The organism is Bifidobacterium sp. M3-N-101, assembly GCF_023656805.1.
GTDB lineage: Bacteria > Actinomycetota > Actinomycetes > Actinomycetales > Bifidobacteriaceae > Bifidobacterium > Bifidobacterium breve.
Window position 1 is genome coordinate 1 of record NZ_JAMOKQ010000011.1, and the last position, 57,671, is coordinate 57,671.

The window sequence follows — 57,671 nt, forward strand, 5'->3', positions numbered from 1 at the left end:
ACCGGGCCACACGGGAAAGGACGCCGGACGCCACCGGCAGGGCGAAGCGCGCCCACGACAGCCAACCGGAATCCCGACACGTCAACTCACCAAGGAGTTGACAAAAACATAGGAACACCCCCCTAATCTGCGTCGCAATACACAAAGAACCCCGACCACAATGGTCGGGGTTCTTGCTATCTCGTTGTCACTCTACGAGACTCTCGCTGCTAGCGGCAGGTCACTCGGTGACGGCCTTCTTCAGCAGGGAGCCGGCGGAGATGCGAACGCCGTAGGAAGCCGGAATGTTGATGGTCTCACCGGTGCGCGGGTTGCGGCCGGTGCGAGCAGCGCGCTTGACGCGCTCAGCGGAGAAGAGACCGGTGAGCTTCAGGCCTTCGCCGGACTTCATTGCCTCGACGAACACGTCCTGGAAAGCGTTGACGGCAGCTTCGGCCTGAGCCTTGGTCAGGTTGGACTTCTGGGCGATCTTGGAAACGAGATCAGACTTGTTGTATGCCATAAAGCATCCTTCTTGGTCAGGGGGCGGCATTTGTTGCTTTGCCCGTTCAATCAATGATAATAGCGCATGTGACTGCGAAAACCCGCATTTTATATAGGATTTATGTGTTTTTTTCGAGGGGAGGGCAAGGGCAAAAATCAGACGAGATTGTGCTTGTCCAGCCACTTCATGGCAGCTGCTCCGAGGGGGATTCTCAGCCAGTAGAACACCACACGATGCAGCAGTGTGGCAGACAATGCCACGCCCTGTGGCACGCCGACCGCCACGAATGCGAATGTCAATGCGGCTTCCACGCCGCCTAGGCCGCCGGGGGTGGGAACGGCGGAACCGAGTGCGTATGCCAGCATGAACACGAAAGTCGTCTCTATGGGGTTGGAAGCATGGCCAAAAGCCTGCAACGCCGACCAGAATGCCAAGCCGGTTGTCACGTTTTGGAACAATGCGCCCAGGCAGCTGATGGTCAGTTGACGAGGCTGGGAAAGTACGTCCAGCAACTGGTTGATATAGGTCTTGGCCAGAGGTACCAGACGGCGTGTCACCAGATGTCGTAGCGGAGGAATCATCATCGCCACGGAAATCACCACGACCACTGCTCCCAGCACAATGACCAGGGTATTGGTCGGAATCGAACCGGAGAACGTGCTACGCCCGGTGAACAGGCCAATCAGCACCAGCATGGAGAAGTAGACGGCGTAATACACCACCAGCGCCGCACTCATAATCGCAGTGGCCTGGGTGTTCCGATATCCCGATTTGCGCAGGAATTGCAGATTGACGAACGAGGGCCCCACGCCTGCAGGCATTGAGACAGTGGCGAATCCACCCGCCACCTGACTCATGAACACGCCCGTATTATCGCGCTTATCACGATCTATCAAGGACCCCAGCGAAATCGACGATCCAATCCATCCGCAAACACTGAAGAGCAGCGTGACCACCGCCATCAACGGGCTGGCGTTGGACAGCGCAGTGATAATTTCTTCGGGATTGAGCTGTGTGAACACCACCACTACGGCAACGATGACCAGCAGCATGGTCAGCATCGAGCGCCAGGAGAATCGGGCAAGCGTCGCCGGTTCGGTGGATTCCACAACGTCTTCATCGGCCATGGCGTTGATACGGCTTCTCAATGCTGTGAGCAGCTGCTTATCCCAAGTGTCCAGTGCGCGTGTGGGGGAGGGCACCGCGACTTTTTGGATGAATGGCACGAGGGAGGTCAGCGTGGCGTCGCCCCAAGTCTCCCGGGCCGCTTCAATCGTCGGCTCCACGCCGATCAGCGCAGCGAACAGTGTGAGCAGCTGCACCTTATCCAGTGCGGTGTTGGCCGAGGCGGAGGCGTTGTCGCCGTTGAGCCAACCGGCAATTACTGCGGTGCCGTCCTCGAGTCGGGCAAGCGTATCGGGGGTGATGCGGCGGTGCGTGTAACCTCTGCGATTCGCCACGGACAAGTAGCGCATATACGCCACGGCATCGGCCTTGGTCAGGGTATTGAGATTGGCGGGCATTTCGATGGTATGCGCATCCAGCACCAGAATGGCGGACTCATCGGTATCGGCGATGCCATATACGATCGGAGCCGGTAGATTGATGCTGTGTAATCCCAGCAGCATGGCGAAATGATGCTGGACGGCGTCTCGCACGGAACGGTCTCGGCGAATGGACACGCTGGTGAATCGGGCCCAGTCCCACAGCTGTTTGAGATAGCCGGCGGTATGCGTCTGCGCGTCTATGACGGAGACGATGAAACGGCGATTATCCGTGGTCTCGAGATCATAAATGCGCGATCCCTCGGTCAGATCGTCGTCCAATGTGGCGGCCAAGGATTTGCCCTTGCCGTCGTCCAACTCCTGATGGCGAATCAGCGATGCCGTATCCAGACCGATGCTGTGCAATGTGGCAACAAGCTCATCGCCCCACACGCCTTTGTTTTGCGTGCCGATAAGAAAACGGATAAGCATGCCCATCGCACGGCCGGCTGCCATGGAAACCAGCATGCCGGTTACGGAGTGCCAGGAGAGGACGACCATCACTGCGGCGGTGGCGTACAGAATATTCCATCCCCACTTGACCGTGGAGCGGGTTCGACGAGGGCCTGCCGCAGTCAGGAAAGCCGCCATGCCACCATAGATGCTGGGCAGCAGAGCCGACCCGAAGGAAGTGGCGGCAGAGACCAAAGCCAGTGCCAGCGTGTAATCATGCAATCCACTAATCAGTATGGATATGGCGGCCGCCACACCATAGCCGGCAAACATAGCCAAGGCAGAGACCGCGGCCTGCAGCCATTCCCGGGCTATCAGCAATTGCGCCAGCACGATTACCACGATGACGATGGTGGCTAGCTGGGTAAGTACGGTTGAGGGAAAATCAGCCAACCAATTAATGGCTGTGGCTGCGGTATGGGCGTCGGATTCGACGCCGCGGGTCATGCCGCCAAGGTATACGGCAAACACCATGACCACCGCTGCCATGAGCAACGACAGCCCGGCGCGGGTCAGATCGCCAAAATCGCGGGTGCGGCGTGGGGCGATGTCGTCGATATAGGGTCCAGAGCCTTTGCCGGAGCTATTCATGGAAGAGTCCGACTGTTCGACGGGATAATCGGCCGACCGGCCGTCGCCAGAGGCAATCGGCCGGTCGGAGGTGAAGGAAGATGCCTCGCTCGGGCGATCTTCCGTAGTGGACTGATCCTGTTCAGTGGTCATGAAATAGCTACCTGACGCCTGTCCTTGTTCGGTTCAGTTCGATGGTGTTGGAGTGTGCGGGGTGAGCCGGGCTCAGCGATCGAAGGCGACAAGCTGGCTGGCCACGCCGGTGTAGGTGGCGGGGGTCAGAGCCTTCAAACGAGCGGCGGTTTCCGGGTCGAAGGACTGCTGGTCGATGAACTGTTCGACCTGCTCCTTGTTGATGGTGTGACCGCGCATGAGCTCCTTGACTTTCTCGTACGGCTTGTCCATGCCCGGCAGACCCCTGAGCTCGCAAGCGCGCATAGCGGTCTGAATCGGCTCGCCAAGCACTTCCCAGTTGCCGTCAAGCTCACGCTCGATGACGTGGGTGTTCGGGTGGATGGATTCGAGGCCGCCCATAAGGTTGGTCAGGGCAAGCAGCGAGTAGCCGAGTGCGGAACCGATGTTGCGCTGGGTGGTCGAATCGGTCAGATCGCGCTGCCAACGGGATTCCACCAGCGTGGCTGAGAGGGTGTCGAGCAGCGAGCAGGAGATCTCGAAGTTGGCTTCGGCGTTCTCGAAACGAATCGGGTTGACCTTGTGCGGCATGGTGGAGGAGCCGGTGGCGCCCTTGACCGGCACCTGGGCGAACACGCCACGGGAGATGTACATCCACACGTCCACGCACAGGTTGTGCATGATGCGGTTGGCGTGGGAGACGGTGGAGTAGAGCTCGGCCTGCCAGTCGTGGCTTTCGATCTGCGTGGTCAGAGGGTTCCAGGTCAGTCCCATGCGGTTGGTGACGAACTCGCGGGAGACGGCGACCCAGTCGACATCCGGGCAGGCGGCCAGATGGGCACCGAACGTGCCGGTCGCACCATTGATCTTGCCCAGGTATTCCTGATTTTCGAGGTGCTTGAGCTGGCGGTTCAGACGGTAGACGTAGACGGCGAGCTCCTTGCCGAGCGTAGTCGGCGTTGCCGGTTGGCCGTGGGTGAGGGAGAGCAGCGGCATGTCCTTGAACTCTTCGGCCTTGCTGGCAAGGTGATCGATGATGCGCTCGAACTCAGGGGTCCACACGTTCTCCATGGCGTTCTTGACGCAACGGGCGATGGCGAGGTTGTTGATGTCTTCGGACGTGCAGGCGAAGTGCACGAGGGTCTTCAGCTCATCGTTGATGTTGGTCAGCTCGGTCGGAGCCTTGTCGATCTGGTCGTCGATGTAGTACTCCACAGCCTTCACATCGTGGTGGGTGATGGCCTCGTGAGCGGCGTGCTGCTTGATGCCCTCAGCGCCGAAATCCTCGGGAATGGCACGCAGGAAGGTCTGCTCGGCTTCGGTGAACGGTTTGACGCCGTCAACGATCGGCTGGTTGCCGTTGCCCTCGAAGCCGTTGGCCAGAAGAATCATCCATTCGACTTCGACACGCATACGTTCACGGTTGAGGGCGGGTTCGCTCATGTATTCAACGAGCGGAGCGGTGGCCTTGTGGTAGCGGCCGTCAAGCGGGGTCAATGCGATTGCGGGGGAAATATCGGTAAGCTTCATAACCTCCAAGGGTACTTCCAGCCGTGAACCGAGCGGCTATACTGTGGTGTGGCGTTCCCGCCCGAGCCGCGCAGGTCAAGGAACGCCCCCCGATCCGATTACTGTGTGCGGCCCTTAAGGCAAGGAGATTACCATGCCCGAAACCGTCAATATCCATACTCTTCCCAAACGTCCAGTCGCCGTATCGTCGCTGAAATGGCAGCCGTTGGACATTGCGGTCGGCGCTACGCTGGGCGCGGCCTGCGGCGTAATCTTCTGGGGCTTCAACTTTGCCTACATGCCGATCTCCTCGGTGTTCGGTGCGATTCTTCCCGGCTTTGCCAGCATCGTGCACGCCGTCTGGTACTTCTCCGGCACCCTGGCTGTGCTGATTCTGCGTAAGCCCGGTGCGGCATTGTACGTGAACCTTATCGGCACACTGGTCGAGACGGTGATCGGCAGCCAGTTCGATTTGGGCTTCGTCATCATTTCGGCGTTGCTGCAGGGCGTGTTTGCCGAGCTTCCATTTGCCGCGACGCGTTACCGCATGTTCAATCTGCCGATTTCCATTGCGTCCGGTGCGTTGGTCGCCTTGGAATACGGCATTTATCTCATGCTGTTCCGCTATGTGGGTGTGTCGTTCGTGAGCCCGCGCGGCATCGTGCACATGATTTCGGAAATCACCGGCGGCGTGCTGATCAGCGGCGTGATGGCCTGGTATCTGATGCTCGCCATCGCCAAAACCGGCGTGCTCGACCGTCTCGCCTCCGGCCGCGCGCTCATCGAGCGTCGCGCCTGACTGGGGGATTACTCCGCATGGAGGGCTTACCGTTCTCCATGGCCTGATGCCTGTGCCCGAGACATGCGACCTTGGTAATAGCGGGTCTCCTTGAGCTCCCCGTCGATAACGTGCTGGAAGTGCGCTTCGTGGCGTTGCACGGCGGGGGAGCCAAGGTCGGAGGCATTCCGGTAAGCGGCCTGATGGTACTTGAGCCAGTGGCTGATCTCACGGCCACCGGTGGGCTCGCCGGAAACCTGTGCCGCATCATATGGGGTATGGCCTGCGATGGATACGCTTCCCGGTGTGCAGAAGCCATCTGCATCAACAGTGCTTGGCGTAGGAGCCGGTGCAGGCGTGACATGACCGCTCACCGTCAGCCAATGGGCCTTGGCCGGATTGGCGGCACCATCCAACGCGGCTACCAGTTCGTCATCGATTTCCACGCTGGTTACCCAAGTTCGTTCCGGAATCGGATGGTTCGCTATCGGCGAGCCTGCGGTCACCACATGTTGGATGTTGTACTGATCCGCCCAATCCGAGGCGATGGCCGCCGCGGCGATTCCTCCTTGCGAATGACCGATAAGGGCCACCGGTTCATCCGATTTGATGCCGGCCTGCCGCATTGCTTCGGCGACCATCCGCGCGCTGTCCGCCTTCCTGCGGCGTAAGGCATATGCGCTCATCAGCTCTATGTTCTGTTCCCAACCAAACGGGGAATCGTCTTGCCCGTCGGTTCCGGGAATCGTAACGAGCCAGGCATTCGTCCCATCGGAGCGTTTGTATCGTTGAATCGCGATGGTGCCGTATTCCAAACCGCTGTCGAGCGATATTTTTCCGAGCCGCTCCTCCGCCAGTCGCCTCAGGTTCTCCATTGATTCGGCCACCGAGCTGCTTGCCTGAACGACTTCGGCGTCGGTGTGCACCTCCTGCACAGTGAGCTGGTTCCCTTGGAAGAGATCTTTGAGCGGCCCTGAGAATACTGCGATGGTGCCGGCGCCTTTATTGACCTCATTGGTGCTTAATATGCCCTGTCCCGGCCTCACAAAGCCGAGCATCGCACCAAAACCGCTTAATACTCCCTCCTGGAACGGATAGGTGGCCGTAGACATCCACACAGGGTTCGGTTTGCCATCAATGGCCCATCCGGCCAGAAAACCACCGGCGGCTACGGCTCCCAAGCCGAGCAGCGCGTATTGAGGGTACCGCTGGGTGGCGGCCTGCAACGTTTCACTGAACACCCGTCTAGCAACCAGCTCGGCATCGGAATACAGCGAATGCGCGCGAATCAGCAGCTGTGCGGTGCTGGCAAGATCTTGACTGAACTGCCGGCACATCGCCGCATGTTCAGTGCACCGTGCTCCCACAGACGCATATGGCAGCGAGGTGTGAGCGTAGGCTATCGAAGGGTTCCCTGGTGATAGTGCGGGGCACATCGGCGCGCTGGAACGGTGTGCCTGTAATTGCAAGGCTCCCGCATCCCACGAAGCAGCACACGCTTCGAGTGCGGCGGCTTCGCTCTCCAGTGATTTGGCGATAGCCGCGTATTCCTTGCGTGTGGCTGGCGCGTAGCCGGCTCCACCGTAAATGCTGGCTTCCACCTGCCAGTAATGGTTTCCGTTCGTCATGCCGACCCCCAAACCAATCGGTGGGTAGCCTCCATGTCGTCAGCCAACAGTGCGGCTTTGGACCGAAATTCGTCCAGGCGGGAGCGGAATTCCTCAGACGCCGGTCCGGCCCACGCGATGTCTTTCGAGCAGACGATAGCGGCCGCAGTGCGATCTATCGTTGCGATGGTGGAGGCTCGTTGCGTCGCAACGAGGTCACGGCTGCGTTGCACTGCCGCATGGCAGGGGCAGACTCCGTAATTGAACGGTGCCGCCGAATTGCCGGCGACACCTGCTGGTGTTGGATTGATACCGGGTATGTTCATATACCCAGCTAAAAGGATTGGAGACGCCCATGTCCAGCCGAAACGACTTATGTGGTTCCAGCTTGCCGAAAGCAGTCAGTTATCCACAATCACCATGAATGATATGGATGGCGCACCCATCACCCATTACCACGGTTTGGAAGCGCCGCTGCCCGCGTTCTGTTCCGCTTTCTGATTGGAAGTATCGGTATTCGCCTGCGTGTCGGTGGACTGCTGGTTGGCCTTCATCAGCTCCTCCACCTGCTTTTTCTGCTCATCGGTCAGATTCCCGCTCTTGGTGGCGTTGCCGTTCGATGTGCTTGAGCTTTGTGCATCGGTGCTGTTCTGGGCATCCGTACCGTTGCGCTGTGCCTCGACCTGTTGCAAGGTGATCTTCGTCAGCTGTGCGGAGGCTGCGGCATTGGCATCGATGGCATCTTTGATCTGCGGCAGCAGCACCGCGCGCATGCTGTTGGCCTCGGCGAATTGGGCATCGGTCTGCTGTTGTTGGGCGTTGAGCGTATCCATGTCGGTGGACTCGTCCTGAGCGGCCTTGATATTGGCCTTCAGCGATGCGGTGGCTCGGTTGAACGTAACGGTGGCAGACAGGTTAGCCCCGGCCACACCGGCAATCAGTACCAGCACCGCAGCGGCGATGGCCAATGCGATGCGCGCGCCAAAGGGGAGTCGGGCGTTTCGAGAAGTCTTGCCTGTGCTCATAGCAGTCTCCTTGATGTGGCGATCCACGCGCCGAATTCCCACGCCAACAGCACTGCCAGTGCGATTGCCAGCGGCCAGACCACTGCAGTGGTGCGAGTGCGTTTTTTGGTGGTGACAGTGGTTCGCCATTGCTTTGAGGCCTTGGCGGACACCTGATCAGCCAAGGCCGATGAAGCATTCACGGGCACGTAGGTGCCGCTGATTTCGTCGGCGATGTCCTTGAGGTTCTGCTCGTCCATTTTGGAGATGCCGGCTTCACCGGTATCCGGATCGGTGACCCACTGGTCGGCGGCATTCGCGTCGGTGGCGCTCACGCCATCAGCGATGACCGGAATCTTCCCGCCTTCCGTCGAGCCCACGCCGACGGTGAATCCGTCATTGAGATATTGGCGCAGCGAGGAGAAGGTGCGGCGGGTGACGTTGGAGGTCTGCTCTCCATCAGTGATGAGATACAGCACGATTGCATCGTCCGGGTGGGCTTCACGGATTGATTTGGCGGTGAGCAGCAACTGGTCGATAGGCGCATCAAGGCTGGATCCGGCGGAGACGGAGGTGGCCTCGACAGCCAGAGTGTCCGCCCAATTGTTGATGGCCGGAGTATCTGGCGTAAGCGGTACGTCCAAGGTGCCCGAGGCACCGAATCGCAGGGCAGCGAAACTGGCGTTCGGATAGGCTGACGTGATGTCGTGCACAGCCTTTCGCGCGGCGTCGATACGCGTAATGGCTTCGGTGGAGCCGTATGTGGCATCTTCCACCGCCATCGAGCCGGTGGTATCGACGGCCACAATCACATCAGTGGCATTGATGGCTCGGGATGTGGTCGGTGTCACCACGCTGGGGGTCAGCAGCATTATTGCCGCAATCACGAGCATCAATGTGCGGCGAATGGTGGCGCCAATGGTCTCGTCGCTGGAGGCTTTGCGACGGCGGCGAACGAAAAGCACGATTTCGACCACGGCCAGCACCAATGCGATGGCTGCCAAAGCGCCGCCAACAGGCCATCCCAAGGCGGGGGAGAAGGTGAATCCGTTCATCGTCTCAGCCTCCAGGTGCATGCAATCCAGATAATAAGAATCACGGCCAGCGCCAGCACCCACAGTCCGGGGGCGTCCGTCATGGATGCCTTCGACTGGTTGTCGGACTCGGTGTCTCTGCGCGACTGAATATCACGTACCAATTCATTGACGGACGCGCCATCCGATTGGGTGAGGAACACACCGCCATGAGCTTCGATAGCGGATTTCATGTCGGCGGTGGTCTGATCGGACTCGCTGGTTTTCGGGCCGGAGTACAGGCCATCGACGGTAATCATGGTCTGCTCGGTCAGGTCCAGTGCCTCGGTGAGGGAATACGTTTCCTGCCCGGAGACGATATTGTCGGTGGCCAGCACGATGGAAGCCGCGCGTTGGCGCTTGGCGTTCGTTTCATTGGCGGCACCATAGGCGAAGCCGGGCAACATGGCCGCGCAGGAGACCACGCCATCGCCGATAAGCGAGGTGGCGTCCTTACGGTTCTGCGTGCCTTCCAGCCAGTCCGCGATTTTCTGATATTGGGCGTCTGACATCTTGTCGATGTCGTCCTGTGTCTGCACGCCCTTGAGCGCCTTGCTGGCTGCGGTCAGCTGCTCGGTGACCAGTTCGTAGTCGTCAGTAAGGGGGAACACCGTACGTGACGTGGAATTGAAGATGCTCATGCCGATGCGCTCACCCTCAAAATGCTTCACCAATTCCAGATAGGTGTCGATGACTTCGCGGTCGTAGGGCAGTGTGGAACCGGAGACATCCAGGCACAGCACGATGTCGCGGCTGGAGGCGCGTTCATCGCTGGAATCGACTTGGGAGGGGCGTGCCACCAACGCGATGGCCAGCACCAGCGCGATCACCAAGAGAACGACTGCCAGTCGTCCCAATGCCCGCCATTGGCGGAACAGACGTGACGCATGCTCGGTGTTGAGATCATCGTCCAGCGAAAATACTGCCTCGTCCGCGGGCTTGACTCGACGGGAGAATGCGACGAACAACAGGATGATCGCTGCGGCGATCAGAACGCCGGCAAGAGCGGCCCAAGGCCATTGCCATGACAACATTATGATCGCCACCTTTCCACCAGATTCGAGACCCAGCCGGCAGCTTCCTTCACGGTAACGCTCTTGGCCAGCGTGTTCAACGAAGGATCGGCAAATTCAGGTGGGTACAGGGCTTCGATGGTGTGACGCAACGTATCCAGACCTTGACGATTCGCCGGTGTGCGCGGCAGACGCATCAAATCGGCGAGTGTGCTGGCCTCCAGTCGTTTGCCGCTGGAAGCACCTGCGAAATCACGGGCGATAAGAGCCAGCTCCACAAACGCGTCTTCACGATTGAGCGTTCCGGATTCATAACGGCTCAGTACGTCGTTGATGCGGGCATGCCATGTGGCCTTTGGTCCCGCCTCATTATGTGCGCCCCTTGGCTGCGTGGCTTTTGCGGAGTTTCGCCTTGGGCGGGACATCACTATGACCGTAATCACCAATACCATGGCCAATACCAGGCACACCGCCACGAGGGCGGTTAATGGTCCCGCCAAAGTCAAAGCGTCAACCGTCTGCAGATTGCTGGGGTCAACGGCGAGAATAACGGTATTGCTCATCGGTTACCTGCCAACATCAGGTCGGGGGCGGAACCAAGCTGGTTGCGCGTGGTCCTTGTCAGTGCGCGGGAGACCAATGTGACAAAGCGATCGAACATGGCCTCGCTGGAAGTGGCACGAATCATGTGAGAGCCAGCACGGGTCAGTTCCTGCTCCAACGCTGCGGCCATGTATTCACGATGAGTGGAAACCTCATTGGCGCTTTTCCGGGACCGCAGGAATGCCGGCACACGGCGGCCGGTCGTGCCATCCAGAGGAGCACGATGACCGTGAGATACCGGCAAAAACGGGTTTAAGGTGGCCACATCGATTAGCACCACCGGATGCGTTCGGGCAATGCGACGGAATTGTATGATGTGTCGTTCGGCCATCGCATGCTCGTCGGTGGCCAACACGATGAGGGCTTCGTGGTCTTTGATGCGGCGTGCATATTCCAGCAATGCATCGATATTGCGCCCATGGTTCCAGTTGCGGCGCAATGCGGTATCCAACGTGCGTTCAAACTGCGCGAATCCGCCATTGAATGGAATGCGCGTGATGCTTGACTCGTCGCCGAACACCAGAGAGATGTCATCGGCGCGTCGCATCGACAGCGCGGCGAACATGCGCAACGCATTGGCGGCCACCTCGTATGCCTGTTCTCCGGAAGGGCATATGCCGGTCATCTCACGGCCCACATCCATGAGCAGCCAGACACGGGAGGTAGACAGACGTTCGCGCTGCACCACCATAGGGCGACCCTGACGAGCACTGGTCTTCCAGTCGATCAGACGAGACTCGTCGCCCGGCTCATAGGCGCGCATATCCATCACGTCACCCCCGCCGCCACGGCGGCCGGATGCGTGTTCGCCCTCCAACACACCCAATGCCTTCCTTACGGTAGGCAAACTCATCTGGGTGCCAAGGGCCTCTATCTTCTTACGGACGGAAGCGGAACTCACGGAACGGGAACCGTTTCGACGATCTTGTCTACGATCTGATCGCTGACCACACCATCAGCCAATGCCTCGAAGGTGAGCATGATACGGTGGCGCAGCACTTCGTGGGCAAAGGCCTTGATGTCTTCCGGCACCACGTAGTCACGGCCAGACAACAATGCCTTGGCCTGACCGATGCGAATCAAAGCGATGGTGGCACGCGGGGAGGCACCCAGACGAACCAGGGACGACAATCCCTTGATCGGCCTGGAACCGGCCCCTCGTGAGGTGGCGGCGATATCGACTGCATAACGCATGATGGCGTCGGAGACATGCACGCGGCGTGCGGCCGTACGCAGGAAGTCCACGTCGGCAACGGTGATGCGCTCGCCGGTGATGCTGTCCGGTCCGATCATGTCGGAACCGCGGCGGGTGAGCATGGCCAGCATGCGCGCTTCCTGATCCGCAGTGGGATAGGTCATGACGGCCTTCATCATAAAGCGGTCCATCTGGGCTTCGGGCAGGTTGAACGTGCCTTCTTCCTCGATGGGGTTCTCGGTGGCGATGACCATGAACGGCTTGGGCAGGGCTATGCGCTGGCCGCCAATAGTGGTCGTGCCTTCCGCCATCGCCTCAAGCATGGCGGATTGGGTCTTGGCGTTGGAGCGGTTGATTTCGTCCAACAGCACAAAATTGGCGTGAATGGGGCCGATCTGTGTGGTGAATTTCTGCGAGGCAAAATCGAATACCTGAGTGCCCACCAGATCGGAAGGCATAAGATCCGGCGTGCACTGTACGCGCTTGAACGAGCCGGATACGCATGTGGCAAGCGTCTGTGCCGCGGTGGTCTTAGCCAGGCCGGGCACGGATTCGATAAGAATATGGCCGCCCGCCACCAGCGTCACGATCAACGACTCACGAAGATTGTCTTGTCCGACCAGCGTTTGGGCAAAGCGTGCGCGGATGCTGTCTGCCAAGGCGCGTGCGCGCTTGGCATCATCGGCGCCGAGCGGCGCCGCCGCGCTGGGCGTAGGAACGGCTGCTGGACGCGCGGCGGCCGGCTTCGGAGGCATGTTCGGTTGCGTAGGGAACAAAGTCATGCCCACCACTCTAACGGCTCACGCTGACGGCGGAGGGATTACAGACTCCAATCCACGGGCTCGGCACCCATGTTGATAAGGGCCTGATTAGCTCGAGAGAAAGGTTTGGAGCCGAAGAAACCTCGGGATGCGGAAAGCGGGCTCGGATGAGGTGACTTAATAATAAAGGCGTTGGTGAGCAGCGGTTCCAGACTCTGCGCGTTGCGTCCCCATAGAATAGCCACCAAGGGCTTCGGTTTGCCGTTGCCGTCCACGCGTGCGTTTAATGCTCGGATAGCGGCTTCGGTGACTTCTTCCCAGCCTTTGCCCTGATGGGAGTTGGGGCGTCCGACTCCCACGGTCAAGCACCTGTTCAGCAACATGACCCCGCGCTCGGTCCATGCTGTCAGGTCTCCGTTCGGGGGCATCGGCACGCCTAGATCGTCGACCAGTTCCTTATAGATATTAATCAGGCTCTTCGGCAGTGGTCGTACCTCCGGTGCCACGCAGAAGCTCAGTCCCACCGGATGCCCGGGAGTGGGGTAGGGGTCTTGGCCCACGATCAGTACCTTGATCGAATCAAACGGAATGGTAAAGGCCCTGAGAATATTGTGGCTGGCCGGCAGCCAGGGTCTGCCTGCGGCGTTCTCCTCCCGGAGAAAATCGCCCATGCGGTGGATGGCCGGCTCAACATCGGCCAGTGCGTTTGCCCATCCGGGCTCTACCAGTTCTCTCAATGGTTTGATCATGGTTCATTACTGTAGTCAAACGTGCATATACGGTGCATGGGGTTGTGGCGAGGTGGCTCATTTCCCGTGTGGCGGTTACACTCGTGGGTAGTTTGTGTATAAAGGAGGGCGGCTTTATGGCGCGCGACAAGGTGACCTACGAATCGTACGAGCAGGACGTCTTCGATAATCCCCCCAAGGGGCCGGTGGGCGTCCACCGCGGTTCCCGTTCGGTTATTTCGCGTATCGCACCGTTCGTCATCGTGATTCTCGTAGCGGCGCTGTGCGGTTTCGGTGCATGGGCCTGGGTTACCGGAGAGTACAAGAACATCCTGAATTTGAATACTTCCTCGCAGACCGCTCAGACTTCCAATACAGAAAAGAAGGACTCGTCCGACGCCAAGTCCGATTCCGCCGACTCTTCTGATACCAAGTCCGAGAATACTGATTCCTCGAATGCTCAATCCGATTCCGCCGCTACCGATAATGCCGATCAGAGCGCCCAGCAGGATCAGGCCGCAGCAACTGTGAACAAGGCCACCCAAGTGCGGGTGATTAATGCCACCGGTATCAGCGGATACGCGGGCCGGAAGGCCGATGTGTTGCAGACCGCTGGTTATACCAGCGTGGAAGCCGCGAATCCGACCGGATCGGTGCCGACCTCCACCGTGGTGTGGTACCAGAATGAAGCGGACAAGGCCACCGCCGAAGATGTGGCTTCGACACTTGGCATCAGTGCCGTTGAACAGGTTCAGGGGCTTGCCGCTCCCATCACCGTCGTGCTGCTGAACTAGGCATTCACAGTACCTTTTTCTCCGTGGCCACCATCAGTAATGTGATGGTGGCCCCTTTCATAGGAGAAACTTGAGCAAATAGTTACTGTTTCGGTTTGTATTGTTCCCTCGTCACGGTACAATCGTGCACTAGTCGCGAGGTAGGGGGAGCGCGATGCGGTTCTTTCTACGTTCCCTATAGGTTTGTGTCGCGACGCCTAAGGGAACGAAGGAAAGGTCAGATATGGCACAAGGCACCGTGAAGTTCTTCCTTGCCAAGAAGGGGTTCGGGTTCATCCAGCCGGACGACGGCGGCGAGGATGTTTTCGTGCACTACGCGAAATCAAGGACGACGGCAGCACCAATAAATTCAAGATGCTGTACGAGGGTGATCGCGTGGAGTATACGCCCGCCCCGTCCGGCAAGGGCACGCAGGCGAAGGAAGTCGTCAAGCTGTCCTCCGGTGAAGCCCGCTCTGAATGAGCAAGCGCGCAAGGAAACGCGTACTTCAAGGCCCTGACCGTTGTAATGGTCGGGGCTTTTTCATGCCCAAAGCGCAATCGCCGATAGTCATGTTGGCACTCGGCAAGGGCGAGTGCTAATGTCTCAGTTAGCACTCGGAGGTCGAGAGTGATAACCGGCAGCTGACGGCTGGTTGCCACGGATCGGCGCTTGCGAGTGATAACTGGTATACCTAGCCATTTGGAGGAACAACACAACCATGGCAAAGATCATTTCTTATGATGAGGAAGCCCGTCAGGGCATGCTGGAGGGCCTCGACAAGCTCGCCAACACCGTCAAGGTCACCCTGGGTCCGAAGGGCCGCAATGTCGTGCTCGACAAGACCTACGGCGCTCCGACCATCACCAACGATGGCGTGTCCATTGCCAAGGAAATCGACCTTGAGGATCCGTACGAGCGCATCGGCGCCGAGCTGGTCAAGGAAGTCGCCAAGAAGACCGACGACGTCGCCGGCGACGGTACCACCACCGCAACCGTGCTCGCCCAGTCCCTGGTTCACGAGGGTCTGAAGAACGTGGTCGCCGGTTCCAACCCGATCGCGCTGCGTCGCGGCATTGAGAAGGCCACCGAGGTCATCGTCAAGGAGCTCGTCGTTGCTGCCAAGGACGTTGAGACCAAGGACCAGATTGCTGCTACCGCCACCATCTCCGCTGCTGACCCCGAGGTCGGCGAGAAGATCGCTGAGGCTCTGGACAAGGTCGGCCAGGATGGCGTTGTGACCGTTGAAGATAACAACCGCTTCGGTCTGGACCTCGACTTCACCGAGGGCATGCGTTTCGACAAGGGCTACATTGCCCCGTACTTCGTCACCAACGCTGACGACCAGACCGCCGTGCTCGAGGATCCGTACATTCTGCTGACCTCCGGCAAGGTCTCCTCCCAGCAGGACATCGTGCACGTGGCCGAGCTGGTCATGAAGACCGGCAAGCCGCTGCTGATCATCGCTGAGGATGTTGACGGCGAGGCTCTGCCGACCCTGATTCTGAACAACATTCGTGGTACCTTCAAGTCCTGCGCTGTCAAGGCTCCGGGCTTCGGTGACCGCCGCAAGGCCATGCTGCAGGATATGGCCATCCTGACCGGTGCTCAGGTCGTCTCCGATGAGCTGGGCCTGAAGCTCGAATCCGTCGACACCTCCGTGCTCGGCCACGCCAAGAAGGTCATCGTCTCCAAGGACGAGACCACCATTGTTCAGGGCGCTGGCTCCAAGGAAGACATCGACGCTCGCGTGGCTCAGATCCGCGCCGAGATTGAGAACACCGACTCCGATTACGACCGTGAGAAGCTGCAGGAGCGTCTGGCCAAGCTGGCCGGCGGCGTGGCTGTCATCAAGGTCGGCGCTGCCACCGAGGTCGAGGCCAAGGAGCGCAAGCACCGCATCGAAGATGCCGTGCGTAACGCCAAGGCCGCCATTGAGGAAGGCCTGCTGCCCGGCGGTGGCGTGGCCCTCGTTCAGGCTGCTGCCAAGGCCGAGAAGGCTGAGGCCGTCACCTCCCTGACCGGCGAAGAGGCTACCGGTGCCGCCATCGTGTTCCGCGCCATCGAAGCCCCGATCAAGCAGATTGCCGAGAACGCTGGCGTGTCCGGCGACGTGGTGATCAACAAGGTTCGTTCTCTGCCCGATGGCGAAGGCTTCAACGCCGCCACCGACACCTACGAGGACCTGCTGGCCGCCGGTGTGACTGACCCGGTCAAGGTGACCCGTTCCGCTCTGCAGAACGCCGCCTCCATTGCTGGTCTGTTCCTGACCACCGAGGCCGTCGTCGCCAACAAGCCGGAGCCGAAGGCCGCTGCCCCGGCCGCCGGTGCCGACATGGGCTACTGATTCGCACGCGACTAGTTGCTAGCTGACAAAGAAGGGGAACTCCTACAAGGAGTTCCCCTTCTTGCTATCTTGTGCGCACTAGCCCCCGATGGCGGGGGCTGTCAGCGCAGCTGACTGGGGGCGGTCATATGAAGCATGCGTAGAGGATCATCCCCACCCGCTTCGCGGGCCTATGAGGACGCTTAGCCTGCAAACAAACGGGATGCCTGTGTCTCCGCGTCTGCATAGACGTTGGAGGCTTGGGCCAGCGCACGTTGAATGGACTCCAAGGAAGCCTCCATTTGTTGCTGCGCCGCTCGCCATTGAGTCGCCACTGTGGTGAATTGGGTGGCCGCCGAACCTCGCCATACGTTCTGCAGGGCGTTGAGATTGGTATACATACCGACCACGGCTTGCCTGATTTGTGCAATCGAGCTGTTCACCGCGGCCGAAGAGGCTTGGATTTGTTCTGAATCCACTTGATATTGGGGCATTGTTGCTCCTTTCCTAAAACAATGAGCGCTGATATGACGACCGTTATTGCCAATACCGGCCGCTAAGGTGGAGAATATGACAGATTTGCATTGGACAGATGGAAAAACGACCATTGTGGTTCCAGCTTCGGTACGGGGCCGTTTTTCCGGAAGCGCAGAGGCCTTCCAACGGCTTGTTTGCGCCATTGCCGTGGTTGTTGCGACTGTATTGGGATCGATGTGGATAACTGCGGACGCGTATGCGGATGATTCCAGCAGCACGGGTACCGACGCGAATAGCAGCGTGACCATAACCGACAACATCACCGATACGGAGAATCTGCTCGGCTCACATGCCACCGAGGTCTCGGATGCCATAGCCAAGACGGAGAAGGAAACCGGCGTGCATGTGCACCTGCTGTATCTGTCCAGCTTTAACAGTGAGCAGACACCGCAGAAATGGGCGAGTACGGTGCTGGAGTCCACTAAGCCGAAGGCAAACACCGTGTTGCTCGCCGTCGCCGCCAACGATGGCAATCTCGTGGTGGCGGTATCCTCCAATTCCGACGAATGGCTCAAGCAACAGAAAACCGTCGATGCACTATCCGAAGCCGCGCAGCAGCAGCTGATGGAAAGCACACCGAATTGGTCCGGGGCAGCCACGGCGATGATGGACCAGATCGCCAAATCCAAGAAGACCTCCACCTCATCCTCCACGGTGACGATTGGCGTGATCACCATGGGCGTGGCTCTGGCCGCCTTGGTCATCATCATTGTGGTGATGGTGATAGTTCGCCGTCGCCGTGAAGTCAAGAAGGATTCCGAAGCCGAAATCGAGCAGGCTTCCGAAGACGGGCAGGAATCTGCGGACGAACTCCAAGAGGACATTCAGGAAACGTCCAGTGAAGTAGACCAATCTGGAGTACGTGAGTAAGCCTATTGAAGCATCGATTGTTGTTGTTGATGACGAACCTTCCATCCGCGAACTGCTCGTCGCTTCGCTGCATTTTGCCGGATTCGAGGTGAACACCGCGGCCTCCGGTTCTGAAGCCATCGAAGTCATCGAAAAGGTACAGCCCGACCTCATCGTGCTGGATGTAATGCTGCCTGACATTGACGGCTTCACCGTAACCCGTCGCATCCGTCAGGAGGGCATCGACGCACCCGTACTGTTTCTGACCGCACGCGATGACACGCAGGACAAGATCATGGGCCTTACCGTTGGCGGCGACGACTACGTGACCAAGCCATTCAGCCTCGAGGAGGTTGTGGCCCGTATCCGCGCGATTCTGCGTCGCACCCGCGAACAGGTTGAGGATGATCCGATTATTCGTGTGGCCGACTTGGAGATTAACGAGGACTCGCATGATGTATCGCGAGCCGGGCAGCCCATCGATTTAAGCCCCACGGAATACAAGTTGCTGCGCTACCTGATGGACAATGAAGGCCGCGTGCTGTCCAAGGCGCAGATCCTAGACCATGTCTGGCAGTACGACTGGGGCGGTGACGCCGCAATCGTCGAATCGTATATCTCGTATCTGCGCAAGAAGGTCGATGGCATCGAGGTCGACGATGGCGAAGGCGGCAAGCGCAAGGTGACGCCGCTGATCGAGACCAAACGCGGCATCGGTTATATGATTCGCGAACCGAAGAACTAATCCAGCCATCATGAGTGAGCCCGATAAGTCGCCACGGCCCAATATGCCTGCGTCCGCCCCGGAGGTGGTCGCACGCATGAAAGAACATCACAATCGCAAGAAGAACATGTTCTTCGGTCATTTTGACCGTATCTCCCTGAGCAGCAAGCTTGTGGCCTGCACCATTGCCGTGCTGCTGATCGGGGTGTCAGTGATTTCCTTCTCCATCCGCGCGTTGGTGAGCAACTATATGTTGAGCAAAACCGACAACCAGCTCAAATCGCAGAGCCAGATGGTGTTCGAGAATATCGTGACGCTTGCCAAAAACGACAATGCCGGGCCAAACTCGTACTTTCTGCAGATTCAATACACCGACGGCACGTTGGATAATGAGGGTAACCCGCTGGTGGTCACGCCGCTGATGCCTCAGCTGCAGGACGGCATCGTCTCCGTGCCGGTGCTGCCCACCGACGGCGATACCTCAGACATCACGTTCGGTCAGCCATTCACCACGCAGGCTGTGGTCAAGCAGGTTGTCCAGATACAGAACAATTCTTCGGATTCCAACAATACGACCAAGCCGCAGACCGATCCGAACACGCAAGACGACGCGGGCAACGATGCCGGCAATTCGGGTTCCAAGAACGCTCCGAACTCCTCGAATTCCGTCACCACGATACTGTCCAATCCTTCCTCCAATGCCAATCATGCTGCGGTGAGTACCGCGCGTTCGCCGTGGCGCATTCTGCCGATGACGTTCACGGAGAACGGCAAGGAGAGGGCCGTGGTGTATATCGGCCTGTCCTTGTCCGATCAGATCGACATCGTCAGCACGCTTTCCCGTTACTGCGTCGTGGTCGGCATTGCCGTGGTGCTGCTTGGTGGTTCTCTGGCCACATTGATCATCCAGCACACGATGACCCCGCTGAAGCGCATGGAAAAAACCGCCGCGAAGATTGCCGCCGGTGATTTGAGCCAGCGTATTCCTTCCGCTCCCGAGAACACGGAAGTCGGCTCTCTGGCCGCTTCGTTGAACACGATGCTGACTCGAATAGAGCTCAGCTTCCACGAGCAGGAAGAGACCACCGACAAGATGAAGCGGTTCGTCTCCGACGCCAGTCACGAGCTGCGCACGCCGCTTGCCGCCATCCATGGTTATGCGGAACTGTATAAGATGCAACGCGATATGCCTGGGGCGTTGGATCGTGCCGATGAATCCATCGAACACATCGAACGTTCCAGTCAGCGTATGACCGTGCTTGTCGAAGATTTGCTGTCTCTGGCCCGGCTTGATGAGGGCCGTGGCATCGATGTGACCGGCACGGTGAAACTCTCCTCGCTAGTTACCGATGCCGTTGATGATTTGCACGCCCTCGATCCGGACCGTGCCATCGGCCGTATGCTGATTGGGCTTGAGCCCGCCCGTGACCTGAACCATCCGGCGTCGTTGAGCCTTACTGAGGGTGACTGGCCGACCATCACCCTGCCTGGTGATGCCTCGCGTTTGCGTCAGGTGGTGACCAATATCGTGGGCAATATTCACCGATACACGCCGATTGATTCATCCGCGGAGATTGCTCTTGGCGTGATGCCGGCGGCTATTGACCCGAAGCAGCTTTCCGGTTTACCGGCTACCGACGCGTCAATGCGCCGCTTCGTAGAGGCCGCCGAAGTAGGCGCATCGATGAGCACTGGGTACCGGTATGCCGTGCTCCGATTTGTGGATCATGGACCTGGCGTGCCGGACGAATCCCGACCAAAGATATTCGAACGATTCTATACGGCTGACCCATCGCGTGCCCGTGAAAAGGGAGGCACCGGTCTGGGCATGGCCATCGCGCAGTCCGTGGTCAAGGCCCATCATGGCTTTATCTGTGCCACGGCCACCGATGGGGGAGGCCTGACCTTCACCGTGGTGCTGCCCATCGAGCAGATGCCCGCCGCCCAATCCGCACAGACCGCAGGCAAAACCAAGGAAGCCAAGCAGAAGTCCTCGTGGTTCGGCGGTGAGCGTAAATCGTGAGACGACTCAGCCTCATGATGTGTGGTCAAGACCTGTGAGGTACACTATTCCTTCAGTTCATTATTACTGTTGAGGATTGAAGGAAGGTTCGCAATGCCCACCGGTCGAGTTCGTTGGTTTGACGCAGCCAAAGGATATGGCTTCATCACCAGTGAGGAAGGCAAGGACGTGTTCCTGCCGGCTCAGGCCCTGCCTACTGGCGTCAATACGCTGCGCAAAGGGGCCAAGGTGGAGTATTCCGTGGTGGACGGTCGGCGTGGCCCGCAGGCCATGGATGTGAAGCTGATCGCCTCCAGCCCCAGCTTGGTCAAGGCCACTCGTCCTAAGGCGGATGATATGGCCGCCATCTGCGAGGACCTCATCAAGATGCTCGACGCTGCCGGCAACACGTTGCGTCGCCATCGCTACCCTTCCGCCGCCGAAAGCAAGAAGCTGGCCACGCTGCTGCGTGCCGTGGCGGATCAATTCGACGTGCAGGACTGATGTGACCCATGACTGACACCATCGAAACCGCCGTGACACCGGATCCTCATGCCATTGCACGGGCCGTGCTGCTTGAAGTGGCCGACGAGCCTGATCAGGTGGGTGACTTTGTCGTCGCCAATGAGCTTGAAGATCATGTCACCGATTTTCGTTTCGTCGCGAACATTCGCGGATACGAGGGATGGCAGTGGTCGGTAACGCTGTATCACGATGAGGAATTGGATTCGTGGACGGTGAACGAGTCCTCCCTGATTCCGGCCGAAGACGCGTTGATGCCGCCCAAGTGGATTCCGTGGAAAGACCGTCTTGAGCCCACCGACCTGTCTCCCACCGATTCCATCGGCACCAATCCGGATGACGAGCGTATCGAAGATGGCGAGGTCCAGGAATCATCCCTGCAGGATGTCAATGACGCAGTGGAGGTGTTTCGTCTCACCCGTCGCCATGTATTGAGCTCGTTGGGCCGCGCACAGGCTGCCAAGCGCTGGTACGAAGGTCCTCGTGGGCCAAAGGCGCTGAGCACCAAGACGGCCGAAGGCAATCTGTGTTCCACCTGTGGCTTCTTCGTGCCGCTTAAGGGCGAGCTCGACCGTTTGTTCGGCGTATGCGCGAACAAGTGGAGCCCGGATGATGGCCGTGTGGTCTCGCTGGACCATGGCTGCGGCGAGCATTCCGAGATTGAACCTCCGGAGCCAAGCCGTCTGTGGGTGCAGGCCAATCTCGCTTTTGATGACCTGCACATCGATGTGGTGGCCCACCGGCCTCGCAAGCAGGAGCCTGCAGAACTTGATGATGAGGCGGATGAAAGCGACAAGCCTGAGGCGGATGACGAGCAGCTGATCTCCACCGAAAGCCCCGCCCCCGACACGGACGAAGCCACCGAAGAGGACATCCTTGAAAACACCGTTGATGATGGCGAGGACGAGGATGATGTTGACGACGAACCGGAGACCGCGGACACCGCTGAAGAAGTGACTCCCGGACTTGAAGCCGTGGTGGATTTGATCGAAAAACTCCGTCAGACTAAGTCCGATTCGGAAGAGGATGACGAGAAGTAAGTCGACTGCAATCAGCTGTGGGGGTCTTACCTGCTTTGCCAGCGCAAGGAATTCTCGAAATAAGCCTTTTGTACGAGAATTCTTTGCACTGAGCAACTGTCAGTGCAAAGAATTCTCGAGATGATTTTTTGGATAACCGCTGGTTGGTCGATTAGTGCACGACGGTGACGTTGCACTCGGCAAAGTTCACAATCTGGCGAGACACTGAACCTAGGAAATGAGCATCGAGACCGGAGAGGCCACGTGAACCCACTACCAGATGACGGGCATACCGAGAAGCCGCAATCAGACCCTTGGATGCAGGAATGTGGAAAGCGTTCGTGCTGACTTTGATTCCTTCAGGGATGTCAACCTCGGACATCATCTTGGCAAGTATTGCTTCTGCGCGCTGCTGCCCGGCTTCAACCGGTGCCACGGCATTTTCATAGCCCGGGATAACGCCCAGATCGCGCAACTGCCAGCAGAACATCACATTCAGAGGCGCGCCATGCAGCTGTGCGTCATCGAGGGCAAACTCGAAAGCACGGCGTGAAGCTTGTGATCCATCCACGCCCACCACCACTGGGCGGTTGTGCTCTTCGATAGCCGGTTTGGGCTGGGCGAAATGCACGGTCTGGTCGTCCGGCGTCAGCGCGTTGGCGATGGCATCGGTCACCGTTTCGTCCTCACTGTCGGAGACGCGCACCACCGTGACCGGGACCTCGGCCGTTTCCGCCAGCGATGCGGACAGCGATCCCATGAACCAGCGTGCCACACGGCCTAAGGATCGGCGTCCGACCACAATCTGCTGGGAATCCTTGCCGATCTGCAGCAAAGCGGTGGTGCCAGTGGCCTTGACCGAGGTGAGCTTCAGATTCGCGGGATCAAAATCAATGCCGGCTGCGGCCTTCTCCACCCACGACTTCAGCTCGTTGGCGATGTCGTGACGAACCTTGGCCCAGGCTTCATCGCTGTCCGGTTCGGAACCCATATCCCACGAATGGGTCCAGCCGAACACGGCATTGACATGCTGTCCGGTCAGTGAGGCCTCCTTCAGCGCCCATTTCAATGCGGCAAAGGACTCGTCGGAGCCATCCACACCAACAACGATGTCGGCCTTGGTTGTTGTTTCGCTCATGGTGAGCCTCCCTTCCATCGATCACAGGATGAATCTATGCACCAGCATATCGTTTTTCTTCTCCTCTCACGGCGCAATTCATGGAATCCAGCGAATAAACGTCACTGTGAATCGGTAGAGTAAAACGGAATGTCAATTGAGGAAGGACAAGCATGTTCGAACGGTTTACCGACCGTGCACGGCGCGTGATCGTGTTGGCGCAGGAAGAGGCGAGGACTCTCCAGCACAACTACATCGGCACCGAACACCTGCTGCTCGGCCTGATCCGAGAGGGTGAGGGCGTGGCCGCCAAGGCACTCGCCTCGAAGGGCGTGGAGTTGGACGCCACCCGCAAGCAGGTCGAAGAGATGATCGGCAAGGGCAACGCGGCCCCGAACGGGCACATCCCCTTTACCCCGCATGCCAAGCAGGTGCTGGAGTTCTCGTTGCGTGAGGCTTTGCAGTTGGGCCACAGCTACATCGGCACTGAGCATATTCTGCTCGGCCTGATTCGCGAGGGTGAAGGCGTGGGCACTCAGGTGCTCATCAAGATGGACGTTGATTTGGGCGAGCTGCGCAGCGCAACCATCGATATGATTCGCGGCAACTCCGGCACCTCCACTGACGGCAAGGGCGATTTGGCCAACGCCGGTGGCGTGGCGGACAAGCAGAACAAGTCCGGTTCCGCCATTCTCGACCAGTTCGGCCGCAACCTGACCGCCGAAGCCGCCGAGGGCAAGTTGGATCCGGTCATCGGCCGTACTAACGAGATCGAGCGCGTTATGGTCGTGCTCTCCCGCCGCACCAAGAACAACCCGGTGCTGATCGGCGAGCCTGGCGTGGGCAAGACCGCTGTGGTCGAAGGACTGGCCCAGAAGATTCAGGCCGGCGATGTGCCGGAGACCTTGAAAGGCAAGCAGGTCTACTCGCTGGATCTTGGTTCCATGGTGGCCGGTTCCCGTTACCGTGGTGATTTCGAGGAGCGTCTGAAGAAGGTCCTGAAGGAAATCAAGACCCGCGGCGACATCGTGCTGTTCATCGACGAGATCCACACCATCGTGGGTGCCGGCTCTGCCGACGGCGCACTGGGTGCCTCCGATATGCTGAAGCCGATGCTGGCCCGTGGCGAGCTGCAGACCATCGGCGCCACCACCACCGACGAGTACCGCAAGTACATCGAGAAGGACGCGGCGCTGGAACGCCGATTCCAGCCCATCCAGGTGCATGAGCCGACCATCGCCGAGACCATTGAAATCTTGAAGGGCCTGCGTTCTCGCTACGAGAACCACCATCACGTGACCATCACCGATGGTGCGTTGCAGTCTGCCGCAGAGCTTTCCAGCCGCTATATTCAGGATCGCAACCTGCCGGATAAGGCCATCGATTTGATCGACGAGGCCGGTGCCCGCCTGCGCATCAAGCGTCTGACCGCACCGCCCGAGCTCAAGGAGCTTGACGACAAGATCGCCAAGATCGCCACCGACAAGGACGAGGCCATCAAGGGCCAGGACTTCGAGAAGGCCGCCGAACTGCGCGACAACCAAGAGAAGTTGGAAGCCGAGCGCAAGGCGAAGGAAGATTCCTGGCGCGAAGGCGAGTCCGACGTCAAGATGGTCGTGGATGAGGACGTGATCGCCGAGGTCATCAGCTCCACCACCGGTATTCCGGTGTTCAAGCTGACCCAGGCTGAGTCCAAGAAACTGCTCAACATGGAAGCCGAGCTGCACAAGCGCATTATCGGCCAGGATGAGGCGGTGTCCGCCCTGTCCCGCTCTATCCGCCGTACCCGCGTGGGTCTGAAGGACCCGAAGCGCCCGTCCGGTTCGTTCATCTTTGCCGGCCCCACCGGCGTGGGCAAGACCGAGCTGGCCAAGACGCTGGCCGAGTTCCTGTTCGACGATGAAGATGCGCTGATTCGCGTCGATATGTCCGAGTTCTCCGAGAAGTACGCGGCATCGCGTCTCTTTGGTGCGCCTCCGGGATACGTCGGTTATGAGGAGGGCGGCGAGCTCACCGAGAAGGTGCGCCGCAAGCCGTTCTCCGTGGTGCTGTTCGATGAGATCGAGAAGGCTCACCCGGATATCTTCAACACCTTGCTGCAGGTGCTGGATGATGGTCACTTGACCGATGGTCAGGGCCGTAAGGTGGACTTCAAGAACACCATCATCATCCTGACCACCAACCTCGGTACGCGCGACATCGCCAAGGCCGCCAACACGGGCTTCAACCTGGGCGCCAACAGCGAATCCAGCTACCAGCGTATGAAGGATCAGGTCAGCTCCGAGCTCAAGCAGCAGTTCCGTCCGGAGTTCCTGAACCGTTTGGACGACATCATCGTCTTCAAGCAACTCACCGAGCCGCAGGTGCGTCAGATTGTGGATCTGGATGTCAAGCAGCTCAACGACCGTCTGTTCGACCGCCACATGTCGCTCGAACTTACCGACGCCGCCAAGGATCTGCTCGCGCAGAAGGGCTTTGACCCGCTGCTCGGCGCTCGTCCGCTGCGCCGTGTGATTCAGCGCGACATCGAGGACGCCATCTCCGAGAAGATCCTGATGGGCGACCTCGAAGACGGGCAGCGCGTGATCGTGGACGCGGAAGGCGAAGGCATTCTCGGCGAATTCACCTTCAAGGGTGAACAGTTCGAGGAGCCGGCCGTCGCCGATAAGCCGTCCGAAGACGGTGTTGACGGTGCTGGCTCTGACGGTGAGGCCCCGGCAGAAGCCGCTCCGGCCGCTGAACAGACCGAAGCCTCCGACTCCAACGACATTCCACAGGAGTAATCCGTCTGGGAAATAGCTCCCCCTTGACAGGGGAGCTGTCAGCGAAGCTGACTGAGGGGTAGACCCTGCGCACACATGATGTGCAGCGGTGGTCTGCCCCTCAGTCGCCTCTGGCGACAGCTCCTCTGTCAAGGGGAGTTCTGTTTATGCGTCGGACTAGCGCAACAGGTCGAGTCCGGTATCGACGGTCTCCTCGCGGGTGAACAGCGTGCGGCCGGCGCGCACCGAACGCAATACCGAGCAGCGCTCATACACGGCGTCGAACACGTTATCGGCATCCAGCACGATGAAGTTCGCCGGTTTGCCCGTCTCCAGACCGTACTTATCCCGCATTCCCAATGTGGTGGCGCCATTGATTGTCAGGAACTTCAGCGCATCATCGATTTCCTCGAAGCTCATCATCTGTGCCAGGTGCAGCACATAGTCGAGAATGAGCATCATATTGCCGTTGCCCAGCGGGTACCACGGATCCTGCATTGAATCCTGGCCCAATGACACGTTAATGCCGGCTTCGGTGAGCTCTTTGACACGTGTAATGCCACGACGCTTGGGGAACGTGTCCTGACGCCCTTGCAAATACAGATTCTCGGTGGGTGCGCAAGCAAAGTTAATATGCGCCGCCTTCAGCAGTTTGGTCAGATGGAAGAAGTAGGCGTTGTCCGCCGAGCCCAGCGAACAGGTGTGGCTGGCGGTGACCTTCGAACCGATGCCCGCCTTATAGGCCAGTGCTGACAGCAGTTCCACGTAGCGGGAGTTCGGATCGTCTGTCTCATCGCAATGCACGTCAATGAGCTTGTCGTACTTCGAAGCCAGATCAACCACGGTATGCATGGAATGTTCGCCGAATTCGCGGCACTGTTCGAAGTGGGGGATACCGCCCACGCAGTCGGCGCCCATCTTGAGGCCTTCCTCCACGAGATCAGCGCCCGATTCGCCGTGTGGTCCCTCATAGGAGTACATGCCTTCCTGCGGGAAACTGACGATCTGGATGGTGACCGTGTCCTTCAGCTCTTCCTTAAGCTCCAGCAGCGCCTTCAACGAAGTCAGCTTCGGGTCGGTCACATCGGCGTGAGAACGAATGAACTGCACGCCGTGCAGCATTTCCTTCTTGATGCCGATTTTCGCACGCTGCTTGATTTCGTCAACCGTCAAATCGGATTTGGTCTCGCTCCAACGTTGGATGCCTTCGAACAGGGTGCCGCTCTCGTTGACCGCGCCGGGCTTGCGTGCGGTGAACACATAGTCAAGATGCAGATGCGTATCGCAGAACGGTGGGCAGACAAGTTTGCCGCCCAGATCGACCACCTCAATGGCCGCCAGATTACCACCCTGAGCCTCATATTGTTGCGCGAGTCCGGGGCCGAATGCGGTGAACACACCATCCGTGACGAGAATGTCCTGCAATGGCAGGGTGCTTGCAGCCGTGCTGCCGGGTTCTCCGGTGGCGATATGTGCGTTGGTGAACAGTGTGGTAGTCATCGTCGCTCCTTCAACTGGTGTGTTGCCGAACGGTTACGTGAACCGACTGCCCGCGTAACCAACTGAGGTTATTGTCAACAGCACGCTTTGCGGTGAGGTTAACCGGAACGACCGGTGTTCCGCGGGGGAATGGACAGATTGTATGACTGTATCGATTCGCAGTGTGCTTCATAACACGCAGTTCAAACGAGCCGATCCTGTGGTGGAGGTCGAAGGCAAAGACCTCGATACGCCAGTGCGATGGGTGTTTACCAACGAGCGAGAGGATGTCTCCAGCTTCCTTTCGGGCGGTGAGATGCTGATTATCGAGGGCAACGCTCTGCTCGCCGCCGATTGGTACGGCACGCTAGGACAATATGTAGCAAGCCTGGCACAGGCTGGTGTCGCCGCTCTGGTGGTCGAACTGGTGGAGGGTGTGGTGCGGATGCCGGACGAACTGGTGTCTGCGGCCAGGCTGCATGGGTTGACGTTGATTGGTCTGAAATCTCGCGTACCTTTTGTCAACATCTGTCAGAGTGTCAATACGGCTATCGTGCACGAGCAGATGCACTTGCAATTAGAGGTGGACACAATGTTCACTTCGTTACGTGAGGGACTGTCCCACACCGGCAGTATCGAAGCAGTGGCGGAAACCGTTGCGGCGTTGTTCGGCGAAAGCGTGGCCATCTTCGACGGCGACGGTCTGCTGGCCGCGCGGGCTGGCCGTGCGTTCAATACCGGAAACGAGCCCAGCATGGTCATCGCCCTCGAGGGGCGCTCTCGACCGGTAGGCGCGCTGGAAATCACCCAACGAACCATGACCTTTGACGAATCCATGCGGCAGGCCGTTGCCAAGATCGTTGCACCGGTCGCCGCCTTATATATTGACGGTGGCGCACGCATGGGCATGATGAGGCACCTGAGCATGGGGCCGGCTGATGGTGTGCACGTCAATACCTATGAAGCCCAGGAAGCCCATGCGATGCTGGAAGCATTGGGTTTTGCCGGGTCGTGCATCTACATGCCATTCGCTTTGCGATTCAGATCGGTGGTGGAGGGCGTTGACCACGTCTCCGCCATGATCGAACGGTTCGAGGCGCAATCCGGAAGCGACGTCGCCTGTATGTTGGAAGGCGATCTGATGATGGGGTGGTGCTCCGCCGCCGATTCCACCGGTGGCGCCGCCGATTTCGGACACCGATGCATGGATGCGCTTGCATTGCTGGAGGGCGACGGCATTTATGCAGTGCATGGCCGAGTGGCCTTGGACACGGTGACTCTGATTGATGAGTTTGCGGTGTTGCGCAGCATCGCAGCCAGAGAGCCGGCATATGGGCAGGTCGTGAGTACGATGTCCGTGCTCGTGGACCGATTCGTCGCCTCCGCGGATATGGATACAGCGATGCGCATGCTTATCGTGCGGACCATCGGCTTTGAAGTGGCCTCCTCGCCAATGCTGCTGGACACCTTGTGCGCCTGCTTCGACAATCTCGACAGCAAAACCGGTGCGTGCGAACAATTGGGCATCAGAAGGCAGACCCTGTACAACCGACTGGACAAAGTGACACAGATGGTCGGTGTTGATTACAACGACAAGAAGAACTGGTCAATGCTGTTGTTTGCCGCCAAACTCGCGAAATCATGGCAGGAACGGCACCGCGAATAATGCGGCGGCGTCGCTTGTCAACCTGTCCATTTTCCCATCGAACGGGTTAATCATCGATTCACGTTCCAGCAAATACGTAAGGGCATAGTCAAAGCTATCGCGGCGCTGGTCGACCTGCTGCGAAACGGATTCCCATACATCCGATTCAGCCACACGAACAGCACATCCTTGAAAGGACGGTGTCATCATGAGTTCCGCAACAATCACTTCTGCACGACTGATGAATTCCACTCCGCAAACCGAAGAACAGGACATGGTCAGGAGGGTCGCAGTCTCCTCCTTCCTCGGTAACTTCATCGAATGGTTTGGCTACGCCTCCTACTCCTACTTCGCCACCACCATCGCGCTGGTATTCTTCCCGACCGACAACCACACCGTCGCCATGCTGCAGACGTTTGGCGTATTCGCGCTGTCCTTCATCTTGCGCCCGATCGGTGCGCTTTTCTGGGGCAGCTACGGCGATAAGAAAGGTCGTAAAGCCGCGCTGGCCCACTCCATCATGTTCATGTCCGGAGCGAGCTTCCTGATCGGATGCCTGCCGTCCTATTCGGTGATTGGCGTCGGTGCGCCGATTCTGCTTCTCTTGCTACGCATGGTGCAAGGCTTCTCCGCCTCCGGTGAGTACGCCGGTGCCGCCACGTTCCTCGGCGAATATGCTCCTACCTCAAAGCGCGGCATCTACTGCTCGCTGATTCCGGCCTCCACCGCCATCGGCCTGCTCGCCGGCTCCACGCTGGCCACCTTGATGACCGCCAACATGAACTCCAGCGCAATGGTCGGTTGGGGATGGCGCGTGCCGTTCCTGCTTGCCGGACCTCTCGGCCTGATCGTGCTGTACATCCGTGCCAAGCTTGCCGATTCTCCCGTATACCAGTCGATGAACGACGCGCTCGAATCCAAGGGTGCTGCCGCCATCGCCGATGCCCAGGGCACGGCCAAGAACGGCATGTTCGCGCCGCTCGTCGAGCTGTTCCGCAACCACCTCAAGGCGCTGGTCATCAGCTTCGGAGCCTGTGTGCTCAACGCGGTCGGCTTCTACACCGTGCTGACCTACCTGCCGACTTACCTGTCCGACACCGTCGGCATGGAAGCCACCCAGTCCGGCACCATCACCACCATCTGCCTGGTCGCTTACGTCTTCATGGTGTTCGGCATGGGCCATATTTCCGACAAGTTCGGCCGTAAGAAGGTGCTTATCGGTGCCTGCGTGGCATTCATCGCGCTTACCGTTCCCGCCTTCCTCATTCTCAACACCTCCCAGTTCTGGCCCGTGCTGATCGTCGAGCTGGCAATGTGCGCCACCCTTACCGCCAACGACGGTACCCTGTCCAGCTACCTGACCGAAACGTTCCCCACCTCCGTGCGCTTCACCGGATTCGCCTTCAGCTTCAATCTGGCCAATGCCATCTTCGGCGGCACCGCTTCGTTCATCGCCACTGGCCTGATTGCACTGACCGGTTCGTCCATCGCTCCGGCCTGGTACATGGTGGGTGTTGCCGCCATCGCCTTGGTGGCAATGATTCTCTCCCACGAAAACACGGACAAGGATCTGAACCACATCTGATCCGTGTCCACCGGCTCCCCTTGGCTCGCCATGCGGTCAGATTCCCTGAAAGAGGGGAGCCGGCGTGCACACTGTTCAATATCACACCAACCCAAAGGAGTACTGCAATGGGTAGCAACCGTCGTATGGATCACATGACTTGGCCGGAATTCAAGGAGGCGAAAGCCCGTCCTGTTATCGTGCCGATTGGATCCACTGAGCAACATGGCCAGCATCTGCCTATCGGTACCGACGCAGTGCTCGCCACGTGCGTGGCCGAGGATCTGGCCGAGCGCATCGACGGCACGGTACTGCCCGCCTTGAGCTACGGTTACAAGTCCAAGCCGCTGTCCGGCGGCGGTCCGCTGTTCCCCGGAACCATCGACATGAACGGCGTGACCGTCATCAACCAGATGCATGATGTGCTGAGCGAGCTGATTGCGGACGGTTTCACCAAAATCGTCGTCATGAACGCACACTTTGAAAACGAGGCGTTCATCGTCGAGGCCATCGATTTGGTCACTCGCGAGACCGGGGGAGTGGCCACCATCGTAGAAACCAATTGGTGGGATCCGGTTCCTCAGTCGGTGATCGACAAGGTATTCGACGGATTGGTGTTCCCCGGCTGGGCACTGGAACACGCCGCAGTAACCGAAACCTCGCTGATGCTCCATTATGCGCCTGAAATGGTGCACATGGATCGCATGGTCGAGGAAGCCGGAGCCAGTGCGAAGTCATACGTGCGCTACCCGGTGCGTCAAGGCGATGTTCCCGCCCACGGTGGACTCGCCAATCCGGCTGGTTCCAGTGCCGAGAGAGGAAAGCTCATCGCCGATGCCTGCGTAGATGCGGTAGCAGGCATTTGTGCCGAAGAATTCGGCGAATAGCTTTCCGCTTCTGCTGAACCAAGGCGCCGCTAAGAATTCACCCACGGGTTGCTTGTTTTCGCCTGGTTGTTCAATCAGCAGCCCTAGCGTGAATGGCGTGAACAGAGATATGAAGAAGCGCCGGCGCAGGGCCGGCGGGCGGCCTGGAGCCGCCATTGGCACAGCATTATGCGTCGTTCTTACGGCTCTTGTGGCACCCAATATCGCGGGTGCCGCAGGAGCCGTTCCTTTTTCCGGCGAGGATCCGGCCACCGGCACACGCACGGTGACCATCGCCGACATCACCGATTTCCATGGCCATATCGAACATGGGGCCGATGTCGCGGCCGCCTTCACCTTGGCGGACAGTCACAACCCCGACAATATGGTTCCCGTCTCCACCGGCGATCTGGTGGGCGGATCGCCCTATGAGTCGGCCGTGAAGCAAGACAAACCCACCTTTGACATGGCCAAGGTGTGGGGGCTGACGGTTTCTGCCGTGGGCAACCATGAATTCGATCGCAGCGTGGTCGACTTCAACAATCGTGTGGCCGCTCCGGCCAACGGCATCGACTGGCTCTGCGCCAACGTGTCCTCGGCCAATAAATCAGCTACCGGCAAACTGAGCCATGTCAAGGACTATACGATTCGCACGGTGAATGGCAAGCGCATCGGTTTCGTGGGCGCGCTCACGGACGCGCTTGGCTCGGTGGCCACGCCGCAGATCACCGAAGACGCCGATCTGAGCGAACGTGCCGTCGACGCGCTCAACCGCGTGGCCGGTGAACTGAAGCGTTCGGGCAAAGTCGATGCGGTGGTCGCATTGTTGCACGCCGACGCCTCGGCGGCAACCGGTCTCGGACGTGATGTGGACCTCGCCTACACCGGCCACACCCACGCCGTAAAACAAGACGTCACCGACGGAGGGGCACCGATCTATGAGGCCGGTAGCTTCGGCCAGAACATGGCCGTGCAGGATCTGATCATCACCGGCCATGGTCGTCATGCCAAGGTCCAGGTGGCCGATGTGAACCTCGGCAACGGCACCAAGGCCACTGCGGTTCCGGGCGTGCTCAACGTGGAGGGGCTGGACGCCCATCCGCGTCAGGCCGCCTGGATGTCCGCCGGCGTGGTGTCGAACGGCAGCGTAGCGCGCTCGCGGCAGCTCTACACGAAGGCCGAGGACTACGCGGCCAGTGCGGGGAACGCGGTGATCGGCACTCTGGCGCCGGGAACGAATTTCGACAAGCGCACGTCCGTCGGACATGAAGGATCGGTGGGCATGCTTGTGGCGGACGCCAACCGGGAGTCGATCATGCGGAATGTGTATGCCGGCACCCGATTGCCCGTGGTCGGATTCTCAAACGATGGCAGCCTGAGAACCAAACAGCTGGATATGGACGAGGACGGCAAGGTCACGATTCGTGAGGTCGACAGTCTGATGGCCCTCCAGTTCCACGCCGCGCACGAAACCCTCACCGGACTCGGACTCAAGGCGGTGCTCGCCCAGCAGTTTCATCGCAACGATGACGGTGAATTGGAACACCGATGGCTCGGCATCTCCTCGAATGTGCGATACCGGTACGTCCAGTGCGGAGATGGTGGCGCCACATGCACACTCGGGGATTCCGACGGAAACGGCAACCAGCATACAGGGGTTAAGGCCACCGTCGGCATCGTGGACCTCACCATCGACGGCAGGCCGATCGCTGACGACGATCTGGTGATCATCGCCTCCAACTCCTACCTGCTGCAGGGCGGCGACAACTATTCGGCATTCCGTGCAGGCAACAACTATGGCGAACTGGAAATGTCCTATAACCAGCCGCTGCACGAATATCTGGCTGCGCACCCGAAGCTATCTGCTGCCGTGCCTGAAACCGGCACACGGGCGTAGATATGAATGAGCCCCGCTCGTTGGCGGGGCCGGCAGCTACAAATTTGCCTCCGCTGGCGGGGGCTGTCGGTTTGCCGACTGGGGGTGGCCGTTGTATGGAACCACTCCCAGTCCGACTATGTTGGACAGCCCCCGCCAGCGAGGGCATAAGCGGAAGGCTTACTTGATGGCGTTCAGCCACTGCTCCTTGGTGGCCTTCTCGGCCTCGAGCTTGGCCTTCTTCTTCGGGTCGGACTCAGCGGCGATCTTCTCGTCAAGCTCGGCGAGCTGAGCATGAAGCTGCTCTTCGAAGCTGGACTTACGGGCATCGGCCTCCGGGTCGGTCTGCTTCCAGGCGGCATCCTCGATGGCCTTGATTTGCTTGTCCACGGCGTCGAGGCGACCCTCGATGCGACGCATGGCGTCACGCGGCACGTAGCCGATCTGATCCCACTCTTCCTGAATCTTGGCGAGCTCCTGACGGGCTTTCTTGGCTTCCGCGTCGGTCTTGACCGGCACCAAAGCCTCGGCCTTGACCAGCAGCGCCTCCTTGGCGGCCAGATTCTCCTTCTCGGAGGAGTTGATCTGATCGCGGTCGGCCTGACGGGCGTTGAAGAAAGTGTCGGCGGCCTCGCGGAACTTGGCCCACAGGGCGTCGTCCTCGTTGCGGCCGGCGCGACCGGCCTTCTTCCAACGGTCCATCAGCTCGTTGAACTTGCGGGAGGTCTCGCCCCAGGCGGTGGAATCCTTCAGCTCGTTGGCCTCGGCGATGATGGCTTCCTTGGCTTCCTTGGCCTGGGAACGCTCGTTGTCGCGAGCCTGCGCCCACTTGCGGCGGGACTGGTTGAACGTGGTGCGAGCGGCGGAGAAGCGCTTCCACAGTGCCTCGGCCTCGGGCTTGTCGATGCGGATGGTGGTGCGCTGGTGATTCTGCCATTCATCGAACAGGTTGCGGAACTTGTCCGCGGTGGAACGCCAGTTGGTGTTGTCGCCCAGGGAGGCGGCCAGTGCTTCGGCCTTCTCCACGATGGCGGTGCGTTCCTCGACGGCCTTGGCCACGGCGGCCTTGCGGGCCTCGGACAGTTCGGTCTTCTTGGCCTCGCCGGCGGTCTTCAGCGTCTCGAACTGTTTCTTGAGCGCGGCGACATCGCCCACGACTGCGGGCTCGGAGGTCTCCTCGCCCAGCAGCTTCAGGGACTCGTCGATCTCACGGGCTTTGACATTGGGAGAGGTCAGGCGGCTGGCCAGCAGATCAAGCTTGGCCTTGAGATCCAGGAAACGACGGGCGTACAGCGCCAGGGCCTCTTCCTTGGAGGCGTCCGGGAACTGGCCGACCTCGCGTTCGGTGTCGCCCTCCTTGACGAAGACGGTGCCGTTGTCGTCCACGCGGCCGAAGGCTTCAGCGGCCTTGACGTCGGCGTCGGAGTATGCGGCGTGCGCGGCCGGGGCCGCAACGTGGGCCTTGGCCGCGGGGGCCTTCTTAGCGAAAGCGGCGGGGGAGGGCGCATGCGGCTTCGGCATTGAAGCAGGAGTCGGTGTGGCCGGGCTGGCCTCGGGTGCGGGTGTCGTTGCCTGTTCTTCGGTCGCAGCGGTGTTTTCGGTTTCGGTGACAGTCTCGTCGGCCATGGCCAGCTCCTTACAAGCATAGAGTGAGTGAGTGGGAACGCCTCGCATACCGATAATTCGGCATGCTTTGACGCAACCCTCACCTATTATATTGATTTCGTGGCTAAAGGTGCATCAATATCAGGATTCCCGGAGTGGCTCCCCTCCGAACGTGTAGTGGAGCAGCGTGTTATCGACACGCTTCGTAAGGTTTTTGAGCTCAACGGCTTCATCGGCATTGAGACGAGAGCGGTGGAAACCGGCGCTTCTTTGCTGAAAAAAGGCGAGACCAGCAAGGAGATCTACCTGCTTTCCCGTCTGCAGGAGGTCGGTCACGAATCCGACACTCCGATTGAGGACCGTCTGGGTCTGCATTTCGATCTGACCGTGCCGCTGAGCCGGTATGTGGTCGAGCACTCGGGTGCGCTGACCTTCCCGTTCAAGCGTTGGCAGATTCAGAAGGTCTGGCGCGGTGAGCGTCCGCAGGAGGGCCGCTTCCGCGAGTTCGTGCAGGCCGACATCGACGTGATCGGTGCGGGCGACCTGCCTGACCACTATGAAGTGGAGCTGCCGCTGGTCATGGTTTCCGCCTTGGAAGAGCTGCGCGCATACGGCCTGCCCAAGGCCACCGTGCATGCCAACAACCGCAAGCTGTCCGAAGGCTTCTACCGTGGACTCGGTCTGACGGACATCGAAGGTGTGCTGCGCGAGATCGACAAGCTCGACAAGATCGGCGCCGACGAGGTGGCCCGACTGCTTTCCGAAACCTGCGGTGCGACCGAGGCCCAGGCGCGCGCCTGCCTCGAACTGGCCGAGCTTACCGCCTCCGATGGTGCCGAGCTGGCTGCCAAGTTCGACGCGCTGTGCGAGGCGCACGGCATCGCTGAGGATTCCGAGGCCTATGAGCTGGCCCGTCAGGGACTCGATACCCTGGCCATGATCGTCGACGAGGCTGCCGCCATCCGCCCCGGCTCCGTGATCGCGGACCTGAAGATCGCCCGTGGACTCGACTATTACACCGGCTCCGTCTACGAGACCTTCCTCGACGGCGCCGCCTCGCTTGGTTCCATCTGCTCCGGTGGCCGCTACGACAACCTCGCCTCCCAGGGCAACCGCAAGTATCCGGGCGTGGGCCTGTCCATCGGTCTGAGCCGACTGGTCAGCTACATGCTGCACACCGCCGGCGCGCACGCCAACCGTGTGAGCCCTGCCGCTGTGCTGGTCGCCGTGTGGAACGAAGAGGACCGTCCGACCGCCAATCGCATCGCCGCCCAGCTGCGTGCCCGTGGCATCGCCACCGATGTGGCACCCACCGCCGCCAAGCTCGGCAAGCAGATCAAGTATGCGGACAAGCTCGGCATCCCGTATGTGTGGTTCCCGGCCAGTGCCGCCGAGGGTGAGGAATCGACCGGTGACGAGGTCAAGAACATCGTCACCGGCGAGCAGGTTGCCGCCGATTGCACGTCGTGGGAACCGGATACTGTGGTTGCCCAGCAAACCGTCGAAATCTGACGTATTCGCGCGAAAATTCGAGGAGAACTAAGACAATGAGCCAGACGGCTTACAGAACACATCATGCCACTGAAGTGACCGAGGCCCTGGTCGGCCAGAAGGTCACCCTCGCCGGTTGGGTCGACCGTCGTCGTGATCACGGTGGTGTGGCCTTCATCGACCTTCGTGACGCCACCGGTCTGGTGCAGGTCGTCATCTACGACGAGGACATGGCCCGCCCGCTGCGCAGCGAGTTCGTGATTCAGGTCACCGGCGACGTGCGTCTGCGCCCGGACGGCAACGAGAACACCCATCTGGCCACCGGCAAGATCGAGGTCGTGGCCGAATCCATCGAGGTGCTCGCCAAGGCCGATGCCCTGCCGTTCCAGGTGTCCACCGCGCTCGAGAACGAGTCCGAGAACAAGCTGCCCGGCGAGGACGTGCGCCTGAAGTACCGTTACCTCGACCTGCGTCGCCCGTCCATGCAGCACAACCTGAAGCTGCGCTCCGACATGGCCAAGGCCGCTCGCCATGCGCTTGAGGACATGGACTTCACCGAGGTCGAGACCCCGACCTTCATCAAGTCCACCCCGGAAGGCGCCCGCGACTTCGTGGTGCCGGCCCGTCTGGTGCCTGGCTCCTGGTACGCCCTGCCGCAGTCCCCGCAGCTGTTGAAGCAGCTGCTCATGGTCTCCGGCGTTGAGCGCTACTACCAGCTCGCCCGCTGCTACCGTGATGAGGACTTCCGCGCCGACCGTCAGCCCGAGTTCACCCAGCTCGATATGGAGATGGCCTACGTGGACCAGGAAGACGTGATGGCCATGACCGAAAAGGTCATCGCCGCCATCTGGAAGTCCGCCGGCTATGAGGTCCAGCTACCGCTGCCGCGCATCACCTGGAAGGATGCGATGGACAAGTACGGCTCCGACAAGCCGGATCTGCGCTTTGGCAACCCGCTGGTGGAGCTGACCGACTACTTCAAGAACACGCCGTTCCGCGTGTTCCAGGCCCCGTATGTGGGTGCCGTGGTGTTCAAGGGCGGTGCCGCCACGCCGCGTCGTCAGTTCGACGCATGGCAGGATTGGGCCCGTCAGCGCGGTGCCAAGGGCCTTGCTTACGTGGTCTTTGGCGAGAACGGCGAGCTGAAGGGCCCCGTCGCCAAGAACCTGTCCGATGAAGAGCGCAACGGTCTGCGCGAGGCCGTCGGTGCCGAGGAAGGCGATGCCGTGTTCTTCGCCGCCGGTTCCCGCGAATCCTCCCAGCTGCTGCTCGGTGCCGTGCGTGTGGAACTCGCCTCCCGTGAGGGCCTGCTTGATCCGAAGAAGTTCGCCTTCACTTGGGTTGTGGACTTCCCGCTGTTCAAGCCCACCGATGATCCGGACGACGACGATGTGGCTGTCGGCCACTCCAAGTGGACCTCCATGCACCACCCGTTCACCATGCCGAGCAAGGATTGGATCGACAAGTTCGACAAGGATCCCGAGCACGCCATGTCCGATTCCTACGACATCGTCTGTAACGGTGAGGAGATGGGCGGCGGTTCCGTGCGTATCCACCGCGACGACATCCAGGCTCGTGTGCTTGACGTTCTCGGCATTACCAAGGAAGAGGCCGATGAGAAGTTCGGCTTCCTGCTTGAGGCTTTCAAGTATGGCGCTCCGCCTCACGCGGGTCTGGCCCTCGGCTGGGATCGTACCGTGTCCATCCTGGCCGGTGCCGACTCCATCCGCGACGTCATCGCCTTCCCGAAGGCCGGCGGCGGCCGCGACCCGCTGACCGGTGCTCCGGCCCCGATCTCCGACGAGCAGCGCGCCGAGACCGGCGTCGACTACGACCCGGACGCGGACGAAAACTAATCTACGGAGCGTATACCGCCTTTCCTCAGCACTCGACGCACCTCAGTGCGCCTTCGGCTTCGGACGGCGGTTTTTCGCACGTGTAGATTCATTTTCGAAGACTGATAGCGCTTCATAGGTAATACGAATAGCGCCAGTGGCATGTGCCGCTGGCGCTTTCGTTATTCTGAGGGTCACTATGTCCGGAAAAAGGGGAGGCATATATGACGTTGGAGATTTTGGATTGGCATGATGGGGATCTGCTGGCCAAGCCGGTGTTCGACAAGCTCAATGGGCTGGTGGCGGCAGGCGTGCCGGAAAGCAAGATTCTGGGCGTGACCATCAACGCGGACGAGGAATCGGACACCGACCTGTGGTGCCCGAAATACGGCATTCCGTTCGAGATCACCGGCAATGTGGTGGTCGTGCACACGCACAAAAACCGCAAGGCGCCGCCGGACTTCGCCGCCGCATTCGTCACGGCCGATACCCTCGCCGATCTGAACGGCGTGGTCAAGCACACGCTGGAGGTCTCCAAAGTCAGTTTCGCGCCGATCGACGCTGCCGTGGAGGCCACCGGCATGGAATCCGGCGGCATGTCGCCGATAGGTTTGCCCAACGACTGGCCGTTGCTGGTGGACCAGCACATTCTGTCGATTCCGAAACTGTATTTGGGCTCTGGTGTTCGTCCGTCCAAACTGGTGGTCGATGGCTCCATTTTCGCCGATATCCCCGGCGTCCAGTTCGTCTCCGCATTGGGTAAACCTCGCGGTTGAGCATCCATTATCGTGTATACATTGGAAACCCTTGTATGCTATTCTCCTCTTCATGTCTGAAACGAACAACGAAACAGCAGTACGTTCGCGCACGACGCGAGAAGAATCCCAAGGCAAAGCTCCTCTGGCTCCTCTGGTGCCCGGTAATGAGGATCCGAACCGTCCTCTGGTCGAGCTGACCCACGTCGAGAAGCATTTCGGCGATTTACACGTCCTGAAGGACATCAACCTGACCGTCACCAAGGGTGAGGTGCTGGTGGTCGTCGGCCCGTCAGGCTCCGGCAAATCCACGATGTGCCGCACCATCAACAGGCTTGAAACCATTGATTCCGGCGATGTTCGCATCGACGGCAAGCCTCTGCCGCAGGAAGGCAAGGAGCTCGCGAATCTCCGCGCCGAAGTCGGCATGGTGTTCCAGTCCTTCAACCTGTTCGCCAACAAGACCATTCTTGAGAATGTGACGCTCGCGCCCATCAAGGTGCGTCACATGGACAAGAAGGAAGCCGAGCAGCTGGCCATGGATTTGCTTGCCCGCGTGGGTGTCGATTCACAGGCCAATAAGATGCCGTCCCAGCTTTCCGGTGGTCAGCAGCAGCGCGTGGCTATCGCCCGCGCGCTCGCCATGCGGCCTAAGGTCATGCTCTTCGATGAGCCCACCTCCGCCCTTGACCCGGAAATGGTCAACGAAGTGCTTGACGTGATGGTCGAGCTCGCCCACGAAGGCATGACGATGATTTGCGTGACCCACGAGATGGGCTTTGCGCGCAAGGCCGCCGACCGCATCGTGTTCATGGCCGATGGTCAGATTCTCGAAGAGAACACGCCTGACGAGTTCTTCGAGCATCCGCAGACCGAACGCGCCAAGGACTTCCTTTCGAAGATCCTCACCCACTGAGACACGGGGGTTTGCGATATGACATTCACCAATACATTCAAACGGAGGGCTTGCCGCGTGGTCGCCGCGCTCGCCGCTGTGGCCTGCACGATGTCGCTGGCCGCCTGCGGACAGGATGAGTCCGGCAAGATTCGTATCGGCATCAAATTCGATCAGCCCGGCTTGGGCTTCAAGAAGTCCGGCACCTACGTGGGCTTCGACGTGGACGTGGCCAAGTACATCGCCAAAAAACTCGGCTACTCCGAGGATGAAATCATCTGGAAGGAAGCTCCCTCCAAGCAACGTGAGGCCATGATCCAGAACGGCGACGTGGATATGATTCTCGCCACCTACTCGATTACCGACGAACGCAAGAAGGCCGTCTCCTTTGCCGGTCCATACTTTGTGGCCGGCCAGGATCTGCTGGTGCGCAAGGATGATAATTCGATTAACGGCCCCGAAGACCTTAATGGCAAAAGGCTCTGTTCCGTGACCGGTTCGACTTCCGCCGCCACCGTCAAGGAGAAGTTCGCCTCCGAAGTCCAGCTTATGGAGCAGCCCGGTTACGCCGAATGCGCCACCGCACTGTTCTCCGGCATCGTGGACGCCGTGACCACCGATGACATCATTCTGGCCGGCCTGGCCTCCGCCTCGCGCGGCAGGCTCAAGGTGGTCGGCAAGCCATTCACGCAGGAATACTACGGCGTGGGCATCAAAAAGGGCAACACCCAGCTGGCCACCAAGATCAACAACGCCATCGTGGACATGATCCAAGACGGCTCGTGGGAGAACGCCATCAGCGACAACACCAAGGGCACCAACTACACGCCCGACGTGCGCTACAACCCGCCCACTCCAGACGAGGGGGAGAAGAACTGATGAACGGATTCCTGGAACTCTTCAGCCAGTATGACGTACTTGGCGCCTTCCTGGTCAACATCGAACTGACCCTGTGGTCCGCGCTGTTCTCCATGATTCTCGGCGTGATCCTTGTCGTCATGCGCATCTCGCCGATCTCATCCCTGAGAACCGTGGCCGGTGCCTACGTGGAACTGTTCAAAAACCTGCCGCTGACCATCATCATGGTATTCATGGTGCTCGGTGCCTACGCGCAGCTGAAGCTCAGCTTCTCCGACACCTTCGCCACGAACTTCTTCTGGCTGGCAGTCACGGGCCTGAGCCTGTACACGGCCGCATTCGTATGCGAATCGCTGCGCTCCGGCATCAATACCGTGCCGCTAGGCCAGGCCGAGGCCGCCCGCGCGCTGGGTCTGGGCTTCATGCAGTCCGCCACTGAGATCATTCTGCCGCAGGCCTTCCGCGGTTCTGTGGCGCCGCTCGGCAACACGCTGATCGCACTGCTCAAGAACTCCACCGTGGCAGCCGCCGCATCCGTGGCCACCGAGACGTCTTCGCTGATGAGCGAGATGATTGAATTCCGCCCTGACCTGATCATCCAGATCTTCCTGATCTTCGCACTCGGCTACGTGATTCTGATCATCCCCATCGGCATGCTCACCACGTATCTGTCCAACAAGCTCGCCGTAAGGAGGTGACGGATATGGCTGATACCTCGAATTCCGTACTCTTCGATGCGCCCGGTCCCAAGGGCCGCCGCACTATTCGTATCGTCAACTGGATTGCGGCCCTCATATTCGTGGCCGTGCTGGTGTTGGTGCTTATGCGTCTGCACAATCCGCCTGACGGCGAGAACCAGCTGAGCTGGGAACTGTGGAAGCCCGCCGTCGAACGTGAAGCATGGACTGACTTCTACTTGCCGGGCCTATGGATGACCATCAAGGCCACCGTTCTCGCCGTGGTGGGAGCTGTGGCGTTCGGTCTGGTATTCGGCGTGGGCCGATTGCTGCCGAACCCGTTGGTGCGTGGCATCTCCGCCGTGATCGTCGAGTTCTGCCGTGCAGTCCCCGTGCTGCTGCTCATGATTTTCTTCTGGCGATGGTTCGCCTTCGCGGGCCTGCCCAGCCCGTCCTATTGGGCTGTGGTGCTGGCCCTGGTGCTGTACAACGGTTCGGTGGTCGCCGAGCTAGTGCGTTCCGGCGTTGGCAACCTGCCGGGCGGTCAGCGCGAGGCCTCGCTCGCCTTGGGGCTGACCGAAACGCAGTCGCTGATTCAGATCGAGGTGCCGCAGGCCGTCTACGCCATGCTGCCGGCCGCCGTCACCCAGCTGGTCGTGGTGCTGAAGGACACCGCACTGGGCTCGATCATCATGTACACCGATTTGCTGCAGGAATCCCGCCGACTCGGCTCGATGTACTTCAACATCCTGCAAACGCTGGTGATGGCCGCGGTGATTTACTTCGTCGCCTGCTGGCTGCTCTCTCGCCTGGCCGAGTGGTTGCCTTCACGTATGCAGCAGCGTACGGCCGCGCCCACCGAACCTGAACCGTTGGCTCCGATTGCCGCGGGTGACCCGTCCAATGTCAATCAGATTGCAGTGGCCAAGGAAGTTGAGGAGCTGCCGTTCGGCGGTGCACCGCGCAAGTATCACGTGCATCATCGCGGCACCAATGCCTCGATCCGCAATTGGCGTCGCACCCGGTACGAACAGGGATATGACGTCACCCATCCCGAATCGCAAACCGATCCAAACACCGGCGAGTTTCCGGCATTTCTGAAGTCTGAAGACAAACCAGAAGCCTGACACAACTCAGCCACCGCTAAGCCGGCACGAAGAATTTACTAAGTGTTTGGCTGAGACTCGGCTACGTAGCCTCAACGGAGGATAGGTTGGAACATATGAAGATGTTCCGGCGCCTATCCTCCGTTGTCGTTATTGTGCTGCTGATGCCGCTCATACTGGTGGCCATGCCGGTTCCCGCCGCACAAGCCGACCAGCTGCCCAACCCCGACTGGGTGGCATTGCTCTCCGACTATGAGAAGGATTATTGGCAGGCGCCTACCGATGCCGCGCATGGTGGCAAGGTACTCGACGCCAAAACGATGGAGCTTGACCAGAATCTCGCCGTGGCGATCAACCACAAAGCCGCAGAAGACCTCGATAACAAGGGTCTCAACGCTCAGCGCAAACGAGCCCTTGTCGATTCCGATCTGCAAGCCGAGGAGACCATGCCGGATGCGCTCGGGCCAGTGCTCGGCGCATATATGAGCGAAGGCCTCAAGCAGGGCAAACTCAACGCTGTGGCCGATGTGTTCTCCTTCAATGTGGCATCCACCTATGCTTCCAAACGCGCTGCCATGCATCCCAGACCGTATCTGAACCGTGCAGAAAGCAGCTTTGGCGGCACCAATGATCTTGCCGGGCTTCCCGCCACACTGAATATCAAACAGTCGCCCTCATGGCTTGAGCACGTGCCCGGCTACTCGAACCTGCAAAAGAACAGCTCCTATCCGTCCGGGCATACTACTGGCGCCTATTCGTGGGGTATCGCATTGGCCGGCATGATTCCCGAACTGGCTCCGCAAATCATGGCCCGCACTTCGGAGGCCGGCAATAACCGCATTGTTCTGGGTGTGCATTATCCGCTCGACATCATGGGCGGGCGCATCGGCGCCTCCGCCCAAAACGGGCAGTACTGGCACAATGAATTCAGCTCGTCCATCGTGCCCGCAGCCCGTCAGTTGCGCGGCTACCTGACCGAGCGATGCCAGGCGGACGAACACGGAAGCACACTCGCCGCTTGTATCGACAATGTCAAAGCCAATGGCGCGGGCGGTTACACGAACGGTTTTCTTGATTCCGTAGCCAGCGAACCGGTCAAAGATCAGGCCTCTGCCGTACGCGTGTACACCGCGCGCCTTACCTACACATTTCCGCAGAATACCTCCCAATCCGGTGCTGATTTCATGGCCCCACGCGGTGCCGCGGACGTGCTGCGACTGGCCTATCCCGAACTGCACGCTGATCAGCGCAATGCGATTCTCAAAGCCACTGCCTTGGACTCCGGCTACCCATTGTGGCGATCCAGCGATGGCTGGCAGCGCATCAACTGGGCCAAGGCCCTATGCGCCCGCGTCACATTAGACAAGAACGGCGATGTGTCCAAAGTCGAAACCGCCGATCATGTGACGCTCACCGGTCCGAGCGTGATTAATGCCCAATATGCCAACATCGGCAAACACCCTGCGTCGGATAGCGCAGCCGGTGAGAACAGCTCCGTCTCAGCCGGCCCCGACCTTGCCGTCTTGCATGCCGCCCAACGACCGGCATTGATGGTGGGCACCGGCGTGCTGGTCACGATACTTGGTGCCGGCGCAACCAAGGCCGTAATGGGAAAACGCAGCGAAAAGAAGCGCGCTGAATCGTCTACAGTACGGCCATGATGAATTCGACGAGCAGTTTGATGCCGTAGAGTACGATGATGCTGCCGCACACCTTGTTGAGCGTGTTGATGATCTTTGGGCTGAACCGCTGGCTGAACGCCGAAATTACCAAAGTGAGTCCCAAGAACCACAATGCGGATGCGCTTTCTACTCCAATAATGAATGGAGATGCCTGCGAAGCGCTCAAAGTGGCGCTGAATGCGCCCAGCATCAACGTGCCGTCAATGATTGCCTGAGGGTTGAACCATGTGACTACGCATGCAGTAGTGACGGTTTTCGCCAATCCGTCGGCTCGCTTGTCCGTGATCTCAGCGTCAGTGGTCGATGCGGTGCTGTGGGATGTCGAGTCGTTGCCATGGCGGAACAATCCCGGAAAGATCAACCCCAATCCAATGCGGATTACCACCGCACCTCCCACAGCCAACACGGCCAGCTGCAGCCACTCATACCGCTGCATGAGTGCGCCCACGCCAAAGAAGCATGACAGGGACAGTGCCACGTCGAATATGGTGACGATGATTGCTGTGAACACGGCCTTGCGTCTTGTCTTGGTCAGTGCCGAGTTGATGACAAACAGATTCTGCATGCCGATTGGCGCCACGTATGCCAGTCCCATCGTCAGTCCCTGCAAGTAGAACCCCATGAATCTCTGCTCCCTTAAATACCAGCCAATTGTGTTTGGCTGGTCATGTCTGACCCAGCCAAACATATTGTGCGACTGAGCGCGATGCGCGTAATAATTCAATAAAACCGTGCATCTTCATGTTTCCATGGATTATTCTAAGGAGTGGATTGCGGTTGACAACCAGCCAAATGGCAGCATTGTCACTCAACCAAACATGTGGATATGGGCATGAGACGTTGACGTAATCCTAGTTGTGCGGATTGCGGGTCTGCGCTCGCAGCATAGGAAGAGGAGAGGTATGGCACGAATAGCGCCGTTGGTTATCGACTGGAAGCCGGATCGCACGTCGAATGTGCCGGTCACCGAGCAAATCGTGGACTACATGTGTCATCAGGTTTCCAGTGGCGTATGGCCGATCGGTGCCCGATTGCCCTCGCAGCGAGCCATGGCAGAAGGATTTGGCGTCAATCGGTCCACGGTTGTCGCCGCTATAACTGAACTGGCCGATTACGGTATTGTGGAAGGCCTGCATGGCGCTGGTACGCGCATCGTCAGCAATACGTGGTCGTTGATGTTGCCGGGTGCCCCGGACTGGGCCGACTACGTCTCCTCCGGGTTCTTTGAAGCGAACAACGCCACGATACAGACCATCAATCGCATGGAGTTCGCGCCGAATATCGCACGACTGGGCACCGGCGAGCTGGATCCGCGACTGTTCCCGCGCGATATGTGGAAACAGGTGCTGACGGAAGCCGCGCAGGAGATAGATTCGCTGGGCTATCCGCCTCCTGCGGGCATGACCGTGCTGCGTGAGGCGATCGCCGCGCATATGTGCCGCTCGGGGGTGAACTGCACGCCGGCCCAGGTGCTGATCACCTCCGGCGCGTTGCAGGCTCTGCAGCTGATTTCCGTGAGTCTGCTGTCTGCAGGAAGCACGGTGTTCGCTGAAGCTCCGAGCTACATCAAGTCATTGCAGGTGTTCCAATCGGCCGGAATGCGCTTGTCCGGCGTGACGATGGACGACCAGGGGCTTCGCGCCGACGCTCTTGAACGTGCATTGGGAGAATACCGTGCTGTATCGGGCAAGGGCGCGGATGCCGTGCTCTACACCATTCCCACCAATCACAACCCCACCGGCGTGACGATGACCAATCAGCACCGGCATGACCTCATCGATTGCTGCGTGGCGAATCGATTGCCGATTATCGAAGACAACGCCTATCAGGACCTGTATTTCGGCGACGAGATGCCGAAGCCGTTGAAGACCATGGATGAGACCGGTATGGTCATCACCTTGGGCAGCGCTTCGAAATCGTTGGCTCCTGGACTGCGCATCGGTTGGATTATTGCCAATGAGCCAATCGTCCAACGACTCGCTGATGTGAAAATGCAGATGGACTACGGCGCTAGTCTGCTCAGCCAGTGGGCTTTCGCCCGATTCTTGACCAGCGGTCTGTATGACCGGTATCTGGTTGACCTCAAACGGGAGCTACACCGTCGCAGGGATGCGGCGATGGAATCCCTGGAGCGTCATTTCTTGGGCCGGGCCCACTGGAGCCGGCCGGATGGCGGATTCTATGTGTGGCTGACCTTCGAACAGCCGGTGCGCACCAGTCGCTTGTTCCAAGCAGCCTTGAAGCGCGGCGTGCTGCTTAATCCCGGCGACATCTACGATTTCGAAGGTGACAACTCCCTTCGCCTGAGCTATGCCTACACCACGCCCGAGGAATTCGAGGCATCGGTGGATGTGCTTGCGCAAGTGGTTCGCGAAGTCCTATGAGGCCAAGCCGTCGGTGAAGTCCGGGACGCGCGAATCCGGCGAAGCGTACAATCGGTGGCATGGCCAAGGAAGACGGAAAGACAAATAAGGTGGGTAAAAACGGCAAGTTGGGTGGTGTCGTCAAATCCGACAAAGACAAAAACGGTAAGGATAAGCCCAGCAGGGGGAAGGGCGATAAACGCATCGACTGGACGCTGAATCTCGCTGAAGACCGCATAGAAAGCATTGAATCCAGCACCACCGTGTCCGAACGGCTGGCCCGCGCGGCGAAATCCAGCGAACTGCTGAGTGCCGTATGGTCTCTGCCGCCAGCACAACGACTGATGTTCCACCCGGGGACGCAGGTCACTGATGTCGAAGGCGACTCCACGCCGGGGTTTGATGGCGGCAAAGAGGATGCGGAACGGTTTATATCCATCAGCTCCTCCGAAATCGCCCGATACCAGCGGCTCATGTATGCCAACGGTGTTAAAGGCTCCCCGCGAAGATTGCTGATCGTGTTGCAAGGCATGGATGCTTCCGGCAAAGGCGGCATCGTGCGCCATGTATTCAGCCAGGGCGATCCTATGGGCATCCATTATCACGGCTTTGGCAAGCCAAGCGCCGAGGAGCTTGACCATGATTTTCTCTGGCGTGTGAAGCGCGAACTGCCCAAGCAGGGCTGGATTGCCGTTTTTGACCGTTCCCATTACGAGGATGTGGTCATGCCGCACGTCTACGGCACCTATCCGGAAGACGTATGGCGTGCCCGATATGACCAGATTAACGAATTCGAGCGTGAGCTGGCCGCCAGCGGATGTGCGATTCTCAAGATCTTTCTCGTGGTCAGCCAGGATGAGCAGAAAAAGCATTTTCTCGGCCGTCTTGATGACCCCACCAAATATTGGAAGTTCGATATCTCCGACCTTGAAGCCCGCGATCGATGGGACGACTACATGGACGCCTGGCAGGAGGTTTTTGAAAAGACCAGCACTGCCGCCGCACCGTGGTATCTGGTGCCGGCTGACAACCGGTGGTATTCACGCGCCGTGGTTTCCGAGCTGTTGCGCACCACGTTGAAGAATATGAATATGACTTGGCCGCCGCTCGAACCGGAAGTCGACCCCGACGAGGTCCGTCGCAGACTGGCGTGAGTATTCCTCCCGCTGGTGGGAGGTGCTGCGAAGCAGCGGAGGGTGGTTCGCGCCGCTGGAACAGGCCGCTGGGTAGACTGGGACATTATGACTGACGAGAAGGAATATGGTTCCCTGGGGCGTTTGGCTCCCGAATGGGACGGCGACGAGCGCGAGCGGAATCTTACGGCCGATGATATCTACGAACGGTTCTTCGGCTGGGTGGAAGAGGTCAAAGGCATCGAGCCGTGGCCGCATCAGGAAGAGGCCATTATGGATCTCCTGGCCGGCGACCATGTCATTTTGAATACCCCTACCGGTTCCGGCAAATCACTGGTGGCGCTGGGCATGCATTTCGCCGCCCTATGCACCGGTCGCCGTTCCTACTACACCGCGCCCATCAAAGCGTTGGTCTCCGAGAAGTTCTTCGACCTGGTAGAGGTGTTCGGCCGCGACAATGTCGGCATGATCACCGGCGACAGCCATATCAACGCCGACGCGCCGATCATCTGCTGCACCGCCGAGATTCTCGCTAACCAGGCTTTGCGTGAGGGCACGCATGCCGACGTGGGCCTCGTGGCCATGGACGAATTCCACTACTACGGCGACCCGGAGCGTGGCTGGGCATGGCAGGTGCCACTGCTGACCTTGCCGCAAACCCAGTTCCTGCTGATGAGTGCCACGCTTGGCAATGTGGATGCCATCGCCGACAAGCTCTCCGATCTCAACGACACACCTGATGTGGATGTCATCGCCGATGCGCCACGCCCGGTGCCGTTGAGCTATGAGTACACGCTCGACCCGCTGGAAAGAACCGTGGAACTCGCCTTCCGCAACGGCGAGACACCGATATATGTGGTGCACTTCTCTCAGGACGCCGCGCTGGAAACCGCGCAGGCGCTTGCCTCCACCGGCGTGTCCAGCAAGGAACAGCGTCAGGCCATCGCCGAAGCCATCAAAGGCGTCAAATTCACCACGGCTTTTGGCAAGATTCTGCAACGTCTGCTGCGCACCGGCGTCGGTATCCATCATGCCGGCATGCTGCCGCGATACCGTCGTCTGGTCGAACAGCTCGCCCAGCAAGGTCTTTTGCCGGTGATTTGCGGCACCGATACGCTGGGCGTTGGCATTAATGTGCCGATTCACTCCGTGGTGCTGACCGCGTTGACCAAGTTCGATGGCACCAAGATGCGCCGCCTGCGCGCCCGCGAATTCCACCAGATCGCCGGACGCGCCGGCCGTATGGGCTTCGACACCGAAGGACTGGTGGTAGCCGAGGCTCCCGAATATGAGATCGAGAACCAGAAGGCCATAGCCAAGGCCGGAGGCGACCCGAAGAAGCTCAAGAAGGTCAAGCGCAAGAAAGCCCCCGAAGGCTTCGTGACCTGGAACGAAGGCACGTTCAACAAGCTCATCGACGCCGCTCCGGAAACCTTGGTCCCGCATCTGAAGATCACGCATTCTATGGTGCTCAATGAAGTGGCGCAAGGCGGCGATGCGCGTGCTCGTATCGACGATCTTATCGATGATTCAGCACAGACCCCGGATCAGAAAGAACATCTGCACCAGCGGGCCGATGAAATCTTCCGCACTTTGTTCGATACCGAGGTCATTGAGACCGAAGATCGTGCGGATGGCGGCAAAGACTATTACATGACCCTCGATATGCCGGATGACTTCGCGCTCGACCAGCCCCTGAGCCCGTTCCTGTTGGCCGCATTGGAGTTGCTCGATCCGGAATCGGACACCTACGCGCTGGACGTCATCTCGATGGCCGAAGCCACGCTGGAAGACCCCAAGCAGGTGTTGCGTGCGCAGGAGCGTCAGGCGAGAGACAAGGCCATGGCCGACATGAAGGCCGACGGACTCGACTACGACGAGCGCATGGACAAGCTGCAGGAGATCACCTATCCCAAGCCGCTGGAAGACATGCTCGAGGCCGCATTCGATCAGTATCGCCATGATGTGCCGTGGGCGAACGACTACTGGCTGTCGCCAAAATCCGTGGTGCGCGACATGGTGGAAACCGCCTCCGACTTCACCGGATACATCGCCCGCTACAACATCGCCCGTTCCGAGGGCACGCTGTTGCGGTACTTGTCGGACGCTTACCGCACATTGGCGCGCACCGTGCCGCCCGAAAAGCGCGATGAACAGCTCGGAGACATTATTTCGTGGCTGCGCGTGCTCGTACGCTCCATCGATTCCTCGTTGGTGGACGAATGGGAGAATGCCGGCGACTCGGCTGACCAATCCGAGGCTGCGGCATCCCTGGCCGCGCCCGGCGCAAAAAGCGCGGTGGTCGAGGACCGTCGTGGTCTTACCGTGCTGGTGCGCAATGCCTTGTTCCGCCGTGTGCAGCTTATGGATCTCGATCAGCCGGACAAGCTGGGCGCGCTCGACAAGGATTGGGGCTACGGCGTGCACGAATGGGAGGACGTGCTCGACGACTATTACGACGAACACGAGTATGTGGGCATCGGTGCCGAAGCGCGCTCGCCCGAACTCTTCATGCTGGACAGCAAGCATGAGAACGACGAACACACGTGGAAGGTGCGTCAGATTATCGATGATTCCGACGGTGATCACGACTGGACCATCGAAGGCATCGTGGATCTCGACGCCACCCAAGACACCGGTGAGGTGGTCTTCCACGATTACCGGGTGAGCAACTCATGACCTTGGCTCCCTTCCCTGAGAGGAGCTGTCAGCGAAGCTGACTGAGGAGAGCCAAGAGAAAGCTCGAACGTCTGTTCGAATAATGGGGTAGTATAGAACACTATGAGCGAGAACGATTTGTTTGGGGCGGCCGATGCTCCGGAGTCGATGACCCGGCCGTTGGCGGTGCGCATGCGTCCACGCACGCTGGACGAGGTCATTGGCCAAACCCAAGTGCTTGGGCAGGGATCGCCCTTGCGTCGTCTTGCCAATCCGGCCAGCAAAGGCAGCCTCACCGCACCAAGCTCCGTGATTCTATTCGGGCCTCCCGGCGTGGGCAAGACCACGCTTGCCACCATCGTTGCCGGACAATCCGGTCGTGTGTTTGAAGAACTGTCCGCCGTGACCTCCGGTGTCAAAGACGTGCGTGATGTGCTCACGCGCGCTCATGAACGGCTGGTGTCGCGTGGCCAGGAAACCGTGTTGTTCATCGACGAGGTGCACCGCTTCTCCAAGTCGCAGCAGGACGCCCTGCTGCCCGCCGTCGAGAACCGCGATGTCACCTTCATCGGCGCCACCACCGAAAACCCGAGCTTTTCCGTCATCAAGCCGCTGCTCTCACGCTCGGTAGTAGTCAAACTCGAGTCCTTGGAACCTAAGCAGCTCACCGAACTGGTGCAACGGGCCCTAGCCGATGAACGCGGACTCAAGGGTGAAGTCAAGGCCACTGACGAAGCCGTGGTGGACATCGTGCGCATGGCCGGCGGCGACGCGCGGAAGTCCCTGACGATTCTGGAAGCGGCGGCCGGTGCGGTCACCGGTGATGAGGCTCGTAAGAAGGGCGCCCGCCGGCCTATCATTACCCCGGGCATCGTGTCCACGGTAATGGACACCGCCACCGTGCGCTATGACAAGGATGGCGACGATCACTATGATGTGATCTCCGCGTTCATCAAATCGATGCGTGGCTCTGACCCGGATGCCACGATTCATTACCTGGCCCGTATGCTCAAGGCCGGTGAAGACCCCCGTTTCATCGCCCGGCGCATTATGATTGCCGCCAGCGAAGAGGTCGGCCTGGCCGCACCTCAGATACTGCAGGTCACTGTGGCGGCCGCACAGGCCGTGGCTTTGGTCGGTATGCCCGAGGCCCGCATCATTCTGGCCGAAGCCGCGCTCGCCGTGGCCACGGCTCCCAAGTCCAATGCCGGCTACAATGCCATTAATCAGGCGCTTGCCGATGTGGATGCCGGCGGAATCGGCGCGGTGCCGCTGTACCTGAGAAATGCTCCCACCAAACTCATGAAGGAATGGGGCAACCACGAGGGGTATAAGTACGCCCATGACTGGCCTGGCGCCGTGGCCCCGCAGGAATACTTGCCCGAGGAATTGCGTGGCACCGAGTATTATCATCCCAATGATCGCGGATACGAACATGAGGTAAGTCAGCGTCTGGCCAGAATCCGCCCGATACTGCATGGTGAAGCCCCCGAACAGAAGTGAATACGGGGGAGTAGCGTATAACGAAACGATAACAGCGGGGAAAGGGAAGGCAAGCACCCATGACGACCATCTTCATTGTGGACGACGGTCAGGTCATTGGCGATATGCTGAGCTTGGTATTGGAAAACAAAGGATTCCATACCGTTACCTGCATGGACGGACTGCGTGCGGTAGATGTTCCCCACGGTCAAGCCGGACTTGATATTGCTTGATGTCATGCTGCCTGGTCTGGACGGCACAGAAGTGGCACGCCGTATCCGGCAGACCTCCAATGTGCCGCGTCTGAACCTCTATTCTCGGTTCAGCTTACGTCGCCTGCTGCGGCATGGTCGCGCCGAGGTCCGACGCTCGCTGCAGGCCCGTACCGTGGCGCTGGCCGTAATACTGACTTTGGCGGTGGCCATTGTGTTCTCCGGCGTATCCATCACGTCGGTGCGCGCCTCGCTGCTCAATCAGATTACGCAGCAGTCCCGGAACGACTATTCGAATATGGTGCAGCAGACCCAGACCAGTCTGGATGCGGCGGATGTCTCGTCAACGGTGCAGGTTCAACAGCTGGTCAATGATCTGGCGTCATCCCTGCAATCCATCGGAAGCCCGCACGATTCCATAGTCATTTCAGACATAAAGGCATCGTAAAGATTACTGTACACGTTTACGAGCCGTGCGAATATGGAACGCGGCTGCCAAGCAGCCCCAGCCAATCAGACAGATGATGGTCATTGTAGCAAATGTCCAAGCGCCGCCGACGGCTGTGGCGTGAGCAAACTCAGCGGTGCCTTCTTCTCCTGCGCCGGCCTGGGCCACGGAAAGAATCGTGGAGAACAATGCGGTGCCGGCGGCGCCGCCAAACTGAAGGCACGTGTTGAAAATGGCATTGCCGTCCGGCTTGAATTCGGGGGAGACTTCAGACAAGCCGCTGGTCATAACGTTCGCGTTACCCACGGCATAGAACAAGCCGAAAATGAAATAGAATCCAGCCAGCAGCACAGGCGTAAGCCGCATTGAGAAAATCAGCATCAGCACAGGGCCCACAATGGCAATGCCAATCGGAATCAGAATCGGTTTGACCGCGCCGAACTTGTCATAGAACCAGCCGCCGAGCGGGGCGCAGACCGCGCCAATCAGTGCACCGGGCAGCACGAGAGAGCCGGCCACAAACGCTGTGGCGCCCAGCGAAAGCTGCGAGACGTTGGTAATGACATAGCCGTAGCCGATGGCGACGAGCGGCAGCAGCAAATAGGCGCAGGCATGAAGCAGGACGGCCGGATCTTTTAAAATACCCAGACGCAGCAGAGGAGAGAATGCCCGCTTGGAAGTCAGGGCGAACACAATCAACATGCCAACGCCAACGATCAGGCTGATAATGGCGATTGCACCAGAATGTGCGACGGAACCTCCGGCCACAGCCGCGCTGACGGCCACGCCGCCTTGATTCAGCGCCAGTACCAGACCGACCAAGGCGAGAATAATGGAGCCCAACTGGACCGGATCAAGATATGCCGCTTCGGTCGGCGTCTTTTGCTCGATGCATTTGAGCCCGATAACGGCCGCGAGAAGTACCAGCGGAATTGCGATGACGAAAATCGCACGCCATGGCAGCACGGTGGTCACTGCGCCGCCGACGGTCGGGCCGATGGCCGGGGCCACTGTGATGACCAACGAGCCAACACCCATAAGACGGCCGATTTTCGTTCGGGGAGACTGCTCAAGAATAATGTTGATCATCAACGGGGTGGCGACACCCGATCCGATGCCCTGAATGATACGTGCCACTATCAGCAGCGGGAAGGCTTGGGCGAAAATCATGATCAGTGAACCGATGATTGCCAGAATCACCGCGGCGAGGAAAATGGTTTTCAACGTGAAACGTCGTTTCAGGAACGAGCTGATTGGCATCGTGGCAGCCACGGCCAAGAGGTAAATCGTGGTAATCCATTGGATGGTGGCTGTGTCCACATGGAACTCGCGCATCAAGGCGGGGAAGAGCACGGTCATTACCGTTTCGGTCAGAATGCCGATGAAGGCAAGTGAACCGACGGCCACAATCGCGCCGATCAGACGGACCGGAATCTTCTCATTATCACTATGCTGCTCAGGCATGCGTGCTCCTCAACATTCGGTTGCAAAAAGTGGAATATAAGGTTTACCAACCGGCGCAGGTACCTGTGCGTGCTGATGGGCCAGCAATCGAAGTGCCATGGCCGCACGCTCTGGATCAAAACCAGAAGGCAGTGTACGTCTCGGGGCGGACTCATATTGCACGGTTATGAGGTGCTGACCCGCTGGCCGATGATGTCATAACCATGCCGGCAACTTCTCATTATCCGTACTGCCGCCTAGGTTGGTGAACCATGGGGATCGAGAATGCGCATAAGCTGATTGTCAATTGCTTGCCACTGAACGAGTCCGAACGCCAGGCGTTCGCCAAGGCGGCGCGCGATGTGCCGCAGAAATTTGTTGGTGACGAATCCCGCCGTGGGGACATGGTGTGGTCAGCCAGCGTTCCCGAGGAATTGCGTGCCGAGGCCACTGCTGTTATCGGCAATTTCCCTGCCGGCGATGCCGGACAATACAAGCGTCTGGAATGGCTGCAGACGTTCAGCGCCGGTGTGGATGCTTATGTGCGTCCAGGCGTGTTGCCGCATGGAGTCATGATCACCAACGCCACCGGTGCCTATGGTCGTAGTGTCGCTGAGCACATGTTCGCCATGATGTGGGCCGTGATGAAGAATTTCGGCCGGTATGGTTTCAACCAGCGAGAGCACCGCTGGCAGGACGAGGGTTCCGCGCTGAGCCCTGAGGGTGTCATCGCACTGGTCATTGGCACTGGAGACATCGGCTCTCACTTCGGTCGACTGGCACAGTCCGTAGGCATGCATACGTTTGGCGTGCGACGGCATCCGGAAGTACGTGCGGAAGGCATCGAGAAAATGTATGGATTCGAGCGCTTGGATGCTTTGCTGCCATTGGCGGATGTGGTGGTTATGGCGGTGCCGCGCTCTCCGCAGACCCACCACCTGTTGGACGCCGCCCGCCTGGGCAAGCTGAAGTCCACCGCCGTAGTTATTAACGCCGGAAGAGGTGATGCCATTGATGCTGACGCGTTGGCCGTGGCGCTGCGTGAGGGACGTATTCATGGTGCTGGATTGGACGTTACCGAACCTGAGCCATTGCCCGCCGAGCACCCGTTGTGGGATGAGCCTCGCTGTCTGATTACGCCGCACGTGGCTGGAGGCAATCACTTGGAAGAAACCTCCGAGCAGATTATTCGTATTGCCCTGCACAATGTTTCTCGTTATGCCAAGCAGCAGGAATTGCTCAATCTCGTAAGTCGCTGATGTCTGGTTCGGGAGATAAATAAGGCGCATGGCCTCATTGTCATGCGCCTTTGTGCTTCAGCGGATAAGGATTCGATCAGTAGTTGTTCGCGCCGACGCCTTCAAACTTGACGTTGAACCCACGCTGATAGTGCAGGAACATGCTGGCACCGTAACGGTCGACCAGACGGTGGGCGAACAGCATGCGGATGGCGAAAGCAGCCTGTACGTCTTCCGGCAGTTCGAGGAAGGCCTTATGGGAATCCCAGTACGGGTCATATACCACGGCGGCGTCCGGCACATAAGCATAGCCGTATCCGTCTTCGTTCACGTATCCCATGAACGGCAGATCCCAGGCGTTGTGCTTGGTGAGCTGTGCCTTGAAGTCCTCTACCTCGGCCAGCGTGTCATCGCTGATTCCAAAGCTTTTGGTCACTGTATTGGCTTCGTCCGTCTTTGATTCTGCATCCTTGCCGAACATATCCGGGTTGACGATGATGACTTTTTTCTTCCGACATATGTGTTTCCTTTCATAAGTATGATATTTGTTCTGTGTATAAAACGAACATCATATAACCTTTCTCTTGTGAGAAAAGTCCCGTACAATGTGCTGTGCTGGTTCTTAACGCTAGCACTGAAAAGGTTCAAATGAGCCATTTTGTAAGTTGTTCATGAATTGGTAACGCAGTTGGGGAGTTATGTGATTCTGTGAGTTTCGATATTAACTTTATGAAAAAGCGAACATAATGGATGTTAATTTTTAGGGGAAAGCCTACATATCAAGCAGCCGAATGTGCCGTGAGCCGCGTAGCGTCGGCGTGTTGTGCTGGTTCTGTCCTTTGTGCTGGATGCGCCGATGCATGCCGGTTGAGTAACGTTACGATAGGTCCATGAGAAGTTTCTTGACCAGTTGGCTGATTATGACCATTGCCGCTGCCGTTATGGTTGCGGTGATTCCCGGCATGACCCCGGTAGGGGAGCCTCCGATTCTCGGCATCGCCGCATTCGCCTTGTTCATGGCGTTAATCAATGCTTCCATCAAGCCGATTGTGCATTTGGTGTCGTTGCCATTCGCGATTCTCTCGCTTGGATTGGTCACCTTGATTATCAACTGGCTGTTTATGCGCCTAGCCAGTTGGCTGGCCGTCAGCCTCTTCGGTGTCGGCGTCTTTGTACACGGCTTCTGGTGGTCCGTGCTCGGCTCTCTGGTCTTGACCATCGTCTCCAGCATCGTTGGCGCCATCATCGATCAGTAATGCGCGTCCCTGCACAAGAGCAAAAAGGGGGCTCTGCTGTGGTAACGCCATAGCAGAGCCCCTATTGATAAGTGGTGCGAAGCCTCACTCGCGTACGAGCTTGATATGCTCCACATCATCGCGGTGGGAGCGGCGGAAGAGCACGAAGCGGTTGCCGATGGACTGCACCACTTCGGCGCCCAATTGTTCGGCAAGTTCCGCGGCGGCCTCCTTGGCTGTGAGCCCTGAGCCATCCTGTACGGCGCACTTAATGAGCTCATGCTTCTCGATGGTTTCATCGGCCTGCTTGACGGCCGATTCGGTCAGATCGTTCTTGCCCACATAGAACAGGGGCTTCAGTGAATTCGCCATTGCGCGTAGCTGCTTGATTTGTTTCTTGGTCAATGCCATGAGAATAGTTCCTTACATATGCTGTATACCTCAAGAAGCATAGCAACCGGTGCTGTCTGAATCGTCAGAGCAGGATAATGGAGGCAATGTATGCGATGACGAGCGCGGCGAATACGATATCGCGGCCAGCAATGGGCAATGCGCGCCAATGCGTACGATGAATGCCCTCCTCATAGCAGCGGGCATCCAAAGCCAGACTGAGGTTATCCGCATGACGTAATGTTCCGGCAAAGGTGGGTACGATGATCGCGCTCATGGCTTTGATTCGTTGTCCCAGAGAACCGGTTTCGATGGAGCCTCCACGGGCGGATTGGGCATCGATAATGGCTCGGGTCTCGTCGGTCAATGTTGGAATGAATCGCAGGGCCAAGCTCATCACCAACGCAATCTCCTGAGCGTGGACGCCAAGCCTGTTCAGTGGTTTGATCAGTGCGGCGAATGCATCGGTCATGGCGGTGGGTGTGGTCGTGGTCAAAAACACCGTGCCCAAAATGATGACCAGCATGAAACGACAGGTATACAGCACGGCGATGGTCACGCCCTGATCGGTGATGCTTAATGGGCCAAGCGCCACCACTGGGGTGCCGGTGCGCACCACAAACAGGTTGACGATGCCCATAAGCAGCATC

Annotated in this window: 49 protein-coding genes and 2 pseudogenes (1 of these 51 running past the window's edge); 30 read left to right on the plus strand and 21 right to left on the minus strand. The window is 59.1% G+C overall.

Annotation, left to right across the window (positions count from 1 at the left end; translation table 11 throughout):
* Positions 1–220 precede the first annotated feature (220 nt).
* The 3 genes from NBH12_RS09265 to purB form a co-directional block, all read right to left on the minus strand.
* Positions 221–502 (minus strand): HU family DNA-binding protein, encoded by a 282-nt coding sequence (locus NBH12_RS09265; protein ID WP_003830278.1) that lies wholly within the window; start codon positions 500–502, stop codon positions 221–223.
* A 137-nt stretch (positions 503–639) separates the two neighbouring features.
* Positions 640–3,204, minus strand: a complete 2,565-nt coding sequence (locus NBH12_RS09270; RefSeq protein WP_025301337.1) for a lysylphosphatidylglycerol synthase transmembrane domain-containing protein — start codon at positions 3,202–3,204, stop codon at positions 640–642.
* A gap of 72 nt (positions 3,205–3,276) precedes the next feature.
* The gene (gene purB, locus NBH12_RS09275) at positions 3,277–4,713 is read right to left on the minus strand and encodes an adenylosuccinate lyase (protein ID WP_003830280.1); all 1,437 of its coding nucleotides are present in this window, start codon (positions 4,711–4,713) and stop codon (positions 3,277–3,279) included.
* A gap of 133 nt (positions 4,714–4,846) precedes the next feature.
* On the opposite strand from purB, the gene NBH12_RS09280 reads away from it, so the two are divergent.
* On the plus strand, positions 4,847–5,491 hold the full coding sequence (locus tag NBH12_RS09280; protein WP_003830281.1) for an ECF transporter S component: 645 nt from the start codon (positions 4,847–4,849) through the stop codon (positions 5,489–5,491).
* Positions 5,492–5,517: 26 nt separating this feature from the next.
* Here NBH12_RS09280 and NBH12_RS09285 read toward each other — a convergent pair whose 3' ends face one another.
* The 8 genes from NBH12_RS09285 to NBH12_RS09320 all read right to left on the minus strand — a co-directional run bounded on the left by NBH12_RS09285 (position 5,518) and on the right by NBH12_RS09320 (position 13,475).
* The gene (locus NBH12_RS09285) at positions 5,518–7,098 is read right to left on the minus strand and encodes an alpha/beta fold hydrolase (protein ID WP_003830282.1); all 1,581 of its coding nucleotides are present in this window, start codon (positions 7,096–7,098) and stop codon (positions 5,518–5,520) included.
* Positions 7,099–7,529: 431 nt separating this feature from the next.
* Positions 7,530–8,102, minus strand: a complete 573-nt coding sequence (locus NBH12_RS09290) for a DUF6466 family protein (RefSeq protein ID WP_016462454.1) — start codon at positions 8,100–8,102, stop codon at positions 7,530–7,532.
* Positions 8,099–9,136 (minus strand): vWA domain-containing protein, encoded by a 1,038-nt coding sequence (locus NBH12_RS09295; protein WP_025263118.1) that lies wholly within the window; start codon positions 9,134–9,136, stop codon positions 8,099–8,101. The genes NBH12_RS09290 and NBH12_RS09295 overlap by 4 nt, the downstream gene beginning before the upstream one ends.
* Positions 9,133–10,191, minus strand: coding sequence for a vWA domain-containing protein (locus NBH12_RS09300; protein ID WP_003830286.1), 1,059 nt, complete (start codon positions 10,189–10,191; stop codon positions 9,133–9,135). The genes NBH12_RS09295 and NBH12_RS09300 overlap by 4 nt, the downstream gene beginning before the upstream one ends.
* Entirely contained in the window at positions 10,188–10,730 is a 543-nt protein-coding gene (locus NBH12_RS09305; protein ID WP_025301334.1) for a hypothetical protein, read from the minus strand. Before NBH12_RS09305 ends, NBH12_RS09300 begins: the two co-directional genes overlap by 4 nt.
* Positions 10,727–11,671, minus strand: coding sequence for a DUF58 domain-containing protein (locus NBH12_RS09310; protein ID WP_025301333.1), 945 nt, complete (start codon positions 11,669–11,671; stop codon positions 10,727–10,729). The genes NBH12_RS09305 and NBH12_RS09310 overlap by 4 nt, the downstream gene beginning before the upstream one ends.
* Positions 11,668–12,747 carry an AAA family ATPase gene (locus tag NBH12_RS09315; RefSeq protein WP_015439036.1) on the minus strand — a complete coding sequence of 360 codons (1,080 nt, stop codon included), beginning with the start codon at positions 12,745–12,747 and terminating at the stop codon, positions 11,668–11,670. The genes NBH12_RS09310 and NBH12_RS09315 overlap by 4 nt, the downstream gene beginning before the upstream one ends.
* Before the next feature lie 38 nt (positions 12,748–12,785).
* Complete coding sequence (locus NBH12_RS09320) at positions 12,786–13,475, minus strand: uracil-DNA glycosylase (RefSeq protein WP_025301332.1); 690 nt, start codon at positions 13,473–13,475, stop codon at positions 12,786–12,788.
* A gap of 116 nt (positions 13,476–13,591) precedes the next feature.
* Between NBH12_RS09320 and NBH12_RS09325 the strand changes: the two genes are divergently transcribed.
* The 3 genes and pseudogenes from NBH12_RS09325 to groL all read left to right on the plus strand — a co-directional run bounded on the left by NBH12_RS09325 (position 13,592) and on the right by groL (position 16,574).
* Entirely contained in the window at positions 13,592–14,248 is a 657-nt protein-coding gene (locus tag NBH12_RS09325; protein ID WP_014483537.1) for a LytR C-terminal domain-containing protein, read from the plus strand.
* Positions 14,249–14,471: 223 nt separating this feature from the next.
* Positions 14,472–14,528 (plus strand): annotated as a pseudogene (locus tag NBH12_RS11175) (cold-shock protein); the annotation flags it as partial.
* Between the two features lie 420 nt (positions 14,529–14,948).
* The gene (gene groL / locus NBH12_RS09335; RefSeq protein ID WP_003830293.1) at positions 14,949–16,574 is read left to right on the plus strand and encodes a chaperonin GroEL; all 1,626 of its coding nucleotides are present in this window, start codon (positions 14,949–14,951) and stop codon (positions 16,572–16,574) included.
* A 182-nt stretch (positions 16,575–16,756) separates the two neighbouring features.
* Here the strand turns inward: groL and NBH12_RS09340 are convergent, their stop codons facing one another.
* Positions 16,757–17,047 carry a WXG100 family type VII secretion target gene (locus NBH12_RS09340; RefSeq protein WP_015439033.1) on the minus strand — a complete coding sequence of 97 codons (291 nt, stop codon included), beginning with the start codon at positions 17,045–17,047 and terminating at the stop codon, positions 16,757–16,759.
* A gap of 217 nt (positions 17,048–17,264) precedes the next feature.
* Here NBH12_RS09340 and NBH12_RS09345 point away from each other — a divergent pair, with 217 nt between their 5' ends.
* The 5 genes from NBH12_RS09345 to NBH12_RS09365 all read left to right on the plus strand — a co-directional run bounded on the left by NBH12_RS09345 (position 17,265) and on the right by NBH12_RS09365 (position 22,227).
* On the plus strand, positions 17,265–17,960 hold the full coding sequence (locus NBH12_RS09345; RefSeq protein WP_025301331.1) for a TPM domain-containing protein: 696 nt from the start codon (positions 17,265–17,267) through the stop codon (positions 17,958–17,960).
* Positions 17,953–18,684, plus strand: coding sequence for a response regulator transcription factor (locus NBH12_RS09350; RefSeq protein WP_003830296.1), 732 nt, complete (start codon positions 17,953–17,955; stop codon positions 18,682–18,684). Before NBH12_RS09345 ends, NBH12_RS09350 begins: the two co-directional genes overlap by 8 nt.
* Before the next feature lie 43 nt (positions 18,685–18,727).
* Positions 18,728–20,686, plus strand: a complete 1,959-nt coding sequence (locus tag NBH12_RS09355) for a sensor histidine kinase (RefSeq protein ID WP_370538970.1) — start codon at positions 18,728–18,730, stop codon at positions 20,684–20,686.
* Positions 20,687–20,779: 93 nt separating this feature from the next.
* Complete coding sequence (locus NBH12_RS09360) at positions 20,780–21,169, plus strand: cold-shock protein (protein WP_003830298.1); 390 nt, start codon at positions 20,780–20,782, stop codon at positions 21,167–21,169.
* A gap of 8 nt (positions 21,170–21,177) precedes the next feature.
* Positions 21,178–22,227: a DUF3027 domain-containing protein gene (locus tag NBH12_RS09365; RefSeq protein WP_019728159.1), complete on the plus strand. Its 1,050-nt coding sequence runs from the start codon at positions 21,178–21,180 to the stop codon at positions 22,225–22,227.
* A gap of 151 nt (positions 22,228–22,378) precedes the next feature.
* On the opposite strand, the gene NBH12_RS09370 is transcribed toward NBH12_RS09365, so the two are convergent.
* On the minus strand, positions 22,379–23,344 hold the full coding sequence (locus NBH12_RS09370; RefSeq protein WP_019728158.1) for a universal stress protein: 966 nt from the start codon (positions 23,342–23,344) through the stop codon (positions 22,379–22,381).
* Between the two features lie 152 nt (positions 23,345–23,496).
* On the opposite strand from NBH12_RS09370, the gene NBH12_RS09375 reads away from it, so the two are divergent.
* A complete protein-coding gene (locus NBH12_RS09375) occupies positions 23,497–26,106 on the plus strand; it encodes an ATP-dependent Clp protease ATP-binding subunit (protein WP_025221944.1) in 2,610 nt (869 codons plus the stop codon).
* A 156-nt stretch (positions 26,107–26,262) separates the two neighbouring features.
* Here NBH12_RS09375 and NBH12_RS09380 read toward each other — a convergent pair whose 3' ends face one another.
* Positions 26,263–27,585: an amidohydrolase family protein gene (locus NBH12_RS09380; protein ID WP_003830304.1), complete on the minus strand. Its 1,323-nt coding sequence runs from the start codon at positions 27,583–27,585 to the stop codon at positions 26,263–26,265.
* A 142-nt stretch (positions 27,586–27,727) separates the two neighbouring features.
* On the opposite strand from NBH12_RS09380, the gene NBH12_RS09385 reads away from it, so the two are divergent.
* Positions 27,728–29,230: a PucR family transcriptional regulator gene (locus NBH12_RS09385; protein ID WP_065471524.1), complete on the plus strand. Its 1,503-nt coding sequence runs from the start codon at positions 27,728–27,730 to the stop codon at positions 29,228–29,230.
* On the opposite strand, the gene NBH12_RS09390 is transcribed toward NBH12_RS09385, so the two are convergent.
* Positions 29,204–29,383, minus strand: a complete 180-nt coding sequence (locus NBH12_RS09390) for a hypothetical protein (RefSeq protein ID WP_065452370.1) — start codon at positions 29,381–29,383, stop codon at positions 29,204–29,206. The two genes, NBH12_RS09385 and NBH12_RS09390, sit on opposite strands and share 27 nt — an antisense overlap.
* Positions 29,384–29,417: 34 nt before the next feature.
* Between NBH12_RS09390 and NBH12_RS09395 the strand changes: the two genes are divergently transcribed.
* From NBH12_RS09395 to NBH12_RS09405, 3 genes are all read left to right on the plus strand, one after another.
* Positions 29,418–30,794 carry an MFS transporter gene (locus NBH12_RS09395; protein WP_250819418.1) on the plus strand — a complete coding sequence of 459 codons (1,377 nt, stop codon included), beginning with the start codon at positions 29,418–29,420 and terminating at the stop codon, positions 30,792–30,794.
* 107 nt (positions 30,795–30,901) lie between these two features.
* Positions 30,902–31,660, plus strand: a complete 759-nt coding sequence (locus NBH12_RS09400; protein WP_025221940.1) for a creatininase — start codon at positions 30,902–30,904, stop codon at positions 31,658–31,660.
* 109 nt (positions 31,661–31,769) lie between these two features.
* Positions 31,770–33,536: a bifunctional metallophosphatase/5'-nucleotidase gene (locus NBH12_RS09405; RefSeq protein WP_025221939.1), complete on the plus strand. Its 1,767-nt coding sequence runs from the start codon at positions 31,770–31,772 to the stop codon at positions 33,534–33,536.
* Positions 33,537–33,695: 159 nt separating this feature from the next.
* Here NBH12_RS09405 and NBH12_RS09410 read toward each other — a convergent pair whose 3' ends face one another.
* Positions 33,696–35,141, minus strand: coding sequence for a DUF349 domain-containing protein (locus tag NBH12_RS09410; protein WP_019728154.1), 1,446 nt, complete (start codon positions 35,139–35,141; stop codon positions 33,696–33,698).
* 99 nt (positions 35,142–35,240) lie between these two features.
* On the opposite strand from NBH12_RS09410, the gene hisS reads away from it, so the two are divergent.
* The 8 genes from hisS (at position 35,241) to NBH12_RS09450 (ending at position 44,398) form a co-directional block, all read left to right on the plus strand.
* Positions 35,241–36,632, plus strand: a complete 1,392-nt coding sequence (hisS, locus tag NBH12_RS09415) for a histidine--tRNA ligase (RefSeq protein ID WP_025263105.1) — start codon at positions 35,241–35,243, stop codon at positions 36,630–36,632.
* A 35-nt stretch (positions 36,633–36,667) separates the two neighbouring features.
* Complete coding sequence (gene aspS, locus NBH12_RS09420; protein ID WP_003830312.1) at positions 36,668–38,467, plus strand: aspartate--tRNA ligase; 1,800 nt, start codon at positions 36,668–36,670, stop codon at positions 38,465–38,467.
* Between the two features lie 203 nt (positions 38,468–38,670).
* Positions 38,671–39,222, plus strand: a complete 552-nt coding sequence (locus NBH12_RS09425) for a YbaK/EbsC family protein (RefSeq protein ID WP_065471527.1) — start codon at positions 38,671–38,673, stop codon at positions 39,220–39,222.
* A 52-nt stretch (positions 39,223–39,274) separates the two neighbouring features.
* Entirely contained in the window at positions 39,275–40,117 is an 843-nt protein-coding gene (locus tag NBH12_RS09430; RefSeq protein WP_080790569.1) for an amino acid ABC transporter ATP-binding protein, read from the plus strand.
* An 18-nt stretch (positions 40,118–40,135) separates the two neighbouring features.
* Positions 40,136–40,975 (plus strand): glutamate ABC transporter substrate-binding protein, encoded by an 840-nt coding sequence (locus NBH12_RS09435; protein WP_181895605.1) that lies wholly within the window; start codon positions 40,136–40,138, stop codon positions 40,973–40,975.
* Positions 40,975–41,652 (plus strand): amino acid ABC transporter permease, encoded by a 678-nt coding sequence (locus NBH12_RS09440; RefSeq protein WP_052788357.1) that lies wholly within the window; start codon positions 40,975–40,977, stop codon positions 41,650–41,652. Before NBH12_RS09435 ends, NBH12_RS09440 begins: the two co-directional genes overlap by 1 nt.
* Positions 41,653–41,657: 5 nt before the next feature.
* Positions 41,658–42,758 (plus strand): amino acid ABC transporter permease, encoded by a 1,101-nt coding sequence (locus NBH12_RS09445; RefSeq protein WP_015439024.1) that lies wholly within the window; start codon positions 41,658–41,660, stop codon positions 42,756–42,758.
* A 95-nt stretch (positions 42,759–42,853) separates the two neighbouring features.
* Positions 42,854–44,398 carry an acid phosphatase gene (locus NBH12_RS09450; protein ID WP_250819419.1) on the plus strand — a complete coding sequence of 515 codons (1,545 nt, stop codon included), beginning with the start codon at positions 42,854–42,856 and terminating at the stop codon, positions 44,396–44,398.
* Here NBH12_RS09450 and NBH12_RS09455 read toward each other — a convergent pair.
* Positions 44,382–45,041, minus strand: a complete 660-nt coding sequence (locus NBH12_RS09455) for a LysE/ArgO family amino acid transporter (RefSeq protein ID WP_015439022.1) — start codon at positions 45,039–45,041, stop codon at positions 44,382–44,384. The two genes, NBH12_RS09450 and NBH12_RS09455, sit on opposite strands and share 17 nt — an antisense overlap.
* Before the next feature lie 280 nt (positions 45,042–45,321).
* Here NBH12_RS09455 and NBH12_RS09460 point away from each other — a divergent pair, with 280 nt between their 5' ends.
* The 6 genes and pseudogenes from NBH12_RS09460 to NBH12_RS09490 all read left to right on the plus strand — a co-directional run bounded on the left by NBH12_RS09460 (position 45,322) and on the right by NBH12_RS09490 (position 52,715).
* Complete coding sequence (locus tag NBH12_RS09460; RefSeq protein ID WP_060618437.1) at positions 45,322–46,803, plus strand: aminotransferase-like domain-containing protein; 1,482 nt, start codon at positions 45,322–45,324, stop codon at positions 46,801–46,803.
* A 59-nt stretch (positions 46,804–46,862) separates the two neighbouring features.
* Positions 46,863–47,936, plus strand: a complete 1,074-nt coding sequence (locus NBH12_RS09465; RefSeq protein WP_003831589.1) for a polyphosphate kinase 2 family protein — start codon at positions 46,863–46,865, stop codon at positions 47,934–47,936.
* Between the two features lie 87 nt (positions 47,937–48,023).
* A complete protein-coding gene (locus NBH12_RS09470; protein WP_052828607.1) occupies positions 48,024–50,594 on the plus strand; it encodes a DEAD/DEAH box helicase in 2,571 nt (856 codons plus the stop codon).
* 102 nt (positions 50,595–50,696) lie between these two features.
* A complete protein-coding gene (locus NBH12_RS09475; protein ID WP_065465227.1) occupies positions 50,697–52,076 on the plus strand; it encodes a replication-associated recombination protein A in 1,380 nt (459 codons plus the stop codon).
* A 59-nt stretch (positions 52,077–52,135) separates the two neighbouring features.
* A pseudogene (locus NBH12_RS09480) lies at positions 52,136–52,376 on the plus strand (response regulator); the annotation flags it as partial.
* A complete protein-coding gene (locus NBH12_RS09490; protein ID WP_226790720.1) occupies positions 52,350–52,715 on the plus strand; it encodes a response regulator in 366 nt (121 codons plus the stop codon). The pseudogene NBH12_RS09480 and the gene NBH12_RS09490, both read left to right, overlap by 27 nt.
* Before the next feature lie 3 nt (positions 52,716–52,718).
* Here the strand turns inward: NBH12_RS09490 and NBH12_RS09495 are convergent, their stop codons facing one another.
* A complete protein-coding gene (locus NBH12_RS09495; protein WP_003831593.1) occupies positions 52,719–54,179 on the minus strand; it encodes an MFS transporter in 1,461 nt (486 codons plus the stop codon).
* A 251-nt stretch (positions 54,180–54,430) separates the two neighbouring features.
* Between NBH12_RS09495 and NBH12_RS09500 the strand changes: the two genes are divergently transcribed.
* Positions 54,431–55,417 carry a D-2-hydroxyacid dehydrogenase gene (locus tag NBH12_RS09500; protein WP_003831595.1) on the plus strand — a complete coding sequence of 329 codons (987 nt, stop codon included), beginning with the start codon at positions 54,431–54,433 and terminating at the stop codon, positions 55,415–55,417.
* A gap of 76 nt (positions 55,418–55,493) precedes the next feature.
* On the opposite strand, the gene NBH12_RS09505 is transcribed toward NBH12_RS09500, so the two are convergent.
* The gene (locus NBH12_RS09505) at positions 55,494–55,877 is read right to left on the minus strand and encodes a hypothetical protein (RefSeq protein WP_003831597.1); all 384 of its coding nucleotides are present in this window, start codon (positions 55,875–55,877) and stop codon (positions 55,494–55,496) included.
* Positions 55,878–56,286: 409 nt separating this feature from the next.
* Between NBH12_RS09505 and NBH12_RS09510 the strand changes: the two genes are divergently transcribed.
* Positions 56,287–56,652 (plus strand): phage holin family protein, encoded by a 366-nt coding sequence (locus NBH12_RS09510; protein WP_003831598.1) that lies wholly within the window; start codon positions 56,287–56,289, stop codon positions 56,650–56,652.
* 84 nt (positions 56,653–56,736) lie between these two features.
* Here NBH12_RS09510 and NBH12_RS09515 read toward each other — a convergent pair whose 3' ends face one another.
* Both NBH12_RS09515 and NBH12_RS09520 read right to left on the minus strand, forming a co-directional pair.
* Positions 56,737–57,042 (minus strand): YhbY family RNA-binding protein, encoded by a 306-nt coding sequence (locus tag NBH12_RS09515; RefSeq protein ID WP_003830332.1) that lies wholly within the window; start codon positions 57,040–57,042, stop codon positions 56,737–56,739.
* A gap of 64 nt (positions 57,043–57,106) precedes the next feature.
* A protein-coding gene (locus NBH12_RS09520; protein WP_003833454.1) for an energy-coupling factor transporter ATPase crosses the window boundary here: on the minus strand, positions 57,107–57,671 show its 3' end. It continues 1,787 nt past the right edge of the window; the window shows 565 of its 2,352 coding nt (coding positions 1,788–2,352); its start codon lies off the right edge, out of view; it ends in the stop codon at positions 57,107–57,109.

What these genes read in the sequence shown, in the direction of transcription:
- NBH12_RS09370 (WP_019728158.1), bottom strand. Translation starts at nt 23,344, where the DNA reads ATGAGCGAAACAACAACCAAGGCCGACATCGTTGTTGGTGTGGATGGC.
- NBH12_RS09500 (WP_003831595.1), top strand. Translation starts at nt 54,431, where the DNA reads ATGGGGATCGAGAATGCGCATAAGCTGATTGTCAATTGCTTGCCACTG.
- NBH12_RS09445 (WP_015439024.1), top strand. Translation starts at nt 41,658, where the DNA reads ATGGCTGATACCTCGAATTCCGTACTCTTCGATGCGCCCGGTCCCAAG.
- NBH12_RS09360 (WP_003830298.1), top strand. Translation starts at nt 20,780, where the DNA reads ATGCCCACCGGTCGAGTTCGTTGGTTTGACGCAGCCAAAGGATATGGC.
- NBH12_RS09425 (WP_065471527.1), top strand. Translation starts at nt 38,671, where the DNA reads ATGACGTTGGAGATTTTGGATTGGCATGATGGGGATCTGCTGGCCAAG.
- NBH12_RS09270 (WP_025301337.1), bottom strand. Translation starts at nt 3,204, where the DNA reads ATGACCACTGAACAGGATCAGTCCACTACGGAAGATCGCCCGAGCGAG.
- NBH12_RS09505 (WP_003831597.1), bottom strand. Translation starts at nt 55,877, where the DNA reads ATGTTCGGCAAGGATGCAGAATCAAAGACGGACGAAGCCAATACAGTG.
- purB (WP_003830280.1), bottom strand. Translation starts at nt 4,713, where the DNA reads ATGAAGCTTACCGATATTTCCCCCGCAATCGCATTGACCCCGCTTGAC.
- NBH12_RS09495 (WP_003831593.1), bottom strand. Translation starts at nt 54,179, where the DNA reads ATGCCTGAGCAGCATAGTGATAATGAGAAGATTCCGGTCCGTCTGATC.
- NBH12_RS09325 (WP_014483537.1), top strand. Translation starts at nt 13,592, where the DNA reads ATGGCGCGCGACAAGGTGACCTACGAATCGTACGAGCAGGACGTCTTC.
- NBH12_RS09440 (WP_052788357.1), top strand. Translation starts at nt 40,975, where the DNA reads ATGAACGGATTCCTGGAACTCTTCAGCCAGTATGACGTACTTGGCGCC.
- NBH12_RS09305 (WP_025301334.1), bottom strand. Translation starts at nt 10,730, where the DNA reads ATGAGCAATACCGTTATTCTCGCCGTTGACCCCAGCAATCTGCAGACG.
- NBH12_RS09395 (WP_250819418.1), top strand. Translation starts at nt 29,418, where the DNA reads ATGAGTTCCGCAACAATCACTTCTGCACGACTGATGAATTCCACTCCG.
- NBH12_RS09455 (WP_015439022.1), bottom strand. Translation starts at nt 45,041, where the DNA reads ATGGGGTTCTACTTGCAGGGACTGACGATGGGACTGGCATACGTGGCG.
- NBH12_RS09465 (WP_003831589.1), top strand. Translation starts at nt 46,863, where the DNA reads ATGGCCAAGGAAGACGGAAAGACAAATAAGGTGGGTAAAAACGGCAAG.
- aspS (WP_003830312.1), top strand. Translation starts at nt 36,668, where the DNA reads ATGAGCCAGACGGCTTACAGAACACATCATGCCACTGAAGTGACCGAG.
- NBH12_RS09400 (WP_025221940.1), top strand. Translation starts at nt 30,902, where the DNA reads ATGGGTAGCAACCGTCGTATGGATCACATGACTTGGCCGGAATTCAAG.
- NBH12_RS09410 (WP_019728154.1), bottom strand. Translation starts at nt 35,141, where the DNA reads ATGGCCGACGAGACTGTCACCGAAACCGAAAACACCGCTGCGACCGAA.
- NBH12_RS09470 (WP_052828607.1), top strand. Translation starts at nt 48,024, where the DNA reads ATGACTGACGAGAAGGAATATGGTTCCCTGGGGCGTTTGGCTCCCGAA.
- NBH12_RS09280 (WP_003830281.1), top strand. Translation starts at nt 4,847, where the DNA reads ATGCCCGAAACCGTCAATATCCATACTCTTCCCAAACGTCCAGTCGCC.
- NBH12_RS09340 (WP_015439033.1), bottom strand. Translation starts at nt 17,047, where the DNA reads ATGCCCCAATATCAAGTGGATTCAGAACAAATCCAAGCCTCTTCGGCC.
- NBH12_RS09355 (WP_370538970.1), top strand. Translation starts at nt 18,728, where the DNA reads ATGCCTGCGTCCGCCCCGGAGGTGGTCGCACGCATGAAAGAACATCAC.
- NBH12_RS09385 (WP_065471524.1), top strand. Translation starts at nt 27,728, where the DNA reads ATGACTGTATCGATTCGCAGTGTGCTTCATAACACGCAGTTCAAACGA.
- NBH12_RS09345 (WP_025301331.1), top strand. Translation starts at nt 17,265, where the DNA reads ATGTGGATAACTGCGGACGCGTATGCGGATGATTCCAGCAGCACGGGT.
- NBH12_RS09475 (WP_065465227.1), top strand. Translation starts at nt 50,697, where the DNA reads ATGAGCGAGAACGATTTGTTTGGGGCGGCCGATGCTCCGGAGTCGATG.
- NBH12_RS09405 (WP_025221939.1), top strand. Translation starts at nt 31,770, where the DNA reads ATGAAGAAGCGCCGGCGCAGGGCCGGCGGGCGGCCTGGAGCCGCCATT.
- NBH12_RS09320 (WP_025301332.1), bottom strand. Translation starts at nt 13,475, where the DNA reads ATGATCAAACCATTGAGAGAACTGGTAGAGCCCGGATGGGCAAACGCA.
- NBH12_RS09295 (WP_025263118.1), bottom strand. Translation starts at nt 9,136, where the DNA reads ATGAACGGATTCACCTTCTCCCCCGCCTTGGGATGGCCTGTTGGCGGC.
- NBH12_RS09380 (WP_003830304.1), bottom strand. Translation starts at nt 27,585, where the DNA reads ATGACTACCACACTGTTCACCAACGCACATATCGCCACCGGAGAACCC.
- NBH12_RS09515 (WP_003830332.1), bottom strand. Translation starts at nt 57,042, where the DNA reads ATGGCATTGACCAAGAAACAAATCAAGCAGCTACGCGCAATGGCGAAT.
- NBH12_RS09290 (WP_016462454.1), bottom strand. Translation starts at nt 8,102, where the DNA reads ATGAGCACAGGCAAGACTTCTCGAAACGCCCGACTCCCCTTTGGCGCG.
- NBH12_RS09285 (WP_003830282.1), bottom strand. Translation starts at nt 7,098, where the DNA reads ATGACGAACGGAAACCATTACTGGCAGGTGGAAGCCAGCATTTACGGT.
- NBH12_RS09435 (WP_181895605.1), top strand. Translation starts at nt 40,136, where the DNA reads ATGACATTCACCAATACATTCAAACGGAGGGCTTGCCGCGTGGTCGCC.
- NBH12_RS09365 (WP_019728159.1), top strand. Translation starts at nt 21,178, where the DNA reads ATGACTGACACCATCGAAACCGCCGTGACACCGGATCCTCATGCCATT.
- NBH12_RS09265 (WP_003830278.1), bottom strand. Translation starts at nt 502, where the DNA reads ATGGCATACAACAAGTCTGATCTCGTTTCCAAGATCGCCCAGAAGTCC.
- NBH12_RS09430 (WP_080790569.1), top strand. Translation starts at nt 39,275, where the DNA reads ATGTCTGAAACGAACAACGAAACAGCAGTACGTTCGCGCACGACGCGA.
- NBH12_RS09450 (WP_250819419.1), top strand. Translation starts at nt 42,854, where the DNA reads ATGAAGATGTTCCGGCGCCTATCCTCCGTTGTCGTTATTGTGCTGCTG.
- groL (WP_003830293.1), top strand. Translation starts at nt 14,949, where the DNA reads ATGGCAAAGATCATTTCTTATGATGAGGAAGCCCGTCAGGGCATGCTG.
- NBH12_RS09315 (WP_015439036.1), bottom strand. Translation starts at nt 12,747, where the DNA reads ATGACTTTGTTCCCTACGCAACCGAACATGCCTCCGAAGCCGGCCGCC.
- NBH12_RS09375 (WP_025221944.1), top strand. Translation starts at nt 23,497, where the DNA reads ATGTTCGAACGGTTTACCGACCGTGCACGGCGCGTGATCGTGTTGGCG.
- NBH12_RS09460 (WP_060618437.1), top strand. Translation starts at nt 45,322, where the DNA reads ATGGCACGAATAGCGCCGTTGGTTATCGACTGGAAGCCGGATCGCACG.
- NBH12_RS09510 (WP_003831598.1), top strand. Translation starts at nt 56,287, where the DNA reads ATGAGAAGTTTCTTGACCAGTTGGCTGATTATGACCATTGCCGCTGCC.